The following is a 56,593-nucleotide window of genomic DNA, read 5'->3' as shown; positions in this document are numbered from 1 at the left end:
GAGCAAGCGTGCCGCTTCCTGTTTATGCCCCTGAGTATGACGGAGCGCGGTAGTCAACAGCGTGCGCTCCATCTCCGGTTGGGCCTCGGAAAGCAAGTTTTGATGGCCGGAGCGTAATGCCCGATCTGCCCACTGTGCCAATAGCGTTGCCCAACTATCCGGCTGCATATGGGACGGTGCGTCTGGCACGGAGGTTTCAAACAGCTCGGTTGGTAAGTCCTGAATCAGTACTTCCTGCCCGGCGGCCATTACGGTTAACCAGCGGCAGGTGTTCTCAAGCTGACGCACGTTACCTGGCCAGGCCAGACGGGTGAGCGCAGCCTCAGTTTCCGGGTGTAATTGTTTGGCTTCTACCCCCAGTTCGCGGGCGGCCTCCTGCAGGAAATGACGCGCCAGGCGGGGGATATCCTCCCGACGTTCACGCAGCGGTGGCAGATGTACCCGAATGACGTTCAGCCGATGGAATAAGTCCTCACGGAATTTGCCTTCTTGCACGCGTAGTTCAAGGTTTTGGTGTGTGGCGGCGATAATGCGTACATCTACCTTTACGGGCGCGTAACCGCCAACGCGGTAAAACTGTCCGTCGGCTAATACGCGCAATAAACGCGTTTGCACGTCCAGCGGCATATCGCCAATTTCATCGAGGAACAGCGTACCGCCGTCTGCCTGTTCAAAGCGCCCCTGACGAATGGTATTCGCCCCGGTAAACGCGCCTTTCTCGTGACCAAACAGCTCAGATTCGATCAAATCTTTCGGAATAGCCGCCATGTTCAGCGCGATAAACGGCGCTTTGACGCGCGGGCTATGACGGTGCAACGCATGGGCGACCAGCTCTTTACCGGTCCCTGACTCTCCGTTTATCAATACGCTGATTGACGATCGGGACAGGCGGCCAATAATGCGAAAGACATCCTGCATTGCCGGCGCTTCGCCGATGATGTCGGTTGTGGGGCCGTTAATCTGAACATTACGCGGCTGCTGCTGTTCCTGATAATGGCTGATGGCACGCTCGACCAGCGCCACGGCTTCATCAATATCAAAAGGTTTGGGCAGATAATCAAACGCCCCTTGCTGATAGGCGCTGACGGCGGCATCCAGATCGGAGTGCGCGGTCATTATGATGACCGGAAGCATCGGATGCCGCTGTTTAATCTGTTTTAACAGCGTCAGGCCGTCCATACCCGGCATGCGGATATCTGACAACAGTACGTCCGGCGTCTTGCTGGCCAGCGCGTCCAGTACCTCTTTACCACTTTCAAATGTGGTACAGCTTAGCCCTGCCCCTGCGAGCGCACGTTCAAGCACCCAACGGATGGAACTATCGTCATCAACGACCCAGACTATTCCTCGTTGCATAAACGTCACCTTATTTCCTGATAGGCAGGTAAACCGAGAACTCGGTATGACCCGGCCAACTGGTAAATTCAATTTTGCCGGAATGTTGATCAATCAAATTACGGGCGATAGATAATCCAAGGCCGGTACCACCTTCGCGACCGCTGACCATTGGGTAGAACAGCGTGTCCTGCAAATGCGAGGGAATACCCGGACCGTTATCCTCAACATCAATTCGTGCCGCCAGACGATAACGCATGCCGTGTAGCGTGAGCTGAAACGCGGTACGGGTGCGCAGAACGATCTCGCCGCCTTCCGGTCCCAGCGCCTGCAAAGCATTGCGCACGATGTTTAGCAAAACCTGCTCGATCTGGTCCGGGTCGTGCAGTAACTCAGGCAGACTTGGGTCGTAATCCCGGATTAGCGTGACGTTTTCCGGCAGCTCCATCGAGACCAGCGCCACCACGCGTTCCGCCACTTTGTGAATACTTTCCGTGATGTGCATTCCCGGCTGTTGTGGCCCCAGCAGACGGTCAACCAGATTACGCAGGCGGTCCGCCTGTTCAATAATGACTTTGGTATATTCGGTCAGCGCCGGGTCCGGAAGTGCTTTGCTGAGAAGTTGCGCCGCGCCGCGTAATCCGCCCAGCGGGTTTTTAATTTCATGTGCCAGACCACGCACCAGATCGCGGGCAGCAATCTGCTGGGCGTGCTGGAGCTGTTCCTGACTCAGACGGCGCTGGTTATCCATAGGGGCCATCTCCAGCAAGATAAGGCCATCAGGCAGCCTCTGAGCGGTCACAGAGAGGATATGTGAGTGGCTGTCTATCACCAGCGTCACTTCGTTATCCGTAAAGCCCTGGCCTGCTTCCAGGCTCTCTCGCATCAGTCCGATGTTTAAGGAGAAATAACTCAACAGATCGGGAAGCGGTGTACCAAACAGTTTGCGGGAGCTTTGGGCGAGCAACTGCTGTGCCGCCGGGTTGGCGTAATGTACAGCCAGCTCATCGTCGACAAGTAAGATGCTGTTGATTAAAGAATTGAGGATCTGCCCAGCATCGGGCAGCGTGCCGGTTGCCATTCAGCAGTCTCCTGAAAAGTGTTGCACCAATTTAGTGCATTATAGCTTTTTACATCAAAAAAGCGCGAAAAAGCAGGTTGTTAGTGGAGAAAAAAGCCCATCCTGGGATGGGCTACAGATGACTGGCAAACATAGATGCCGGATGGCGGTTTTGCCTTATCCGGCCTACAAGGTAATGTTACCCTCCAGGCCTGGTAAGATTGCGCCATCAGGCGTCCTATCATTCGCCATCGATCTCAAGCCTGCCTAAGCAGGCTAAAAGTTCCACGGCAACTCAAACGATTAAACGCTGTAGTACAGCTCAAACTCTACCGGGTGCGGAGTCATACGCACGCGGTCATCTTCTTCGCGACGCAGCGCAATGTACGCATCGATAGCTTCATTAGTAAACACGCCGCCTGCGGTCAGGAACTCGCGGTCCAGATCCAGTTCTTTCAGTGCTTCTTCCAGAGAACCAGCAACCTGTGGGATCTCTTTCGCTTCTTCCGGCGGCAGGTCGTACAGGTTTTTGTCCATTGCTTCGCCCGGGTGGATCTTGTTCTTAATACCGTCAAGACCAGCCATCAGCAGCGCTGCGAAGCACAGGTACGGGTTAGCAGCCGGGTCCGGGAAACGCACTTCGATACGACGAGCTTTCGGAGAAGCAACTACCGGGATACGGATAGACGCAGAACGGTTACGGGCAGAGTAAGCCAGCATGACCGGTGCTTCGTAACCCGGGACCAGACGCTTGTAGGAGTTGGTGGTCGGGTTAGCCAGGGCGTTGATCGCTTTAGCGTGTTTGATTACGCCACCGATGTAGTACAGCGCCTGCTCAGACAGACCCGCATATTTGTCACCGGAGAACAGGTTTACGCCGTTCTTGGACAGGGACATGTGGCAGTGCATGCCGGAACCGTTATCGCCAAACATTGGTTTTGGCATAAAGGTTGCGGTTTTACCGAAACGGTGAGCGACGTTGTGAACGACATATTTGTAGATCTGAATTTCGTCCGCTTTTTTGGTCATGGTGTTAAAGCGGGTCGCGATTTCGTTCTGACCAGCAGTCGCCACTTCGTGGTGATGCGCTTCAACAACCAGGCCCATCTCTTCCATGATCAGACACATGGTAGAACGGATATCCTGAGAAGAATCTACCGGAGGAACCGGGAAGTAACCGCCTTTCACGCCAGGACGATGACCTTTGTTACCACCTTCGTATTTGGTGGAGGAGTTCCATGCGCCTTCGATATCATCGATAGCCACGTGGGAACCGGAAATAGATGCGCCGAAACGGATGTCGTCAAACAGGAAGAACTCTGGCTCTGGCCCGAACAGAACGGTGTCTGCGATGCCGGTAGAACGCAGATATTCTTCAGCACGTTTAGCGATGGAGCGTGGGTCACGGTCGTAGCCCTGCAGCGTACCTGGTTCCAGGATATCGCAACGGATGATCAGGGTAGACTCTTCAAAGAACGGGTCGATGAGAGCAGTAGACGCATCTGGCATCAGAACCATGTCTGATTCGTTAATGCCTTTCCAGCCACCGATTGAGGAGCCGTCAAACATTTTGCCTTCTTCAAAGAATTCGGCATTTACCTGATGAGCAGGAATAGTGACGTGCTGTTCTTTACCTTTGGTATCAGTGAAGCGTAAATCAACAAACTTCACTTCGTGTTCGTTCAGCATCGTCAAAACGTGTTCAGCGGACATACTTACTCTCCCGGATTGGTCATTGTCGTCGTGGTAACGAAGTCTTCAATTCTGCAAAAATTGGCCGTGTCGCCATAAAAAATATAAAGCGAAATCTGTGCCAACTTTTAAATTGCCCCTAAAAGGCGTTATCATGCGCACCATCGTGCAAAGGGGCTGCACCATGAAGGTTGTATTGCACCATTATAGTGCTTTAATGTGAACATTAAGCACCATATTGGTGCAAAGCATGTCAGATTACCCCTTTTAACGCTCCGTGAATGTGATCACAAAGAAACTCTGCAATACTTGTTTGCGGAGGATGTTTGTGATCCTGTTTTGTACTGCGATTAATCCGTGTACAATAACGCGCTATTTCTAAAATGCCTGAGGCAAAGTTGTGATCGAAAATTTGCGTAACATCGCCATCATCGCGCACGTAGACCATGGTAAAACGACCCTGGTAGACAAGCTGCTCCAACAATCCGGTACGTTCGATGCACGTGCTGAAACCCAAGAGCGCGTGATGGACTCCAACGATTTGGAGAAAGAGCGTGGGATTACCATCCTCGCTAAAAACACCGCTATCAAATGGAATGACTACCGTATCAACATCGTTGATACCCCGGGGCACGCCGACTTCGGTGGTGAAGTTGAACGTGTAATGTCCATGGTCGACTCCGTGCTGCTGGTGGTGGATGCAATGGACGGTCCGATGCCGCAGACGCGCTTCGTGACCAAAAAAGCCTTTGCCCATGGCCTGAAGCCAATTGTTGTTATCAACAAAGTTGACCGTCCTGGCGCGCGTCCTGACTGGGTTGTTGATCAGGTATTTGACCTGTTCGTTAACCTCGACGCTACCGACGAGCAGCTGGACTTCCCGATCGTTTACGCTTCTGCGCTGAACGGTATCGCGGGTCTGGATCACGAAGACATGGCTGAAGACATGACTCCGCTGTATCAGACCATCGTTGATCGTGTACCGGCTCCGAGCGTAGACCTTGATGGCCCGCTGCAGATGCAAATCTCTCAGCTGGACTACAACAACTACGTTGGCGTAATCGGTATCGGCCGTATCAAACGCGGTAAAGTTAAACCGAACCAGCAGATCACTATCATTGATAGCGAAGGCAAAACCCGTAACGGTAAAGTCGGTAAAGTTCTGACCCATCTGGGTCTGGAACGTATCGAGAGTGATATTGCCGAAGCAGGCGATATCATCGCGATCACCGGTCTGGGCGAACTGAACATCTCCGACACCATCTGCGACCCGCAGAATGTTGAAGCGCTGCCAGCTCTGTCCGTTGATGAACCGACCGTAACCATGTTCTTCTGCGTAAACACCTCTCCATTCTGCGGTAAAGAAGGTAAATATGTTACCTCTCGTCAGATCCTTGACCGCCTGAACAAAGAGCTGGTGCACAACGTTGCGCTGCGCGTTGAAGAAACCGAAGATGCGGATGCGTTCCGTGTATCCGGTCGTGGTGAACTGCACCTGTCTGTTCTGATCGAAAACATGCGTCGTGAAGGTTTCGAAATGGCGGTTTCCCGTCCGAAAGTAATCTTCCGCGAAATCGATGGCCGTAAACAAGAGCCGTTCGAAAACGTAACGCTGGACGTTGAAGAGCAGCATCAGGGTTCTGTGATGCAGGCTCTGGGTGAGCGTAAAGGCGACCTGAAAAACATGAATCCAGATGGCAAAGGCCGCGTACGTCTTGACTACGTGATCCCAAGCCGTGGTCTGATCGGCTTCCGTTCAGAATTCATGACCATGACTTCCGGTACCGGTCTGCTGTACTCCACCTTCAGCCACTACGACGACGTTCGTGCGGGTGATGTGGGTCAGCGTCAGAACGGCGTACTGATCTCCAACGGCCAGGGTAAAGCAGTTGCGTTCGCACTGTTCAGCCTGCAGGACCGCGGTAAGCTGTTCCTGGGTCACGGTGCTGAAGTTTACGAAGGCCAGATCATCGGTATTCACAGCCGCTCTAACGACCTGACTGTAAACTGCCTGACCGGTAAGAAACTGACCAACATGCGTGCGTCCGGTACTGACGAAGCAACGGTTCTGGTTCCGCCGGTTAAGATGACTCTGGAGCAGGCTCTGGAATTCATCGATGACGACGAACTGGTAGAAGTTACCCCAACCTCTATCCGTATCCGTAAGCGTCACCTGACTGAAAACGATCGTCGCCGTGCAATGCGTGGCGCGAAAGAAGAGTAATTAACACTCTTTTTCAGGTAAGCACAAAAAAGCCGCTGATTATCAGCGGCTTTTTTTATCCCGGAAGGATTAGAAGAAATACTTAGCCCCGACACGAATTTGATTTTGTTCGCGGTGATAAGGTTCCACATTGCGATCTAACCAGCGTAGTTCCAGGTAGGGTAACCAGTGTTCATTGATACGATACTTGAAGGTATTCGTAATTTCCCAGTGGTGATCTTTTCCATTACTGCTATTGAAGTCATTCACTCGAATAAAATAGTGCGGCTCGAAAGTATAGGAAAACTTATCGGTGATGGTAAAGTTCCAGTAGTTACCTATTTCATAGGTATCGTTATTGTCCAGGTCACCGTTTAGATCGGTTGAGCTGTAGTTATTATGGTTATATCGGTTACGCACGGTAAGATTAAACCATGGGGTAAATTTATAGTTAACATCCAGATAAGCAGCACCACCGGAACCAGTACTCTTATCGTTTATCAACCCACCTGGCTGAATAGTTAATTTATCTGTCGGTTTAAATAACGGATACCAGCCCTCTATTTCATTATAGCCGTGTTTTAATTCATCCTTGCGTTGCATTGTGTAGGTGTTGGTGAGCATGATACCCGCGCCCATATCGGAGTTATAGCCAACGCGCATCATCACTTCTATCTGATCGGATGCCAGATTATATGCCTCACGGTTCTCGACATAGGCACCTGCAAAAACAGAAGTAGAAGCAACAGAGGATAAGAGAATTAGTGTTGTTAACTTTTTCATAATAAATCCATTTTTTAAGCGTAGGGAGGCCGCCATCCATTAAGATGGAATAGGCGGCTATTATTTTTATACGTTTACAGCAGAGGTATTATTTTTAGTGGTAACAGGATTCGATAGATTATTGTTTTTCTTCCGTTGGCTGATTTCCTCAATAATAAAAGCAAAGCGAGTTTCGTTGAGCTTATAAAATAAACCCATTGTGAATGCAGCGATAATGGCCAGCCCACAAGGCCAGAGGAAAATAAGCTGACGCAGACCGAGCAAAGTTGCATTACTTTGGGTTATGTTGGGGATATAACCGATTTGCGTCAGCATGATGCCCGGCAGGAAACCAGCGAGCGCAGCGGAAATTTTGCGCGAAAAGGTATAACCCGTATACACCGAACCTTCCGCGCGGATCCCTGTTTTCCATTCGCCATAATCGACCGTATCCGGAACCAGCGCCCAGTTCAGGCTGTTAACAAAAGCGGTTCCGAAGAAGGCCATACAGGAGAATGTCACGAACAAAAATGATGTGCTGCCCCAGAAAAAGTTCAGTACATCGCCGATAGCCCATAATGCCAGACCGCCGAGGTAAACCTGCTTTTTACCGAAGCGTTTCACCGCAGTGGGAACCAGCAGCACCCCAACCAGAATGCATCCCATGCTGAAGAACCCCATCCACGACAGCAGATGAATATCATTGAGCACGTACTGGGTGTAGTACACCTGGATTGCCAGCTTGATGTTGAATGCCGCTAGCGTGCATAAGTTGGCGACACACAGCACCAGCAGGGGAGGGTTACGGAAAATGGCACAGAACGATTTGAGAATGCTGGGCTTATGGTGATCCGGCACGATTTCAATGTAGCGTTCCTTCACTCCGCTGAAACACCACCACATGCTGAACAGCCCGCAGACTGAAAAGATCAGTGCGGCGATCAGATAACCCAGCGAGGATGAACTGACAAATAGAGCTTGAATCGGCATAAAGCCAACGGTGCACAGTAACAGACCAACGGTAGCGCCGCCCTGACGCCAGGCGGCGAGCTGAGCGCGTTCATGCGGGTTTTTAGTGATCGCAGGCACCATCGCGCCGTAGGAGCAGTTCATCAGGCTATAGAACAGACCGAATAGCATAAACAATACCGTCGCCAGCCCAGTTTTTACCGTTAGCGTAAAATCTGTCGCCAAAAACTGCGCGCTGGCAACAACTGCGACAGGAAATGACGCATACAAAATAAAAGGTCTGAATTTACCTTTTGCGCCAATATTACGCCTTGAGTCCAGCAATACACCGGTCAACATATCAGTGAAGGCGGTGAAGAACTTCGCCACCAGAAAGATAATCCCACCGTAATACGCCGGCATCCCTAGTTCATCGGTATAAAATTTAAGCAGATACAGTGTGCCGATACACAGCATCAAATTTGAGCCGAAGTCACCCACTCCGTAGGCGAATTTTTCACGCAGGCTCAGTTTTAGCGTTAGCGGATCATGAAAAGACATAATCGCTCCTCAATAGCGCCCCGTAGAGCGCTATTAATTATTATTATCAAACGGGTTGTTTACGCGCTTCTATCTCTTCAACGATGCGGACATACATCTTCTCGTTAAGGTTGTAGAAACAGCCCATAGCCACAATGGTGATCACCGCTAAAGCGCAGGGATAAATAAAGATCAACTGACGCAAACCTTCGACCGTACTTGCTGATTGCACCACGTTGGGAATGTAGCCGATTTGCGTCAGCATCCAGCCGGGGAAGAATCCCGCCAGTGCTTGTGAAACTTTACGAAAGAAGGTGAAACCGGTGTATACCGTGCCTTCAGAGCGTACGCCGGTTCGCCATTCGCCATATTCCACCGTATCGGAGACCAGCGCCCAGTTCAGGCTGTTAACGAATGCTGAGCCGAAGAACGCCAGGCAGGAGAAGGCGACAAAGCTGACGGAACCGCCACCAAAGAAGTAGTTAAGCAAATCCCCCGCGACCCAAATTAGCAAACCGCCAATGTAGACTTTTTTCTTGCCGAAACGTCTAACCATTCCTGGCATCAAGAAGACGCCGATGAAGATACAGCCCATGCTGAAAAAGCCCATCCAGGAAAGGAGAATTGGGTCATTCAGTACGTACTGGGTGTAATAGACCTGAATTGCCAACTTAACGTTAAATGCGCCAAGCGTACAAAGGTTGGCAACGCACAGAATAAACAGAGGGCGGTTACCGGCGATGGCGCGGAAGGATTGCAATAATCCCGGTTTTTGCGCGGCATCCACGGGTTTCACTTCCACGTAGCGTTCTTTTACCCCGGCATAGCACAGCCACATAAACAGCAGGCCAAACAGCGAGAACAACGTGGCGGCGAAGATATAACCCAGCTGTGAATTGCCTTCGATCAAGTTCATTACCGGTACAAAGCCGACTGTACATAGCAACAAACCCAGGGTTGCACCCCCTTGTCGCCAGGCTGCCAGTGAAGCGCGCTCGTCCGGATTTTTCGTAATCGCGGGAACCATTGCACCATAGGAGCAGTTCATCATGCTGAAGAACAGTCCGTACAGCATAAACAGCACCGTTGCCATCACCGTTTTACCGGTTACTTCAAACGGTGTACCGACAAAGTTGGCAATCGCCAGCAACGTAACTGGAAATGCGGCGTAAAGAACGAACGGACGGAATTTCCCTTTCGGGCCGATTTTGCGGCGGGAATCGAGCATAATCCCGGTGCCCATATCGGTAAACGCGGTAAAAAATTTGGCGATAAGGAAAATGATGCCGCCATAAGTTCCTGGTAAACCAAGGACATCGGTATAAAACTTGAGTAAATAGAGGGTACCAATGTCCAACAGGATATTGGAGCCTAAATCACCCATCCCATAGGCGAGTTTTTCTTTGAACGGCAAGCGTAGGGTTGCCGGATTAGAGGAAGTCTGACTCATTATTATTCTCCATGTGCCCGCGAGTTTCCCCGCGGGCGAGCCGTGTTAGATATTGCGTAAGGTGGCAAACAGTGACGCCCATTCACTCTTCGCGCGATAAAACACCGGGGGCTTGCCGATAGGCGCATCTACGGTAATTTCACCGCCCTGGTAAGTTTCCCCAGTCCAGACGTTTACCCAGCTATCCTCTGGCAGATACAGCGTCCAGTTTTGCTGGCCCTGTTCGTGAACCGGCGCGACCAGCAAATCTTGTCCCAGCAGATACTGATATTTCAGGGTATAGGTCCGAGCATCGTCTTCGTAATGCAGGAACAGCGGGCGCATCACCGGCAGACCGGTAGCGCTGTTTTGCGCGACAGCCTGTTTTAGATACGGTTTCAGGGTGGTAAAGACGGTGGTCATACGGGCAAAGTGGGCGATGGTTTCAGCATCACCATCAAACTGCCAGTTATCGCCAGGGCGGTTACCTTCGTGGGTGCGCATCATCGGCGTGAAGGCACTGAAGTCACACCAGCGCAACAGCAGCTCTTTGCTGCGTTTCATGTCAAACAGGGTGGTGTAGCCGCCGATATCGCTGTGGTGCAGACCGTGACCGGTCATCGCCAGCGACAGCGCCGCAGGAACGACGGAAGCCAGACCGTCGTCGAGGCTCCAGTCAACGTTCTGATCGCCTGCCCACATCATGGTGGAGTACTTCTGGCTGCCGGTGTAGCCCGCACGCATAAAGAACAGGATCTCGCCGAGTTTGCCGGTCTCCTGTAACGCTTCGTAGTTGCATTTCGCCCACAGTGCGGGCCAGGCGTTATGCATAATTTCAGCGCTGACGCCGTTGTGCAGATACGTATCGGTTGGCAGATATTCGCCAAAGTCGGCCATCCAACCGCCGCAGCCCAGCTCAATCATGTTCTTTTTGATGACTTCTTTGAACCAGTTGTAGGCTTCGGGGTTGGTCAGATCGACCACACCGCCGTAAAACTCGCCGAACTCAACCAAATAGTCAGCGCCTGAGGCATCTTTCGCCAGATAACCGCGAGCGGCAGCTTCGGCACAGAGATCTTTATCGCTGGCGACGTATGGGTTGATGTAGGAGAGAAACTGCACGCCTTCTTCTTTCCACTGCTTAATACGGTTATCCAACTGCGGATAGTTGTCGCTGTTCCACTTCCAGTTCCACATCACGCGCTTGCCAAAGGAGGTCATGCGGATCCCGGACCAATCCTGCGCCCAGATGCCGTTTACTTTCACGCCTGCGTTACGCATGGTGTCCAGTTTGTTCTGGCAAATCTCAGTACCGCCCTGAATACCGAGCGTGACGCCGTCGTAAATCCAGTCCGGCAGCTCCGGCTGGCGACCTAACAGCGCGGTCAGTTTTTCCAGCAGGGAAATATACGTGTCGGCGCACTCAAAGCGCAGGGTGGTTTTGTCTTCCCACAGCGCCAGCTCGTGATACTCCGGTGCGCTGAAGTCGAAATTCATATAGCAACTGTTATCAACGTGGCAGTAGTACTTCTGTGTGCTGACGAAGGTCGGCTGCGGGAAGAAGGTCCAGTAGTAGTCTCCGCCGGCATTTTCTTTGCAGTCAGCCTGCCAGGTGACATAGCTGTTTTTGTTACGGCCCACGCCCTGTTCGCTGGTCCACAGTGGGAAGGGTTTTCCGCGCAAATCGAAGTAAGAGAATTGTTCACCACAGCCGTAAATATGATCGTCCGGGTTGGCTGCCAGACGCAGCCAGATGCGGTTATGGCTGAGATCATCGTTGTGCAGGTCCAGCTTCAGGCGGCTCTGTTCATCGGTAGAGATGTGCAGCGTGGCGTTGATGGTATTACCGCGGCTGAAATGTACCAGCCAGCCATCAGGTGACTCGCTAACCGTGGCGTCGGTCAGAGCAATCTTCTCATTGAGCTTGTCTTTGATGCTGAAGTTGCCGCGAAACATGTCAATGTCGGCAACGCCAGCGCCGATCCATAGACAAGGGGTTTCTGTGCTGTGACGTAAAATCAGGCGCTGGTGGTACGTTAAAGCAAATCCATCAGGTAGTGATGTGAGTTCTAAGGCGGTTGACCGTTGTTGTAGCGAATTCATTATCGTCTCCGTAAAAATAGGGTAATTCGGTAATTTGTCGGAAATCTGTTATTCACTGCCGATTAAAAAATGCATTTGATGTGTTTCTCCGGGCGCGAGATGAATCAGGCTAATTCCGGAGTTAAAGGCGTCTGGCGGGCAGGTCATCGGTTCAACCGCAAGGCCACGCCGTGCTAATTTTTCGCCGGTGTACACCTGTAGCCAGGGCTGGTGGCTGCGTAAAAAAGTGGACATGTTTTGCGATGGACTGGTTATCCTGACTTCCCACTCAGCGTCAGGTGGCATGGTCCTGAACGTATGATCGATAGTGGTCTGCGCAATGCGTCGCTGCGTTGTGAAATCCCGTTCATCGCATGTTTCTTCACTCGCTGGGAGTGTTAATTCACAGTCATCGATAGGGTGCTGATTGCAGGTCAGGTAGGGGTGTGCTCCCGCGCCATAGGGTGCAATTTCGTCACCCACATTCTGTGTCCGAATAATGACGTGCAATCCGCTGTCTGCCTCCAGTCGGTAAATCACCTCTGAAACCAGCGCAAAGGGATAGCCATAAGAGGGCGGAAGAAAAATCGTCAACGACACTTCCGTGTTCGACAGTTGATTAATCTGCCAGTCCCGCCAGGCCAGCAATCCATGGATGGCGGTATGTGAAACAGGGTCGTTAACGGCAAGTTGGAAGGTCTTGCCGTTATGTTGATAGCAGCCATTTGCAACGCGGTTTGGCCAGGGAACCAGCACTTTTCCTAAATGTGCCAGCGGCATCTCTTCCGGCTTATGTGGAATCACAATGTGACGCCCACGGTGCGTCAATTCTGCTAGTCCAGCACCAACCGTGACGATTTTCGCCTGGAAGTTTCCGGCTTGAAGATGAATGGTTTTTCCACCGTTATGCATGGCTGCTCACCTTGTTACTTATTTAGCGTTGATATCCAGCAGACCGGCAGCCACTGCCGGAGCAAGGCCCGGAGCCAGCGGTAGACGCGGGATCACCAGGCAGTGCAGCAGGTGATAAATGTCCTGCTTACCGTCCCAGACTTTGGTCGTCACCTTGTTATCGGTATCCAGTTCCTGCCACCATGAACCGGTCTCGTAGTCCATCAGATATGTGATGCAGTAATCCCACCACTTCTGGTACCAGGCTTCGTACTGGCTGTCGCCGGTGAGGGTATACAAGGCATAGGCGGTACCCATGGCTTCGACTATCGGCCAACGCACTCTTTCGCGAACTATGGGTTTACCATCCCAGTCCACCGAATAGACAAAACCATCTGCACCGTCTGGTGCCCAGGCATCACGGATGGTGGCGTGGAACAAGCCTTTGGCATCTTCCAGCAGCCAGGCGGGAGGCGTTTCGAAGCGGGCTTCCAGTGCGGCATGCAGATGCAGCATCAGGCGACCCCATTCGATCCAGTGGCCCGGCGTGCCGCCGTAAGCGCGGAAACGGTGAGCTGGGTTATCCTTGTTGTAATTGCGGATTGGGTTCCACTGTGAATCGAAGTGTTCGTTAACGCGATACTCCCCGCTGCGGGCTACGTCGTGAATAATCACCGATGCAATTCGCAGTGCGCGATCGAGCCATTTACGGTCATGGGTAACGTCATACACGATCAGGAAAGCCTCGACCGCGTGCATGTTGGCGTTACCGCCGCGGTAATCTTCCGTCTGGCTAAAAGCTTCGTCCCAGGATTCCAGGCACATCTGCTCCTCTTCGCTCCAGAAGTACTTTTCAATCACGTCGATAGCGTCATCCAACAATTGCCTGGCCTGCGGATGACCGGTGGTGACCGCACTTGCCGCACCGAGCAAAACAAAGAAATGCTGATAGCCCTGTTTGGAGGCGTCCATAACGCCTTCGTCATTTACGCAGGCGTACCAACCGCCGTAGCGAGTGTCGCGTAGCGCGCCATTCAGTGCTTTAATGCCATGATCGACTAGCTGATATGCGCCAGGACGACCCATTGACGCGGCAACGGAGTAGACGTGCAGCATGCGGGCGGTGATCCACAGATGTGTCCCCATATCTGCTCTGACCTGACCACTGTTTCCCAGCCAGCCAAATCCGGTGGGTACTGCCGCATTCTTACCAAAGTTAAAGATGCGGTCGGTTTCTTGCTCCAGCCAACGGTTGTGGCTTAGGGTGTTGAACCATTTCATTCTTAGATCCTCTTAGCGCCGGGCCATCATTTCGTCGACGATATCGCCCAGGCGTTGCAATTTAGGTGCGGAAACATCACGCAGCATCAGTTCGGTATCCGGCAGGCCAACAACCGATGACCAGACCGCACGTCCGGCCAGGAAGCCAGATGCGCCTGCGGTCATTGCTACGCTGACTGCTCGCGGGAACAGTTTTTCATCTACACCAGAGGAGAGAATGACCCACGGCATGTTGATGTTTTCATTCAGGCGCAGAGAGGCGCTAAGCAATTCTTGTTGGGTACCTTTGCCGTACAGCGGCATTTCGACCTTGTAGAGATCGGCACCGCAATCACCCAGTTCTTTTGCGGCATCGATAATGGCCTGTTCGCGATCGAACTTATCGCCACGACGCGGTGGACGAACAACCGGCTCGATGATGCTCAGCAAGCCATTGGAATGGCATAGCTCATTGAATTCTTTCACCATATCAAGACGCTGTTGGGCATCTTCATCGCTACGCCACAGCACCAGCAGTTTGAGAGCCTTGGCACCATCTTGCTTCACGGCCTGCGGGTTGATTTTTTTATCAATCACCACGCTATCGACCGGGATTCCGTTACCCGGAATAAACTCATCAGCGGCCACAATCATGGCGCAGCTTTTGGCGATCGCGTTTTGCTCTACAACCTGGCGGTAGCAGAACTGCTGATCGACCAGAATGGCGGAGGCATAGGGGGACAGGATCTTCGCCGCATTGACTTTGAAATCGGTCAGTACGCTGTCATTGACCGGGGATTTTGCACCTGCTGCGGCAAACATTAAGCGCATGGCTTCGCGCTGATCGACCGCCAGCATGGCAAATCCGCCAGAAGCTCGGGTGATATCTTTCAGGGTGTACTTCGTCATTGCTCAGTCCTTACTTATCTGTGTGTTTATTTAGCCCGGCGGATGCGCGAACCTGTTCAAGAATGGCCGTCCAGTCTTCCCGGCCACGGCCAGCGGCACGCGCCTGGTTATAGACTTCGCGGGAGGCAGCACCGAGCGGCATCGGCACATGCAGTTGGTTGGCAACGTCCAGCGCGATGCCAAGATCCTTGTGAGCTAAATCGATCATGAATGCCGGGGAAAGATCGCCTTTCAGCACTTTGTTCGGCCAGGAGGTAGTGAAGTGGCCTTTCCCGGCGGGGGTACCGCTCATAACTTGCAAGGCCACATCAAAGGAGAGGCCAAGTGCCTCGCACAACACGGCTGCTTCGGCAGAAAGAGCGTTCAGTGCGATACTCATGTAGTTGTTGATGAGTTTCACGCGGATCCCCATGCCGGGACCCCCTGCATTGATCAGTTCATTACCCATCGCCATCAGAACCGGTGCGGCGCGTTCTACCTGCTGTGCTGTTCCGCCTGCCAGCAGCAACAGCGTTCCCGCGATAGCGTGATCGGAGGTACGCCCAACCGGGCAATCCATCATGTCGAAGCCTTTGGCACGCATATCGGCGATCAGCTTGTCGGTTTGCAGTGGGTGAATAGTCGACATATCAATCACTAATGCCTGCGGGGAGAGGCTTTCGCAGATACCTTGCTCGCCGAACAGTACGCTACGCACCAGATCGCCATTTGGCAGCATGGTGATGACAAATTCTGCCCCTTTTGCTGCCTGAGCCGGGTTGCTGGCAGGCTGTGCTCCTTTTTCCACCAGGCGCTGAACGGCATCCGGGTTAACGTCAAAGACGCTGAGTTGGTGACCCTGCTTCAGCAAGTTGCTCGCCATGGGTGAACCCATCTGACCTAATCCGATAAATGCTATAACTGCCATAACGTTCTCCTGAGACGTGGATGTCATTTTTTGTCATTTAAGGTCGTTTGTTTTTGTCTGTTTTTGATCGTATTTGTAATTTATGGTCAAAAAATTGACAGCCGTCACTTTTTAAACATTTTGTGAAATTAAAATGGTCCCATCTTGAAACGCCTAAGGAATAACCATGATTCGTATTGCTTGTGTAGGTATTGCCGTGATGGATCGCATCTATTACGTGGAAGGTTTACCGACTGAAGGGGGTAAGTATGTGGCGAAGCGTTATACGGAAGTGGGCGGTGGGCCTGCTGCAACGGCCGCAGTGGCTGCAGCGAAGCTGGGCGCACAGGTGGACTTTATTGGCCGTGTGGGCGATGACGACACCGGAAATAGCCTGCTGGCGGAGCTGGAATCCCTGGGGGTAAATACCCGTTACACCCGGCGCTACGCAGGGGCGAAGTCTTCGCAATCGGCAATTATGGTTGATACGCAAGGGGAGCGGATTATCGTCAACTATCCCAGCCCGGATTTATTGCCGGATGCTGATTGGCTGAATGAGATCGATTTTTCCCAGTGGGATGTGGTGTTGGCGGATGTTCGCTGGCATGAAGGGGCCAGAAAGGCGTTCACGCTGGCGCGTCAGGCGGGAGTGATGACAGTACTGGATGGTGACGTAACGCCACAAGATATCAGCGAGCTGGTGGCGTTAAGCGATCATGCTGCGTTCTCTGAACCTGGTCTGGTGCGTTTAACCGGGATAAATGATTCTGAAGTTGGACTGAAACAAGCAAAAACGCTCACAAATGGACATGTTTACGTAACGCGGGGAAGTGAAGGCTGTGACTGGATAAAAAATAATACGTTGCAGCATCAATCTGGATTTAAAGTCGACGTTGTGGATACTACGGGAGCTGGAGATGTTTTCCACGGTGCACTCGCATTCAGCCTGGCCGGCGGCGATGCTCCAGAAGAGGCCGTCAGGTTTGCCAGCGGGGTTGCTGCGTTAAAATGTACACGTCCGGGAGGAAGAGCCGGAATCCCTGACTGTGATCAAACCCGATCTTTTCTGTCACTTTTTGTATAAAATGCCAGGGCAATGGTTTTTCGAGGAAATTTCATGAGTCTTACCGAACTGACCGGTAACCCGCGACACGATCAACTGCTTATGCTGATTAGCGAGCGCGGTTATATGAATATCGACGAGCTGGCCAGCCTGCTGGACGTGTCCACGCAAACCGTGCGTCGTGATATTCGTAAACTCAGTGAGCAGGGATTAATTACGCGTCATCATGGTGGCGCGGGCAGAGCTTCCAGCGTGGTGAATACGGCGTTTGAGCAGCGTGAAGTCTCCTGGACGGAAGAGAAAAAAGCCATCGCGGAAGCGGTGGCTGATTACATTCCCGATGGGTCAACGGTGTTTATTACCATTGGCACCACCGTTGAGCAGGTAGCACGCGCGCTGTTAAACCATAATCATTTGCGCATTATTACCAATAGCCTACGCGTGGCGCACATTCTGTATAACAACCCACGTTTTGAAGTCATGGTGCCGGGGGGGACGTTACGCCCGCATAACAGCGGCATCATTGGCCCTTCTGCCTCGGCATTTGTCGCTGATTTTCGGGCCGACTACCTGGTTACCAGCGTTGGCGCGATCGAAAATGATGGTGCGCTGCTGGAGTTTGATGTCAACGAGGCCAGCGTAGTGAAGACGATGATGGCCCATTCAAGGCATATTCTGTTGGCTGCGGATCATACGAAATATACGGCTTCTGCCGCGGTAGAAATTGGCAATGTGTCTCAGGTGACCGCGCTGTTTACCGATGAGTACCCAGGCCCGGCCCTGCATAATTTACTCCAGTCACAGCAGGTAGAAATTGTGCAGGTGAGTCCTTCACAGGATGATGCTCTGGCAGTGTAATTCTCCCCAATGATGGCTCGATAAGTTCGTAGCCATCACTCTCGCATAGTCAAACTTCTCCTTTCCCGCTACAGTTATTCATCCACGGCGAATAAGGAGAAGGGCATGCTCTATATCTTTGATTTGGGTAATGTGATTGTCGATATCGACTTCAATCGCGTGTTAGGAACTTGGAGCGATCTGAGCCGTGTACCGCTGGCTTCGTTAAAGCAAAGTTTCACCATGGGAGAGGCTTTTCACCAGCACGAGCGAGGTGAAATAACGGATGAAGCCTTTGCCGAGGCGATATGTCATGACATGGCGCTACCGTTAAGCTATGAGCAGTTCTCCCATGGCTGGCAGGCTGTTTTTGTTGCCTTGCGTCCTGAAGTCATCGACGTCATGCAAAAGCTGCGTGAGCAGGGGCATCGGGTGGTCGTCTTGTCGAATACTAACCGTCTGCACACGACGTTCTGGCCGGACGAATACCCCGAAATCCGCCAGGCTGCTGACCATATTTACCTTTCCCAGGATCTGGGCATGCGTAAACCGGAAGCGCGGATTTACCAGCATGTCCTGCAGTCTGAAGGTTTTTCTGCGCATGAGGCGGTATTTTTCGACGACAACGCCGATAATATTGAAGGGGCTAATCGGTTAGGGATTACCAGCATCCAGGTTGTCGATAAAACGACCATTCCGGACTATTTCGCGAAGTTGCTATGCTAAAAAATGTTCAGCAACAAGCCAGGCACCATACGCGTCCTGTTCGGGCCTGGCTGAAGCTACTATGGCAGCGGATTGATGAGGACAACATGACGACGCTGGCAGGGAATCTTGCCTATGTCTCATTGCTCTCATTAGTGCCGCTTATTGCCGTAGTTTTTGCTCTTTTCGCCGCATTTCCGATGTTTTCTGACGTCAGTGTCCAGCTACGTCATTTCATTTTCGCAAACTTTATCCCGGCGACGGGAGATGTCATTCAGCGTTATATTGAACAGTTCGTCGCCAACTCGAACAAAATGACGGCCGTTGGGGCGTGCGGGCTGATTGTGACAGCGTTATTACTGATGTATTCCATTGATAACGCCCTGAATACTATCTGGCGCAGCAAGCGTACTCGGCCTAAAGTTTACTCTTTCGCCGTTTACTGGATGATTTTAACGCTGGGGCCGCTGTTGGCGGGGGCCAGTCTGGCAATCAGCTCTTATCTGTTGTCATTGCGCTGGGCCAGCGATCTCAACACGGTGATTGATAACGTCCTGCGTATTTTCCCGCTGGTGCTTTCCTGGCTCTCGTTCTGGCTGCTTTACAGCATCGTACCGACTACGCGTGTACCCAACCGTGATGCGGTTATTGGCGCCTTTGTGGCCGCTGTGTTGTTCGAAACCGGAAAGAAAGGATTTGCGCTCTATATCACGATGTTCCCGTCTTATCAGCTCATTTACGGTGTCCTGGCGGTGATCCCCATTTTATTCGTCTGGGTATACTGGACCTGGTGTATCGTCTTGCTAGGCGCGGAAATAACTGTCACTCTCGGGGAATACCGCAAACTTAAACAAGCCGCAGAACAAGAAGAAGCAGAGCAACCATGATTGCATTAATTCAGCGCGTAACCCGTGCCAGCGTCACCGTGGAGGGCGAGGTGACGGGTGAAATTGGCCCAGGACTTTTGGTCCTGTTAGGTGTCGAAAGGGATGATGACGAACAGAAAGCGAACCGCCTGTGCGAGCGCGTACTCGGCTATCGAATCTTTAGCGATGCCGAAGGCAAAATGAACCTTAACGTGCAGCAGTCAGGGGGCAGCGTGCTGGTGGTTTCACAGTTCACGCTGGCGGCAGATACCGAACGCGGCATGCGCCCGGGGTTTTCAAAAGGGGCTGCGCCCGATCGTGCAGAGGCGTTGTATGAGTACTTTGTTGAGCGTTGCCGCCAACAGGAAATGAATACGCAAACCGGTCGATTCGCTGCGGATATGCAGGTTTCACTGGTTAATGATGGCCCCGTGACGTTCTGGTTACAAGTATGAACCAGCTACCGGTGTGGCCGCGGACAACAAGAGAGAATACGACTATGTATCACCTTCGAGTACCGCAAACAGAAGAAGAATTGGAGCGTTACTACCAGTTTCGCTGGGAGATGTTGCGTAAACCTTTGCACCAGCCTAAAGGCTCCGAACGGGATGCCTGGGATGCGATGGCGCATCACCAGATGGTGGTGGACGAAGAGGGAAATCTGGTCGCAGTTGGCCGACTGTATATCAATGCGGATAACGAAGCCTCCATACGCTTTATGGCCGTTGACCCTTCCGTGCAGGAGAAAGGGTTGGGCACGCTGATGGCGATGACCCTGGAGTCTGTGGCGCGTCAGGAAGGAGTCAAACGCGTAACCTGTAGCGCCCGTGAAGATGCGGTCGAATTTTTCGCCAAACTGGGATTTGTGAGCCAGGGAGAAATCACCACACCGCAAACCACGCCGGTGCGTCACTTTTTGATGATTAAGCCTATTGCGACGCTGGACGACATTCTCCATCGCGGGGACTGGTGCGGACAGCTACAGCAAGCCTGGTACGAACATATTCCATTGAGTGAGAAAATGGGTGTGCGCATTCAGCAATATACCGGGCAGAAATTTATCACCACGATGCCCGAGACGGGCAATCAGAACCCGCACCATACGCTGTTTGCCGGGAGTCTGTTTTCCCTGGCGACGCTAACGGGCTGGGGACTTATCTGGCTGATGCTGCGTGAGCGTCATCTGGGCGGGACGATAATCCTTGCCGACGCACATATCCGATACAGCAGGCCGATCACCGGGAAACCTACCGCTATCGCCGATCTGGGCTCGCTGAGCGGTGACCTGGACCGTCTGGCAAGAGGTCGCAAGGCGCGCGTTCAGATGCAGGTTGGGGTGTTTGGCGATGACACGCCGGGCGTGGTGTTTGAAGGCACCTACATTGTGCTACCCGCAAAACCGTTTGGCGCATATGAAGAAGGCGGGAACGAGGAAGAGTAGGTCAGAGGATGTAATCATCTACTCAATGAAAGCGTCCGCCGGAAGGTTAAAGCGTTCAGCAAGCGCTTTAATGTGACTTACAGTCAGAGCTCTGCGACCATTTAAGATGTTGCTGACGTTCGATTTTGAACCGAGTTCGTTGGCAAGATCTGCTGCTTTGAGACCGTATTGATCCATGAGCGTTCGCAATACTGAAACGCCAGAGGGAGTTTTCTCCAGGTGTTGGTTGAGTGCTTTGAATTCCGGCGCATGTTTTTCATATTCACTGATTCGGGTACAGAGCAATTCAAATAGTGGGTTTTCAAGATCATCCTGGTCGACCAGAAACTCCACTAGCGCTAGTGCCCTGCGATACTCAGTATCATTTCGGTCTTCCCCCAACAGTGGGATGGCTTTTACTGCATCGCTGAAGGTATCAACGATCTTTTTTGCGCTGGTTGCATCCATCTGACGATGAGTTCTCATTCTTTATTACCCCGATATGAATGGTTTTCGGCTGATAACATGCACGGTGTAGTTCCATTACAAGGTTTTCAACCTGAAAACAAAATATTAATTAAGCATGTCTTCCTGCTTCAGGTTTTATGACGCGCCAGGCCACATCCCGCATAACGCTTCGTGCTGCCTGGCTCACCCCAGCCAACTGGAAAAATCCGTGGATAACGCCGAGATAGCGTTGGCAAGTGCACTCCACGCCCTGCTCCTGGAACCGTTGATACAGGGCCTCGCCTTCATCTCGCAGTGGGTCGAATTCAGCTGTAATGATGTGCGTGGGCGGTAAACCGTTGAAGTCTTCGCGCCAGAGTGGGCTGACTTCGGGATGCAATGGATCGGTTTGCGGCATATACATCTCGTAGCCCGACAGCAGCGTGTCGCGGGTGATAATGTAATCCTGTCCATTATGGTCATAGCTCGCAAACCTGACGGTTGCGTCCAGCATCGGGTAGATCAACATAAGCTGCGCAGGTTGCCACTGCCTGGTAGCTTTCAGGCGTAGTGCGGTGACCAGCGCCAGATGCCCGCCAGCGCTGTCGCCAGCCAGCGTAATGTTGCTACGGTCGACACCCAGTTTCTGGGCATACTTCCAGATAATATTGGCCCCGGTTTCAGCATCGTTATGTGCTGCCGGGAAGATGTGCTCAGGTGCGAGGCGATACTGCACCGCAATGACCCGACAGCCGCTGTACCAGGCAAGTTGCCTTAACTGGTTATCATGTGTGGCAAATCCGCCGCTGACAAAGCAGCCACCGTGGTAATAGATAACGCAGGGGAGATTTCCCGTGCTGCCCCGCGGCGAAACTACGCGAAACATCATGGCATCGAGTTCAATATCTTCAACTTGTACGCGGGTTTCAGTGTCTCCGGCCAGGACCGTGCTGGCGATATAGCCTGCTCTCCGGTCATCAATATTCTGCTCGCGCGAAGAAGGGCGCCCCGCCACGATAAATGCCTCAACCAGCTGTGCAATCCCGCTTTCCAGTGCCATTTTTACATCCCCTTATCTGTATAGATATACAGGTTTATAACCTGGATAACTAAGAATGAAAATGGGAAAAATGGGGGCAGGTATGATTCTGGAAAGCGGCTCGCAGATTAAAAACCGTCATTGGTTTCTGCTGTTTGAATTCGGTATTGTGAGGAAAATGTACTATACGCCATTGACGTATAGTTAAGAGGATTATTTACTTTCATCAAATCAGAAAATCACAAATTCGATTGTTGCTGATTTATCAGAAAGGGATCAAGGATGATCTTACTCCACAAGAAAAAGTGCTGCTGCGTATGTTGAATGAGAGGTGGTAAATGGATAAGGCACTATTTGAGCGATTAACTCAAAGTATGGTTCAGATGAATGAGATCGCTGAAGGAACGCGACAACCTTCCCGTACCTTTCATATTGACGCCATGAAAATAAAGGAAATTCGCCAGTCTTCAGGATTATCACAGACTCGTTTCGCAGATTTGATATCGGTAAGCGTGGATACGTTGCGAAATTGGGAGCAAGGGCGTCGTTCACCGACCGGTCCAGCAAAAGCGTTGTTACGTGCTATTGCCAATGATCCAAAACATGTCATTCAGGCACTAAGATAATCCCCGGCAGTTTGGTTCAATTGCCGGGGGAAGATCTTAAAACTTACTCCCCTTCACCCGGGAACAGGAACGGGTTGATGGAGCTGCGGGCAAAGCCCTCTTGCTCCATGTGCGCGTCCAGCATCAGTGAAGCGAGATCGTCAGCCACGGCTTCAACTTTAGGGTCTTTTTCCTGATAGAGAATCTTCAGGTAAGTCCCGCAGTCGCCGCAGCTTTCAGCTTTAATTGCCGCCTGTTCGTTATCCAGCGACCAGTAGTTCAAATCACGGCTTTGCTCGCAGTTGCTGCACTTCACGCGTACCACGTGCCACTCGGTTTCGCAGAGGTTGCAGTGCAGATAGCGCAGCCCCTGAGTAGTACCGATTTGCACCATGCTGGAGACCGGCATTGAACCACACACCGGGCAGTACTGACGCTGTTCGCCGTATTCCGCACGGGCTTTGCCGGGGATCAGGCTTGCCATCTGCGCCCAGTAGAGCGACAGGGCAGCCCAAATAAACGGTGCTTTATCGCTGCTGACGGAGGCGAAATCAGAGGCAAACAGCGCGCTGGCCATCAGCTCCAGTTCCTGCTCTGAGGCTTTTTCCAGATTTTCGATCACGGCAAGCGCAGGGCCGCTCATTTCTGGTTTCAGCTCAGCAATTAACGATTGCAGCAGTTTTTGCCAGTGCTTGTCGCGTGGTAGGACGTGGATATCCAGCGGCGGTTTGCCCTGATCGTTCGCTTCTTTGATGCGAGCGGTCAGATCTATCTGCAGCGGATGGTCGTACAACACCACTTCCTGCGCGTGGGCGATCAGCGCGGCAAAGCGCAGGTAGTCGCCCAGCGGGTTGTTCTCGGCCAGCTCGCGCAGGCGCTCAGCGCGGCGGTTATACAAATTTTTGAGTCTGGGGAATAATAACGGCGGAATCATATCCGCCGTGCGTTTCTCGCTCTTCTCCAGCTCATCTTGCGGGATTATGCGAATACTCATTCAGATGACTTTTCCTGTTTCTGGCGGACTTCACGGTACCAGCGCGGGTGATGTTTCTTCGCCCATGAACTGGTAACCCATCCTTCCACCATCGCGGTAATGGTGCCTTTCACCCAAAGGGCGGCGTAAATGTGCACCATGATAACCACAATTAACGCTACTGCGGCAAATGAATGCAGCATTAACGCGAATCGGATCACCGGGATTGAGAAAGCAGGCGCAAAATACGGACGCCAGATGACCACTCCGCTCACCAGCAACAGGACCAGGAAGATAATCGCCGCCCAGAATACGCATTTCTGGCCGAAGTTATAACGTCCCGTGTCACCTACTTCCTCGTTGACGACAATCTTACGAATATTCTTCGCCCAAAAGATATCATCCCGATTGATTAGATTGTGGTGCCAGTAACGGAAAAACATGATGATAAACGAGGCAAACATGATCACGCCGACAAACGGGTGCACAATTCGCGCCAGTTGCGGAGTGCCCATGATGTGCATCAGCCAGTTAAAAGACGGGAAGAGAAAGCCCATCCCGCTCACCGCTGCCAGAATGAAGCAGAAGGCGGTTATCCAGTGGTTGATGCGTTCCGGCGCTGTGTAGCGCACGATGGTGTCACGTCGTTTCATTTGCGCACCTCGTCTTTTTCTTCATGCAGGTTGTCTTCTTCCTCTTCCGCGCGGTTCGGGCCTACACCGACGTAGTGGAAGATACTGGCCGCAAATGTCGCTGCAAAGCCGACGGCTGCGAGAGGTTTCCAGATGCCTTTCCAGAATTTCACGGTGGCGCTGATCTCCGGGTTCTCCGGCAGACCGTGATACAGATTCGGTTTGTCCGCATGGTGCAATACGTACATTACGTGCGTACCGCCAACACCCGCCGGATCGTACAGACCCGCGTTTTCGTAACCACGCGTTTTCAGCTCCGCCACGCGTTCGCCTGCCAGGGTTTTCATCGACTCTTTGGTGCCGAAATGAATGGCACCGGTTGGGCAGGTTTTCACGCAGGCCGGTTCTTGCCCGACCACAACACGGTCAACGCACAACGTACATTTGTAGACGCGGTTGTCTTCCGGATTGAGGCGCGGCACGTCGAACGGGCAGCCCGCGATGCAGTAGCCACAGCCGATGCACTGCTCAGACTGGAAGTCGACGATACCGTTGGCATACTGAATGATTGCGCCTTCAGCCGGACACGCCTTCAGGCAGCCCGGATCGGCGCAGTGCATACAGCCATCCTTGCGGATAAGCCATTCCAGTTTGTCGTTTTGTTCCACTTCCGAGAAGCGCATCACCGTCCAGGATTTGGCGGTCAAATCAGCCGGGTTGTCGTACACCCCAACGTTGTTGCCCACTTCATCACGGATGTCGTTCCATTCAGAACACGCCACCTGACACGCTTTACAGCCGATACAGGTGGTGACGTCGATAAGCTTCGCCACTTCTTCCTGATGGTCCCGCGCCTGAGGCGCGGGGGTGAAACCGTTAGTGGCGGAACGACGAATGATGTCTTGCGATTGATAAGCCATAGGTCGTCTCCGTTACACCTTTTCCACGTTCACGAGGAAGGACTTAAATTCCGGCGTCTGCGTGTTCGCATCACCGACGAATGGCGTTAACGTGTTAGCGATAAAGCCTTTTTTCGCCACACCTTCGTAGCCCCAGTGAATCGGAATACCGATAGTGTCGATATCCTTACCGTTAGCCTTCAGCGTGCGAATACGTTTAGTCACCACTGCTTTGGCCTTAATGTAGCCGCGGTTAGAGGAGACTTTGACGGTATCGCCGTGGGAGATACCGAGCTTATTCGCCAGCTTCTCGCCAATTTCCACAAACTGTTCCGGCTGAGCGATGGCGTTCAGCAGCGCATGCTTGGTCCAGTAGTGGAAGTGCTCGGTCAGACGGTAGGTCGTACCGACGTACGGGAACTTATCTGCTTTACCCAGTGCTTCCGCGTCACCTTTAAAGATGCGCGCGGCAGGGTTAGAGATAACGTTCGGGTGCAGCGGGTTAGTCCCCAGCGGCGTTTCAAACGGCTCGTAGTGTTCCGGGAACGGACCTTCCGCCATCTTATCGATAGCAAACAGGCGTCCCATCCCTTCCGGCTGCATGATGAACGGCCCAACGTTGCTGCCAGGTGCGGCGGCACTGTAATCCGGAATATCCATCCCGCTCCACTTCGCCCCATCCCATTTCAGGATCTGACGTTTTGGATCCCACGGATTCCCCTGCGGGTCAGCGGAGGCGCGGTTATACAGAATGCGTCGGTTGAGCGGCCACGCCCATGCCCAGCCCAGCGTATTGCCAAGACCTGACGGGTCGGCGTTATCGCGACGTGCCATCTGGTTGCCTTCCGGCGTCCAGCTACCGGCAAAAATCCAGCAGCCGCTGGAGGTCGTGCCGTCGTCACGCAGTTGGGCGAATGAGCTTAGCTGTTGGCCTTTCTTGACGATAACCGCACCGGTTGCCGGGTCGGTAATGTCGGCCAGAGCTTTACCGTTACTCTCCATCGCCACTTCTTCCGAAGCCGGTTCGTGCGGGGTGGAGTAGTTCCAGGTCATGCTCAGCACCTGTTCCGGGTTCGCGCCACCTTGCTCGGCATACATCTTGCGCAGACGCAGGAAGATACCGGCGAGGATTTCGCCATCGGTAACGGCAATCCCCGGGGCATCCGCGCCTTTCCAGTGCCACTGCAGCCAGCGACCGGAGTTAACGATAGAACCGTTCTCTTCAGCGAAGCAGGTGGACGGCAGACGGAATACTTCGGTCTGGATTTTCGACGGATCAACATCGTTTGACTCTCCGTGGTTCTGCCAGAAGGTGGAGGTCTCGGTGTTGAGCGGGTCGATAGTGACCAGGAACTTCAGTTTGGACAGTGAAGCCACAACTTTGTTTTTGTTCGGGAATGACGCGACCGGGTTAAAGCCCTGGCAGATATAGCCATTCACTTTGCCCTGATTCATCATCTCGAAGTACTGCAGGACGTCGTACCCTTTATCCCACTTCGGCAGCCAGTCGAAGCCCCAGCTGTTTTCCGCTGTCGCTTTATCGCCAAAGAAGGCTTTCATCATCGAAACGAAGAATTTCGGGTAGTTGCCCCAGTAGTTCACCTGACCTTCCAGCAACGGTTTTGGCGTGTTGGCGGCAAGGTAGGTTTGCAGGTCAGTCTGTTTCTCGCTTGGCAGCGTCATATAGCCTGGCAGGCTTTGTGACAGCAGGCCTAAGTCGGTCAGGCCCTGAATGTTGGAGTGACCGCGCAGGGCGTTAACACCGCCGCCAGCCATCCCCATGTTGCCAAGCAGCAACTGGATCATCGCCATGGTACGGATGTTCTGCGCACCCACGGAGTGTTGCGTCCAGCCCAGGGCGTACAGGAACGACGTGGTTTTATCTTTGGCGCTGGTTTCTGCGATGTACTCACAGACCTTCAGGAAATCGGCCTTTGGCGTACCGCAGATGTTTTCTACAACGTCCGGCGTGTAGCGGGAGACGTGCTGTTTCAGCAGGTTCCACACGCAGCGCGGATGTTGCAGGGTGACATCGCGTTTGGCGAAGCCTTTTTCATCCAGCTCGTAGTTCCAGCTGGTTTTGTCATACTTGCGTTTGTCCGCGTCGTAGCCGGTGAACAGGCCATCTTCGAAACCGTAATCCTCACGCACGATCAGGCTGGCGTTGGTATAGGCCTCAGTATATTCGCGGTTGAATTTTTCGTTGTTCAGCAGGTACAGCAAAACGCCTGACAGGAAAGCAATGTCAGTACCGGAACGAATTGGCGCATAGAAATCAGCCACCGCAGCGGTTCGCGTAAAGCGTGGATCGATAACAATCAGCTTCGCACCGTTGTGAATTTTGGCTTCCATCGCCCAGCGGAATCCGACCGGGTGAGCTTCAGCGGCGTTACCGCCCATCACCACGACGAGGTTGGCGTTTTTAATGTCGACCCAGTGGTTGGTCATCGCACCGCGACCAAATGTTGGAGCAAGACTTGCTACCGTTGGTCCGTGTCAGACGCGTGCCTGGTTGTCGACCGCGAGCATACCGAGCGCGCGGGAGAATTTTTGCGTTAAATAGCCGGTTTCGTTACTGGAAGCGGAAGCACACAGCATTCCGGTGGAAAGCCAGCGGTTAACGGTTACGCCTTCAGCGTTTTGTGCAACGTAGTTAGCGTCGCGGTCTTCTTTCATCAGCTTAGCGATGCGGTCAAATGCCTCATCCCAGCTAATCTGTTGCCACTTATCTGAGCCTGGTGCGCGATATTCCGGGAATTTCAGGCGGCTTTCGGAGTGGATGAAGTCCACAAGTCCTGCCCCTTTCGGGCACAGCGCGCCACGGTTCACCGGGTGATCCGGGTCCCCTTCGATATGGAAGATGGATGCTTTGGCGTTTTTTGCGCCGTCACCGAGGCTGTACATTAACAGTCCACAGCCAACGGAACAGTAAGTGCAGGTGTTACGGGTTTCGCGGGTGCGCAGCAGTTTATATTGCCGTGTTTCCGCGAGCGCTACGCCGGGTGCAAAGCCCAGTGCCGCTGCCGTGGTGCCTGCCATACCGCCAGCGCAGATCTTAAAGAACTGCCTTCTGCTGACCTGCATGGTTCGCTCCTTGTTTCGACATTGTCACGTTCCCTTCGCTTTTCTGTAACGCGAACGCGAGGGAAGTGGTTGTTATTTTTCTTTGCGGACGGGACCGCAAAGGTCCAGAATTGGGTGAATTTCCCTCCGTCCAGGAGGGATTTGTAAAGAATACCACAATGTTGGTATGCGTGTTCCAATATGGTTAAAAGAAAGTGAATAAGATTATTCAAGAAAACATCAAGAATGTGACATCTTCGACAGGATCTCGCCAGTTGACCCTCTGGAAACGCGAGGATTTGCAACATCCTCAGTCTGATGAGGTAGCTGAAGAAGTGCCTGTTGCGCTGGTATACAACGGGATTTCGCACGTGGTGATGATGGCATCACCGAAAGATCTTGAGCACTTCGCGATGGGTTTTTCACTTTCTGAAGGCATTATTGAGTCCCCGCAGGATATCTACGGAATGGACGTAGTGCCTTCCTGCAACGGATTGGAAGTGCAGGTTGAATTGTCCAGCCGTCGCTTTATGGGGCTGAAGGAACGTCGTCGCGCGCTGGCCGGTCGCACCGGTTGCGGCGTTTGTGGCGTAGAGCAGCTCAATGACATTGGCAAGCCGGTCCAGCCGCTGCCGTTTACCCAGACATTCGATCTGGCGAATCTTGATAACGCTTTACGACATCTCAACGATTTTCAACCCGTGGGGCAACTGACAGGCTGCACGCACGCGGCTGCCTGGGTACAACCGTCAGGTCATCTGGCGGGCGGGCATGAAGATGTTGGACGTCATGTTGCGTTGGATAAACTGCTGGGACGACGTGCAATCGAAGGGGAAACCTGGCAACAGGGCGCGGTATTAGTCTCCAGCCGCGCCAGTTATGAGATGGTGCAGAAGTCGGCGATGTGCGGTGTGGAGATCCTGTTTGCTGTTTCTGCGGCGACAACGCTCGCCGTGGAAGTTGCCGAACGTTGTAACCTGACGCTGGTGGGTTTTTGCAAACCGGGCAGGGCGACGATCTATACGCATCCGCAACGTCTGGTCGCGCTGTGACGCCACCAGGCGGCCAGAATACTGCCGGAAAATGCCAGTTCCATGATTACGGCAACTGGCGAGCCAACAATCACATTGTTCAGCAGCCAACACAGGCTGCCACACAAGGTGTATCCCCGTAATTTTCCGCTGCGTTTTTGAAATGACGCAAATGTCATCAGCAGGCTTCCCATCAGCGGCAATATACTCGACAGATTTTGCCAAAGATAAATGCTACACAGCAGCGACCCCAGCATAAATCCCCACATCACCCAGCGGTGAAAGGTGACGATGGCTGTCGCGTAGCGGCATGCGGCAATGATCATTAACCCAGCCGCAGCGTGTTGATCCAAAAGATAGAAATGGATAGCTAACAGAGAAGTGGAGCTGGTGAGCAGCGTTAAAGTGATAGCCCGGCGTTGAAAATGAAAAGCGGAAATATCCAGTAAGAAGCTGATGCCAGCCAGCATCTGAGAAAGAAGAAATGCGTTCATTGTGGTCGCCATCTATTAAAGAGTGACGGGACAATAATCTACGCATCACCGTAAGGCGTTAACCTTTGTTAAGACGCTGGCGAATACGGGACAGGCTAACGGGGGTAATGCCGATATAGCTGGCAAGATCGCGCTGGGTGAGCTGTGACTCCCAGTCCGGGAAGTGTGTTTGTACGTACTGGTAGCGTTGCTCTGGGGTATTGAGCAGCAGCATTTGCTCTTTTTTCTCTTTGTAGATCAATTGCTGGACCAGTAGCTGAGTCTTAATATCCTGATTTTCCGGCGCATCAAGCAAAGCCAAGGGAAATTCAGTGGTTTCTCCTGCGGAGATCATTTGCAGGCTGTAATCGGCAGGTGTGTTAATTAGCCAGTTCAGGTACAGAAAGCAGTATTCCCCGGCAAAGTAGAACTCTTTAACCCTTTCAACGCCGTTGTCTGCGTGATAAACCGCACGAGCCACACCATGATGTAAAAGATGAATTTTACTTTGTGGTTCACCCTGACGAAGTAACCAACTACCCGCCGGTTGCGTTTTTCTACGGCTGCCAGCAAGCCATTGTGATTCCTGATTACGTAACATCTTATCTCTCAAATAATTTGAATAAGACTGGCAAATCCTTCCGCTTTCAGTTGTTCGAGTATCAGCCTATTATTTATCACATCAAGGCACGGTGCCTTACTCAAACAACTAAGTTAAAGGGTTTATATCATGAAAAGCATCAAAACTTTTGTCGCAGTTATCGCTCTGGCTACTTCTTTCGGTTCTTTCGCTGCTCAGACAGTTACCGCAACCGGTTCTACGCTGGAAAGCGCTGAAGCAAAAATCGCCGCTCAGGCTGAACGCGCAGGTGCCAGCGATTACAAAATCACTCAGGCATACACCGGTAACCGCGTGCACATGACCGCCGAACTGCTGAAATAAGATACCTTAGTACTGTCGAAAGAGCGCCCTTGAGGCGCTTTTTTAGTTTATGCCTGCCATTCGCAGCAATGCAGTCACCACTGCGGCAGCGACGATCACCACGATTAGCGGCAGCTTGCGCCAGGCGAGAAATACCGCAAAAGCCACGCCCAGCACGCGGGCCATGCCAGCGAAGTGTTCGCCTTCGTAAAAGGTGGTCGCCAGCGCAACGGAGAACAGTAATACCGTTGCGGCGTCGGAAAGCAGCGCCTGCGAGCGTTCCGAGAACGCTAAACGGCTCCCAAGCTTCGCTCCTCCTAAACGCATTAAATACGTTCCCAGAGATAACATGGCGATACCGACGATAAACAGCGTCATGTTGCCCATTATTTTTTCCTTGTCAGTAAGCCAAACAGTGAGAGCAAAACAGGTAAACCGACCGGCGCAAAGGGGATGGCGGCAAGCGACAACCCGGCACCGCTACAGGCGCGAATCAGCGTGGTGCGGTTTTTAAAGGCCGGGACCACTAAGGCTAATAAAATTGCAGGGAAGACGGCATCCAGACCGATGGTTTCCGGGGCGGGGAGCAGTTTGCCGACGCCCGCGCCGATCAGTGTGCCAACAGGCCAGAAAATCGCGACGCCCAGACCGCACAGCCAGAAGGCGGCTTTACGTTGTTCGGGCGTTTTTTGCGACAGGCCAAAGACTACGCTTTCGTCGTTCATGATATGACAGCCGAGGAAACTCGCAGCCCGGGAGCCCACCAGGTCGCGCACCGTGACGCCAAACGGCACGTGTCGGGCGTTAACCAGTAAACCGGCCGCCGCCGCCGCCAGTGGGTTACCGCCGCTGGCGACGATGCCGATAAACATAAATTCGGACGCACCCGCCAGTACCGTAATCGAAAGCACAAACGGTACCCACAGCGGGAAGCCGTAGGCCATCGCCAGCGAGCCGTATGACATGCCGACTACGCCGACGGCCAGACAGACTAAAAATATTGCTTTTATCGTGTCGCCTTTGAGACTGGAAAAATAATGTTTCATACCGTTTTAGCCATATCGAACGAATTTCCATTATAATGAACGCGACCAGTTAATATTACAAGTCGAACGATTCGTTCGATATAAAGAACATGGAGTCGTGAATGACCCAGCCCATCAGTATGATCGCGAAAAGCCTTGTGCGTGAACGCCAGCGCACCGGTTTGTCATTGGCAGAGATTGCCCGTCGCGCAGGGATTGCAAAATCGACACTCTCGCAATTGGAAGCGGGCAATGGCAATCCTAGCCTGGAAACGCTCTGGTCGCTGTGTGTGGCGTTGGATATTCCCTTTGCTCGCCTGCTGGAGCCGCAGGAACAAAAAACGCAGGTGATTCGTCGCGGAGAAGGGACAAAGGTGGTAGCCGAGCAGGCGCACTATCAGGCCATTTTACTGGCCGCCTGCCCGCCGGGGGCGCGGCGGGATATCTATCTGCTGCTGACGCAACCGGGCGCGGATCGTATTTCACAGCCGCATCCACCGGGATCGGTTGAACACATCATCGTGACGCAGGGTAAGGCGATGGTAGGATTGACTGAAGCGCCGGAGGAGTTAGGCGAGGGGGACTATATTTGTTACCCCGCCGATCGGGCGCATATTTTTAAAGCGCTGGAGCCTGACACCCAGGCGATTCTGGTCTCTGAGCAAAATTGAATTGTCGGATGGCGCTATCGCTTATCCGACCTACAAAAAATAAAACCGTAGGCCCGGTAAGCTTGTGCCACCGGGCATATAACTTACTGCAAATAAAACACTTCTTTTAGCTCTGCGCTAACCGGGCTGTTGTCCGGGTTTGCTGGCATTACGTCACGCATATGCTTCCACCAACGTTGGCAAACGTCGGTGCTGGCAACGGCATTCCAGCGTTCTTCGGACTCAATCTCAACGGTGGCGAACAGCAGATTGCGCGCCTGATCGAGATAAATCGCGTAGTGATGGGCGCCGTGCTCTTTCAGCACCGCTTCCAGCTCTGGCCAGATGGGGTTATGACGACGCTGGTACTCAACGTGCGCGTCGGCATTCACCTGCATCACAAAGGCCTTGCGGATCATAACGCCTCCAGGTACAGCTCGCGGACCTCGTCGCGGCTGGCGGTGCGCGGGTTGCACGGCGCACACGGATCGGCCAACGCTTTATCCAGCCAGCCTTCAATATCCTCTTTCGTCACGCCAAGGGAGCTAAAGCCCGCAGGAATACCGACACGCTTGCTGAGTGCACGAATCGCGTTGATGGCCTCCATACTTGCCGCTTCATCGCTCATGTTACGGATATCGACGCCCATTGCCTGCGCCACGCGGGCAAAGCGCGCCACGGCGTTCGGACGGTTAAAGTTTTCGATTACCGGCAGCAGGATGGCGTTGCAGACGCCGTGTGGCAGATTATGGGTTGCGCCCGGCTGGTGCGCCAGCGCATGCACCAGACCCAGACCAGCGCTGTTAAATGCCATCCCCGCCAGATACTGACCAAACGCCATTTGCTCACGAGCTTCGAGGTTATGACCGTCGTCGACCGCTTTTGGTAGCCACAGGTTGATCAGGCGAATCGCTTCCAGTGCGTTAGCGTCGGTAAGCGGATGAGCACCAACGGAAACATAGGCTTCCACCGCGTGGGTCAGGGCGTCCATACCGGTTGCGGCGGTGACGGAGGCCGGGATTTCCAGCATCACGCTGGCATCATCCACGGCGATATCCGGGATGATATTTGGGTCGATGATCACCTCTTTAACCTTACGGGCAGAGTCGATAATGACTGCGTTGCTGGTCATCTCTGCTGCCGTACCGGCGGTAGTGTTGATGGCGACCAGCGGGACGCCCGCATTTTTCACTTTGCCCACGCCGGAGTAAGCGGTAGAAGGGCCAGGGTTGGCTGTCAGGATTTTTACCGCTTTGGCGGTATCGATCGGGCTGCCGCCACCGAAGGCGATGATGTAGTCACATTCTGCGTTCTGATAGGCCGCAAAACCTTTCTGTACCAGCTCTTCTGTCGGGTTCGGGAATACTTCATCAAACAGGTGGTAAGACATTTGATGTTTATCCAGCGCGGCAAACAGGCTATCCAGCAGGCCCAGTTTTACCAGTTGACCATCGGTGACGATCAGCGCTTTGCCCCATTGTTTATTCGCCACGAGATTCACCATATCGGCAATCGCGCCGGCGCCATGCAGGCTAATTTTTGGCAGTGCCAACATAAAGCTCATCACTATTCTCCTTAATAATAAAATCCTGTAGGCCGGATAAGGTGAAGCCGCATCCGGCGTTGAGTTGGGAGGTATCAGTACAGCTCTATGGCGCTTGCCAGCGGCGTAACACCAAAGCGTTTGCCAAGTGCGACCAGCTCTTCACGTGAGATGGTCTGCTTCATACCGCCCATCGAAAAGATTTTGACCAGAACTTCGGCGGATTTCTCTGCGGTATCTATCAAACCGAACGCTTCGTCTAGGGTAGGTCCGCTTCCGAACACGCCGTGGAACGGCCAAAGTACCAGCGAGTGTTTCTGCATTTCCTCGGCGGTAGCCTGACCAATTTCATCTGTACCCGGCACCATCCACGGCAGAATGCCAACGCCATCCGGGAACACCACCAGGCACTCGGTGCTGCCTTCCCACAGCTTGCGGGTAATCAGCGCTGTGTTGTTTTCCAGTACGTAGGTCAGAGCGATCAGGTTGGTGGCATGGCAGTGCATGATCACGCGGTCTTTACCGTTCGTCGCTTTAATGCGTTCGCAGTGGGAGAGGAAGTGAGCCGGCAGTTCAGAGGTCGGCACGGCCTCGTGGGTCAGGCCCCAGAGGATGTGGTAGCCCGCACCGTCGCTGTCTACTTGTACCACGCCCAAATTTGCCGCGGGATCGAGCTGAACGTTACGGAAAAATTTACCGGAACCAGTGACGATAAACGGCGTGTTTGCCAGCAGCGGCATCGGCTGACTTAGCGCAATATAGCGTGGTTTTTCGTAGAAATCGGCGCTAAACGGCGCGATATCTGCTTCATCAAGACGCAGCGTCAGGTTGCCGCCGTTACGCTCGTCCCAGCCTTTCAGCCACGCATCAGAAGTGGCTTTGATCATCCCCTGGACGAACCAGGAAGTCGTAATATTTTGCATGTTCGGTGTTCCTGTTTATTGCCCGAACGTTATCGGGTCTTACGAAGGCCGGATAAGCGAAGCGGTATCCGGCAATCGTGTTTCATTCATTGCCAGATGGCGACGCGGGGCGTCTTATCCGGCCTACAAGCCTGGCGTCACGGTTAGCTACGTTTGCTCAAAATCTCTTTTTCATAAGCGCGCACGCTGTCCAGCCACTGGCTGCCCGCAGGCGTGTCGTGGCGCTGGCAATACATCTCCCAGACGGCCTGCCACGGCAGCGATTTTTGCTCTTCCAGCAGGGCCAGGCGTGCGGTGTAGTCGCCGTTGGCTTCGAGCTGACGCAGTTGTTCGGTGGGTTCTAACAGCGCGCGCAGCAGGGCTTTTTTCATATTGCGGGTGCCGATCACCCACGCGGCAATGCGGTTAATGGAGGCGTCGAAGAAGTCGAGGCCAATGTGTACGCGGTCAAACAGGTTGTGGCGGACGATCTCGCTGGCAATCGCCTGAGTTTCATCATCCAGCAGCACCACGTGGTCGCTGTCCCAGCGCACCGGACGGCTGACGTGCAGCAGCAGGCGCGGTACATACAGCATGGCGGCGGAAATTTTGTCGGAGATCACTTCAGTCGGATGGAAGTGGCCCGCATCCAGACACAGTGCGGTCTGGCGGCTGGTGGCGTAACCCATGTAGAACTCGTTAGAGCCCACGGTGTAGCTTTCCGCACCGATGCCAAACAGCTTGCTTTCGACGGCATCGATATGGTGCGCCGGGTCAAGTTTCTCGCTGATCACTTCGTCCAGTGCGTCCAGCAGACGCTGGCGCGGCGCTAAACGGTCAACGGTGATGTCTTTCATGCCATCCGGGATCCAGATGTTCATCACCGATGGTGTACCCAACTGCTCGCCAAAATACGCCGAGACGCGACGGCTGGCTTTGCAGTGATCGATCCAGAACTGGCGAATGGTGTCGTCGGCGTGCGCCAGCGTGAAACCGTCGGCGCTCAGCGGGTGTGAGAAGCAGGATGGGTTGAAATCCAGCCCTAACTGGTTCGCTTTCGCCCACTCAACCCAGTTTTTGAAGTGTTCGGGTTTGATTTGGTCGCGGGGAACCGGTGTATCCGATTCCAGATAGATCGCGTGCAAATTCAGACGTTTTGGACCAGGAATCAGGCTTAGCGCTTGCTCCAGATCGGCCCGCAGTTCGGTGGCGTTACGCGCTTTACCCGGATAGTTACCGGTAGCCTGAATACCGCCAGTGAGCGAGCCTTCCGGGTTTTCGAAACCGGCGACATCATCGCCCTGCCAGCAGTGCATGGAGACTGGCAGACGATCGAGCTGGCGTAAGGCCGCCTCGACATCAATGCCTACCGCGGCGAAACGCAGTTTTGCCAGTTCCCAGGCTTGTTCAAGTTGAGTGGTCATGCGCAAAGCTCCTTTGTCTGTCGTAGTGATTGAAACTGCGCCTGGTAGCGGGCAATTTCACTTTCAGGATTGGGAATGAAGGTGGTCAGTTCGTAGTTGGCGCGCACCACCTGACGGAAATCATCGACGTTGTTCAGCTCGTCCAGCGTCATCAACTGGATGCCAATATTGCCGAGCGTGGAGGCCTCAATCGGCCCGGACATCACGCGAATACCGCAGGCATCCGCGCACAGTTGGTTCAGTAAGGCGTTCTGGCAGCCGCCACCGACAATGTGCAGTTGGCTAAATGCTGCACCACGCAGTTGTGCCAGTTCTTGCAGGATGTGGGCGTACAGCAACGCCAGGCTGTCGAAGATACAGCGCGCCAGTTCAGCGTTTTGCAGGGGAACGGGTTGGCCCGATTCACGACATGCCGCCTGAATTTCTGCGCTCATATCGTCGGGGTTGATAAAGCGATCGTCGTTCGGGTTTATCAGGAACCGGCAGGCAGGCTGCGCTTGCGTTTGGCTGATAAGCGTTGGCAGGTCGGTAATCTGGCGCTCTTTTAATACGCGCTGGAGCAGCCACAGCCCCATAATATTTTTCAGCACGCGGTAGCGCCCTTCCGCGCCGCCTTCGTTAGTGATGTTCGCCGCCAGCGCCGCATCGTTGGTATACGGCGTTCTGCTCTCAAAGCCCATCAGCGACCAGGTCCCGGAAGAGAGATAGGCGCTGTTTTTGTCGGCCAGCGGAGAAGCAATGACCGCGCTGGCCGTGTCGTGACTGGCGACGGCGACAACCGGAATTTGATTTTTCTGCGGGCAAATCCAGTGGCCGATCACGTTCCCTGGATGCGTCGGGCGACCAAACCAGGCTTTGTCTGCCCCGGTCCACGCCAGCAGTGTGTCATCCCAGTCGTCGGTATTGATATTGACTAGCTGGGTGGTGGTGGCGTTGGTGTATTCCCAGTTCATTTTGCCGGTCAGGCGAAAGCTGAAGTAGTCGGGGATCAGCAGGGCATGGGCCACCTGCGGGAGCAGTTCTGGCTGCTGTTCAACCAGCGCACGCAGTTGATACAGGGTGTTAAAGGGCAGAAACTGAATGCCGCTACGGCGGTAAATTTCACCTTTACCCGGCTGCGCCATCGCCTGCGCCATAATGCCGGTCGTGCGGCTGTCACGGTAAGAGACCGGCAGACCGACACGTTGACCGACGTTATCGATCAGAACGTAATCCACGCCCCAGGTATCAATGCCGATGCTGTCTATCCGAATGCCTTCATCGCAGACTTTTTTCAGGCCAAGACGAATATCGTGTTCCAGGCTGTCGATGTCCCAGGTGTCAAAACCGTCTGTTTTTTGCAGGCAGTTCACGAAGCGGTGGATTTCACGCAGCGTCAGGGTGCGGTGTTCACTGTCGTAACGCGCCAGCATTACGCGCCCACTGGATGCGCCGAGATCGACTGCGACACAATGGCGAAAAGTCATAGCGAGGTCCTTCTGAGTTTTATTGCACTCAGTCTAAGAACCCCAGATAACGCGTACCTTCTTGACAGTGACAGCCACAATTAGCGGCTGGCAACATGGCAAAGGTGAACGTGACGCTGTTCACAATTTCTATTAATAGGACCGGTTTTAGCGGATGTGACGTCTTCCGCAATTCCCGATCTTTCCCGCCATTTCTTGAAGAATTGACCGTGTTTACGCACTTTGGCGTCAAAAATTTAAGGTGAGGGTGATAACCCTTAATTACTATTCAGCCATGTTCATTTGATCGGGAAGGATGGCATCATGACGGTATTGCATTGCGTGGATTTTTTTCCGACAGGTAAAGCGCCAGTGGCTATTGAACCGCGGCTTCCTCAACCTGCGTTTCCAGAACATCATCATGATTTTCATGAAATTGTGGTGGTCGAACACGGCACGGGGATCCATGTGTTCAACGGACAGCCTTACACTATCAGCGGCGGTACGGTGTGTTTCGTTCGCGATCATGACCGGCATTTATATGAACATACTGACAATCTGTGCCTGACCAATGTGTTGTATCGTTCCCCGGATGCGTTTCAATTTCTGGCTGGGCTGAATCAGCTTTTACCTCAGGAACAGAATGGGCAGTATCCTTCCCACTGGCGGGTGAATCAGGGTGTGTTGCAGCAGGTTCGACAACTGGTGGGGCAGATGGAAGCGCTCGGTGAGGGGATGGATACACCAACGGCGGCAAATCGCGAGATCCTGTTTATGCAGCTGCTGGTGCTGCTGCGTAAAAGCAGCCTGATGGAAGCCGCGACCGATAACGACGCGCGGCTTAACCTCCTGATGGCGTGGCTGGAAGATAACTTTGCCGACGAGGTGTGTTGGGAGGCGCTGGCCGAGAAGTTTTCCCTCTCTTTGCGCACTCTGCATCGCCAGCTCAAACAGCAAACCGGATTGACGCCGCAGCGCTACCTTAATCGCTTGCGGCTGATCAAGGCCCGGCATCTGCTTCGCCACAGTGATGACAGCGTGACGGACATCGCTTATCTCTGCGGATTCGGCGACAGTAACCACTTTTCCACGCTTTTTCGCCGTGAGTTCAAGTGGTCGCCACGCGATATTCGCCAGGGGCGCGATCTCGTTGTGGCAAGCAGCCTCCAGTAACGCGAAAGCTATCAACGTTTTTTACCGCCGAATCTCAGATAATCATGTCCCTTTACGCCTTATCCGGCCTACGTGGATGCCCTGTAGGCCGGATAAGCGCAGCGCATCCGGCAAGCATTCAGGTTGAGGTCATGTGATGGCGAATCAGCTAATCCTTCTGAAATCAGACTTCTTTGCGCATGAGCAGCAGGCTGTCGCCGTGGCCGATCGTTATCCGCAGGATGTCTTTGCTGAGCATACCCACGAGTTTTGCGAGCTGGTCATGGTCTGGCGCGGTAATGGTCTGCATGTCCTTAACGATCGCCCGTACCGGATAACCCGTGGCGATCTGTTTTACATTCGCGCTGAAGATAAACACTCCTACACTTCCGTTAACGACCTTGTGCTGCAAAATATCATCTACTGCCCGGAGCGGTTGACGCTGAATGTTGACTGGCAAGGGGCGATCCCTGGGTTTGACGGTACGCCGAGGCAGCCGCACTGGCGACTCGGTAGCGTTGGCATGACCCAGGCCCGACAGGTGATAAGCCAGCTTGAGCATGAAAGTAATCAACGTGATGCACAGGCTTTTACCATGGCTGAGCTGCTGTTCGGGCAACTGGTGACACACCTTAAGCGGCATCGTTATGCCACGGATACGCTCCCGGCGACCTCCAGTGAAACGCTGCTGGATAAACTGATCACCGCGTTAGCCGGTAGCCATGAGCATGCGTTTGAACTGGATACGTTTTGCGAGCGCGAACAATGCAGCGAGCGCGTTTTGCGCCAGCAGTTTCGCAGCCAGACCGGGATGACCATCAACCAGTATCTCCGCCAGGTGCGGGTTTGCCATGCGCAGTATCTGCTCAAGCATAGTCGGTTGATGATCAGTGAGATTTCCATGCGCTGCGGCTTTGAGGACAGTAACTACTTTTCGGTGGTGTTCACGCGGGAAACCGGGATGACGCCGAGCCAGTGGCGTCATCTCAGTACTCAGCATGCTTAGCTGGCCATTCCCAGACCGACAATGTTTGCCGCGACAATGATCACCACGCAGCCGAGGCTTAGCACGCTGACCGGACGACGACCCGCGTTTTTCCACTCTTTCAATACCAGACCGACAATCCCGCCGCACAGAACATAGAAGCTCATGTGCAGCATCCAGCTTACATAGTCATACTGCGCCGGAATACGTGCGTGGCCCCAGGCGTAGAAGAAGAATTGCAGATACCACATCAAGCCACCAAGCGCAGAGAGCAGCACGTTGGTGATAATCAGCGGCTTGGCTAACGAGAAGTCGGCTTTTATCGACAAGTTCTTCACTTTTGCCAGACGAATGAAGCAGAAGCCCAGGTTAACAAGCGCGCCACCGCCCATAATGACCACATAGCTAGGCAGGGCGACATACAGCGGATCGACGCCCAACGCGGCGGCGGCATCGTGCATCGGTTTCGCCGCGTTCATCGCAAAGGACATCCCGGCAGAGAAAATACCGCACATGACGGCCAGAACCAGACCTTTTTTCAGGTTGAAATCTTCCGCTTTGATGCCCATTTTGCGTTCTTTTAACTGACCGGCACGGGTAACAATGCCTACGCCAATCAGCGCGACCAGTACGCCAAGTAGCGTCATGCGGCCACCAGAGGTATTGATCAGTACATCAAAATTGCCGTTGATAATCGGGGTCATCAGCGTGCCGACAATCAGCGTAATACCTATCGCAATCCCGATACCCATCGACATACCGAGATAGCGCATGGTCAGGCCATAGTTGATATTGCCAATCCCCCACATCGCACCAAACAGAAATACCGGCGCCAGCGTGGAGAGGCTGAAGGAGCTGAAGTAGGCCCAGAAATCGGGAAGTAACATGGCGCTGATGGTCCACGGCAGGATTATCCAGGAGACGATCCCGCCAACCGACCACATCGTTTCCCATGACCAATGTTTGACTTGCTTGAACGGGGCATAGAAACAGGCGGCACTGGCTGCCCCTATCAAATGCCAAAAGATACCCATCGTAATCGCGTTACTCATGACTTAATCCTCGTTATTTTTTATCGTCGGTAATGACCCCTCCGACCTAACGAGTTTAAAAATTACGCAGGTGGTTAACCTTTTAACGATTGCCGTCCTTTTGCGCATGTTGGCAATCATCACGTTAAGTGGGTGATTCGGCTCACATCTTTAACAATGGATTTGATTCATTAAGACCATGTAAAAAGTACGGCATTGATAATCATTTTCAATATCATTTAATTAACTATAATGACCCAACTGCTTACGCGGCGTTAACACTGGCCGCCCGACAATACTGGAGATGATTATGAGTTATACACTGCCATCCCTGCCGTACGCTTATGATGCCCTTGAACCGCACTTCGATAAGCAGACGATGGAAATCCACCACACCAAACACCACCAGGCTTACGTAAACAACGCCAACGCTGCGCTGGAAAGCCTGCCTGAATTCGCCAGCCTGTCCGTTGAAGAGCTGATCACCAAACTGGATCAACTGCCAGCAGACAAGAAAACCGTACTGCGTAACAACGCGGGCGGTCACGCTAACCATAGCCTGTTCTGGAAAGGCCTGAAAACCGGTACTACGCTGCAGGGCGACCTGAAAGCGGCTATCGAACGTGACTTCGGCTCCGTTGACAACTTCAAAGCTGAATTTGAAAAAGCAGCGGCAACCCGCTTTGGCTCCGGCTGGGCGTGGCTGGTTCTGAAAGGTGACAAACTGGCTGTTGTTTCCACCGCCAACCAGGATTCCCCGCTGATGGGTGAAGCTATCTCTGGCGCTTCCGGCTTCCCAATTGTGGGCCTGGACGTCTGGGAACACGCTTACTACCTGAAATTCCAGAACCGTCGCCCGGACTACATCAAAGAGTTCTGGAACGTTGTGAACTGGGACGAAGCTGCCGCGCGTTTCGCAGCAAAAAAATAAGTTCTACGCTTTAACAAAGCCCTGCAAGCGATGCTTGTGGGGTTTTTTTGTGATCAAACTCAATATAAAAACAATGATCCACTTAAATTGAAACAAGGTTTTATTATGCGAGTGGGATCACTTTTATAGTCTCTATGAATGTCTATCTTCTTTTCATCAAGACGGGCGCATCTCAAAGCAAGATGCAATCGCCCATAAAAATTGCCCCATTTTTATGTCTACAGGTGATGGAAATGCAGATCAAACGTACGATAGAGAAAATCCCAGGCGGTATGATGCTGGTGCCGCTTTTCCTGGGCGCGTTGTGTCACACCTTTTCCCCCGGCGCCGGGAAATATTTCGGCTCCTTTACCAACGGTATGATCACCGGTACGGTACCTATCCTGGCAGTCTGGTTCTTTTGCATGGGGGCGTCGATCAAGCTAAGCGCCACCGGCACCGTGCTGCGTAAATCAGGTACGTTAGTCATAACCAAGATTCTGGTGGCGTGGGTGGTTGCAGCGATTGCTTCACGCATTCTGCCGGAACATGGTGTAGAGGTCGGATTCTTCGCTGGGTTGTCTACGCTGGCGCTGGTGGCCGCGATGGATATGACCAACGGCGGGCTGTATGCCTCGATTATGCAGCAGTACGGCACCAAAGAAGAGGCTGGGGCGTTTGTTCTGATGTCGCTGGAGTCTGGCCCGCTGATGACCATGGTGATTCTGGGAACCGCCGGGATCGCGTCGTTTGAACCGCACGTATTTGTTGGTGCAGTATTGCCGTTCCTGATTGGCTTTGCGCTGGGGAATCTGGACCCTGAACTGCGGGAGTTCTTTAGCAAAGCGGTGCAGACGCTGATCCCGTTCTTTGCCTTCGCATTAGGTAACACCATTGATTTGAGCGTGATTGCGCAGACCGGCGTGCTGGGTATTCTGCTGGGCGTGGCGGTGATTATCATCACTGGTATTCCATTGATTATCGCCGATAAACTGATTGGTGGTGGCGATGGTACGGCGGGGATTGCCGCTTCCAGTTCCGCGGGGGCGGCGGTTGCTACGCCGGTGCTGATTGCTGAAATGGTTCCGGCATTTAAACCGATGGCACCGGCAGCAACTTCCCTGGTCGCCACGTCGGTGATTGTGACCTCCATTCTGGTGCCGATTATCACGTCTATCTGGTCGAAAAAGGTCAAAGCAAGGGCGGCAGAAATTGATATTCGTGGTACCGTGAAGTAAGTCTCTTAAGCCGGATGGTCTGCTCCATCCGGCTTAATTATTTACCCTTTGACGACAAACACCTCATCGATTGTTCGGCACTCACTCTCGTTCAACTCTCCACCGGCATTACGTGACACGCCGGTACAATAGCCAAATTTACGCGATACCACGGTTTTGATGGTGGTGACAAAATCTTCGCCGATGGCATAGATGGACATGTAGGTGCCAATCTGGTCCTGAATATCGCGAAGCGCTGCCAGGTCGCCCTGTTTAAACGCTTCCCGCGCGCTGACAAACAGTTCCGGCATGACGTTGTTCAACCCTGAAATAATCCCCGCGCCACCTGCCAACAGGTTGGGAATGTAGTATTCGTCATAGCCGGACAGCACGGCAAAATCCTCCCGCACGGCGCGGGTGGTCTGAATCATACTGCGGGTATGGGACTGGCAGTCGACGGTGTCTTTAATGCCAGCAAAATTCGGGAACTCGGCGGCGAGGGTGGCTACCAGTTCGGGGGTTAAATCACAGCCGGTGCGTGCCGGGAAGTTATAAGCAAACCATTTGCCGCTGAGTTTCTGCCCCAACTGACGGAAGTAGCTCAGCAGCTGTTTCGCTGTTTGTCCGTAGTAGTAGGGTGGCAGGATCATCACGGCATCGTAACCTGAGCGATACGCTTCCTGCGCCATCAACAAAACATCATTCTGGCAGGTGGATGAGACGTTGGCGACCATCTTTAGCGAGCTCATGGCACGGGCTTCGCGGATCAGCAGCAGCCTTTCTTCGAGCGTAAAGGAGGCAAATTCCCCGATGCTGCCCATCAGCAAAATCACGTCGATTTTGGCCTCGGTAAGGCGTTTGAGATGTTGGCTTAGACCGTTGAGATCGATCTTTCCATCATTGTCCATTGGCGTAATGGAAGGACACCAGACGCCAGCAAATTGCGATTGACCAGTCACGTTGTCGACTCCTTATTTGAAATGATGTTTCAAAACCAGATTACATTGATAGCATGTGTCCCTAAGTTTCATGTGAACCGTGCTCTCATTTTGAGCGACTGGGGTAAAATAAATGTGGTGTAATGGGGGAAATTTATCGGGAGAGGGAACAGATGCAATATCCGGTCGATGTTTTTACGGGCAAAGTTCGGGACTACACGGGAAGCCGTCCCAGCGCGATTGCTAAAGTCCAGATTGACGGTGAGTTGATGCTGACCGAACTGGGGCTGACGGGGGATGAACAAGCGGAAACGAAAATTCACGGCGGGCCGGATCGCGCGCTGTGTCACTATCCGCGTGAACACTATCAGCACTGGAGACAAGCGTTTCCGGAGCAGGCGGAGCTATTTGTCGCCCCCGCGTTTGGTGAGAACCTCTCTACTGAGGGGCTGACTGAAGAGAATGTGTATATTGGCGACATTTTCCAGTGGGGAGAGGCGCTGATTCAGGTCACGCAGCCGCGCTCGCCGTGCTTTAAGCTGAATTTCCATTTTGGCATCAGCGATATGGCCAGCCAGATGCAGGATGTGGGTAAGACAGGCTGGCTGTGCAGTGTCATCGCGCCTGGTCAGGTGTCAGCAGACGCGCCATTGATCCTGGCGTCACGCGTGAGCGACGTCAGCGTACAGGAGGCAATTGCTATCGCCTGGCATATGCCGTTTGATGATTCGCAATATCACCGTTTACTGTCGGCTGCCGGGTTATCAAAAAGCTGGACCAGAACGATGCAAAAGCGCCGTCTAAGCGGCAAGATCGAAGACAATTCCCGCCGTTTGTGGGGAAAATAAACCTACCTTCATCTGGCAATTAAATCAGGTGGCGACACCTGATTTACCTCTCCCCCGTGGTTCATCTCCTGCGTACCAAACCGGGCAAAAACCTGACGGTCACGGTTTGCTTCAAAGCCATTCTTGATACCTGGTCCACAAAAAGAAACTCTGCGTTGAAAAAAAACTTGAGTATTTCCTGCACTCAAATATCTTAGCTTCAAATTGGTTTAAACCAGATGAGCGAAATGAAAAAGAAAAACAATGTTGATGTGCTCAGAGAGCGCTTTGAAAGCTGGTTAAACGAGAATAATTTACCAGCGGGCTCCAAATTGCCCTCGGAGAGAGAGTTATGTGAGCTGCTGGATGCAAAGCGTATGACCTTACGTCAGGTTCTGATTGAGCTTGAGATCGATGCGCGTATTTTCCGCAAGAACCGCAGTGGTTGGTTTATTTCATCGAAGCGATTTATTTATAACCCTAAATCACTTTCCAGCTTCAATGCTGAAGCTTGTGCTCAGGGACGTAAGCCTTTTTGGGATTATTTAACCAAAGAAACCATTGATACAGTTCCGCATCATGTTGATGATGTTTTTCTCTCCTCCGGCGATCGCTATTTAGTTACCGGCTGGTGCGGTCTTGATTCACATAAAGTGTTTTACCATGAATCCTATATTGATGCCGATGTTGCGCCAGGATTCATTAATAAATTGGGCAATCAGTCTTTTGCCAGCGTCTGGGAAGATGCGTTTGGCCATGTTTTAAATATCAAAGAAATGATTTTTAAACCGGTCAATATGCCAGAAGTGGCCTGCAAAGAGCTGGGTGTTGCGCCTAATACGTATGGAATTTTAGTAGAAAAACATCGGGCTACCCGAGATAAAAAAGTGGTTCAGGTTGATTTCGAATACTGGCGACTTGAATCAGTGGAACTTGTTATTCGCGATGAATGAGAAAAATAATGGGAAAATGTAACCAAGAACTTCTTGCGGAACGCGCGAGAAATATACCGCTGTACCTACATGCTTATGCTTTTCATCTGAATATGCGCTACGAGAGAGTCCTGCCGGGGGATCTTCTGGATATTGCGCATCAGCAAAAATTGAAGGGTGTAAAAATACATGTTGAGGATGGTGAGTCCCAATCACTGCAGAAACTGAACGATCAGCAGCTACACGATTTTAAAGAAAAGGCCAAAAAATATAATCTGGATGTGCATATCGAAACGAGCGCATCGGATAAGGCAACATTGACGGATGCAATCCGTATTGCTGTTGCTACTGGTGCAACTTCAGTGCGTTTCTACCCGCGTTATGAAGGGTATCTGAACGATGTTATGGCGAAGATTGCCAATGATATTGCGTGGCTGTCTCAGTATGACGATTGCGGACTAAGCTTTACTATCGAACAGCATGAAGATCTGCAAGGCCATGAGCTGGTGACGCTGGTTAATAATAGCGGGATGAAAAATCTCTCTATTCTGTTTGATTTTGGCAACATGATTAATGCCAATGAGCAGCCGCTTTCTGCGTTAGAGGTTATGTCTCCTCTGATCACTCAGGTGCATATCAAAGACGCAAAAATTATTAAAGAAGGTAAAGGCTGGGGGCATGAGGCTTGTCGTTCAGGACACGGCGATTTACCCATGGAAGAGATGCTTAAGGCATTATTACTTTTAGGTGAAGATAAACCGCAAGTACATGCTTTTGGCCTGGAAGAAGAAGTTGAATATTATGCCCCTGCATTTCGCTTCGACGATGAGGGTGATAATCCATGGATCCCATGGCGCGATGCAAGTTATACGCCGCTGCCTGACAGCAACATGATTGATGCGCGACTGGCGCAGGAAAAAGAACATGCTCTTGCCCAAATAAAATATATCCGTGATATATGTGACAAGTTTATAGGCAATTAATTAGTTTTCTTAAAATATTATTAAATGCGGAAAGGATTATGAAAATAATCCCCTGGCGTTATTAATTATACAATTTAATTTAGATATTTCTCTCAACAAGCAATGAGGGTTTAATCATGTTCATGAATAAATGGGCAAGGCTCTGTTTTTTGATTTTAGGCGGCGGTACGATATTCAAACTTTCAAGTATGAAAGATGTTTTCTATGTGCCAATGCAGAATGACTGGGGTTTAACTAATACGCAAATTGGGTTGAGCTTTACGGTTTATACGATTGTTCAGACAACCGGACTTTTTCTTTCTCTCTACATCGCAGACCGTTACTCCAAGAAAATATTATTACCGTTCGGTCTGATTGGCGTTGGGTTATGTGGCTTATATCTGGCAACGCTACCGTCATTTACCGGTTATCTCATTTGCTTTGCCGCGATGGCTTTCTTTGCCGATGTGGTTTATTGGCCGGTATTGCTGAAAGCCGTTCGTTTGCTGGGAACGAAAGAAGAACAAGGACGCATGTTCGGCTTTTTAGAAGCCGGACGTGGCGTGGTGGATGTTATCGTTGCATCTGGCGCTCTGTTTGTCTTCGTCCAGTTTGGTGAAGGTAAAGCGGGGATGCAGGCGGGCCTGTTGTTCTATACGGTAATTACGCTTGTGGCAGGTATTGTGACGTACTTTATTGTCGATGATGACAAAGTGAAAGGCGGCGAGAAAACCAGTGCCAACATGGAAGTGTTAAAGGGTATCAAACATGTTTTGTCCTGCCCTAATGTTTGGCTGGCTTCTTTAGGTATTTTCTTCGTTTATGCCGCGTACTGTGGACTGACTTACTTTATTCCATTCTTAAAAGATATCTATATGCTGCCGGTAGCGCTCGTCGGTGCGTACGGCATCATCAACCAGTATGCGTTAAAAATGGTAGGTGGGCCGATTGGTGGAATGTTGGCAGATAAAGTTGCTAAATCACCGACAGTGTATCTGAAGTGGACGTTCCTGATCTCTGCTGTTGCGATGCTTGTGTTCATGCAGTTACCGCATCAAACAATGAACGTGTATATCGGTATGGCGGCGACATTAGGGTTTGGAGCGATTATCTTCTCACAGCGCGCCATTTTCTTCGCGCCAATGGATGAGATCGGTACCCCACGTGAGTACGCGGGTTCAGCAATGGCATTTGGCTGCATCATCGGATATATGCCAGCGATGTTTGCGTACACGTTATACGGCTATTTACTGGATACCAATAGCGGCATCACGGGCTACAACTATGTCTTTAGCGTGATGATTGCATTCAGCTTAATGGGCTTTATCTGTTCGACCATTCTGGTGAAGCGGATTAAAAAGCAAAAGCTAGCGGCGGCAGAAGTGACAGCATAAAGTGAGAGCTTCCCCGGCACGAGGCTACCGGGGAAGCCTGTTAAGCGCGTTTGTACAGCGGCAACCAAATCACCAGCCGTAAACCACCCAGCGGGCTGTCTTCGGCCTTCACCCAGCCACGATGCTGCTGGATTGCGGTTTCAACAATCGCCAGACCCAGACCTGTTCCGCCAGACTCGCGATCGCGCGCTTCATCGGTACGATAGAACGGACGGAAAATCTGTTCTCTGTCTTCAGGGCTTACGCCCGGACCATCGTCGTCTACGGTAATGGTAATCCCGTCGATATCCACCGCGAAGCCAACTTCAATCTTCGTATGTGAATAGCGCAGGGCATTGCGCACAATGTTTTCCAGCGCACTTTCCAACGCATTTGGGTTACCGTACAGCGGCCACGGACCCGGCGGGAAATTCACCGTGAGTGATTTACCCATCTGCTCAGCTTCAAAGGCGGCGTTATCCAGCACTTCGCCCCACAGCTGATTAGCTTTCACTGTTTCACTGACCAGCGCGTTTTTCTGCTGATTACGTGACATCACCAGCAGGTCGTTGATCATGCTGTCCAGTCGGTGTGCTTCTGTTTCAATGCGCTCCAGCTCTTTGCTCTCACCGCTACGACGGCGCAGCAGAGCGGTGCCCAGTTGCAGACGCGTTAGCGGTGTTCTCAGCTCGTGAGAGATGTCCGACAGCAGGCGTTGCTGTGTGGTCATCATCCGTTCCAGCGCTGTCACCATCTGGTTAAAGCTGGCGCCTGCCGCCAGAAACTCCTGCGGACCGGCTTCCAGTTCCGGATGCTGACGCAGGTTGCCCTGGGCCACTTCATCCGCCGCGTTTTTCAACTTACGCGCCGGTTTCGCCAGACTCCAGGCAAGCCAAAGCAATAGCGGTGAGCTGACTAACATGGTGACGATCAGCAACAGCAGCGGTCGGTCGAACAGCAGGTTGATAAAGTCAGATTGTGAGCTGCTGGCAGGTCGTATGAGATACAGCTGGTAGTTATCTTCACCGTCTCTGACGGAGAAAGGCCCGACCATCTCAACGCGACCGTATTTTTTCTTTTGCGGATGGTCGGCGTTATCGGCCTGACCAATAAAGTTACGAATGATCTGCATTTCGTTGCGTTCTGCGCCGATCACGCGTCCTTCCGTCGTAACAAGTAATAACCGCTGTCCTGGCGGCGCCCACTTGTCTATCGCCCGAAACAAGCGACGCCACCACATCAAATCGTTGGGTGGATCGTTCGCCAGTTCAGCTTCAACGTGTTGCTCAATCATTAACCCCTGGCGCTGCTCGCTGTCCAGTAGCTCGGTCATCTGGCGTGAGTCGAGCTTGGGTAACATCAGTACCAACATCAACACCAGTGCCAGCGTCAACCAGAAGATGGCAAAGATGCGTGCGGTTAAGCTCCCTATCATGAAGCGGAGACCATCAGGTAGCCGCGACCACGCAGGGTTTTAAACCACGGGTGTCCGTCTTTACGCTCTGGCAGCTTACGACGCAGGTTCGAGATATGCATATCGATCGCGCGATCGAAAGGCGTCAGGCGTTTGCCCAGCACTTCCTGGCTCAGGTGCTCACGCGAAACCACCTGACCGAGATGCTGAGCCAGCAAATAGAGCAGGGTGAATTCGGTGCCGGTTAACTCCAAAATTTGCCCGTCAAAGCTGGCTTCCTGGCGACCCGGATTAAGGCTTAACGCATCTACTTCCAGCGTCGGCGAGCCGTTATCGCTGTTCTGCTGCTGTTCGCTCCAGTGTGAGCGACGCAGAATAGCGCGGATGCGCGCGACCAGTTCACGGTCGTTAAACGGCTTAGGTAAATAGTCGTCCGCGCCCAGCTCAAGGCCAAGTACGCGATCCAATTCGCTGCCGCGAGCGGTCAGCATGATTACAGGTGTCTGGTGTGTCTGACGAAGTGCTTTCAGCGTATCAATGCCGTTTTTCTTCGGCATCATGACGTCGAGCAAAAGTAAATCGATGCTGTCATCCAGAAGCTCAAGCGCCTGTTCCCCATCATAGGCAACCAGCACATCGAAACCTTCCATTTCGAGCAACTCCTTTAACAGGGAAGTCAGCTCTCGGTCATCATCAACTAACAGGATTTTATTCATTGTTTACGTACCTCCGAGGCAGAAATTACGTCATCAGGCGTCGCTAATCTATGACTTTACGTTGTTTTACACCCCCTGACGCATGTTTGCAGCCCGAATCGTAAACTGTCTCTCGTTGAATCGCGACAGAAAAGATTTTGGGAGCAAGTGATGGGCAAAGTTACCGCTGCCGTCATGGCCTCAACGCTGGCACTCAGTACATTTAGCCATGCAGCTGAAGTCGTCACAGGCGATCACTGGCACCTGGGTGAAGGCTCATCGCAACGCAGCGTTCAGAGCCACATGTTTGACGGTATCAGTTTAACCGAACATCAACGTCAACAGATGCGAGATTTAATGCAGCAGGCAAGACACGAACAGCCTCCTGTTAATGTTAGCGAAATGGAGACAATGCATCGCCTTGTCACCGCAGAGAAATTTGATGAAAGCGCAGTGCGCGCTCAGGCAGAAAGAATGGCGCAAGAACAGGTTGCCCGCCAGGTTGAAATAGCCAGGATCCGCAACCAGATGTATCGCCTGTTAACGCCCGAGCAGCAAGCGGTTTTAAATGAGAAACATGAACAACGAATGGAGCAACTGCGCGACGTAGCGCACTGGAAAAAAAGCTCATCGTTGAATTTATTGAGTAGTAGCAACTCACGTTCCCAGTAGTAACCCTGTTTTCCTTGCCATAGACACCATCCCTGTCTTCCCCCACATGATGTGGGGGTTTTTTTTGCCCAAAATTTGTCCCTCGGTTATTGCCTGACTGTTTTACTTCATCCGTTATACTAGCGGCATATCCTGGCAGGAGTGTTTATGAATCAAACCTATGGGCGGCTGGTGAGCCGGGCGGCAATCGCGGCGACCGTGATGGCATCGCTGTTACTTTTGATCAAAATTTTCGCGTGGTGGTACACCGGATCGGTCAGTATTCTGGCAGCACTGGTGGATTCGCTGGTGGACATCGCGGCGTCATTAACCAACCTGTTGGTGGTGCGCTATTCGCTGCAGCCCGCCGATGATGAACATACGTTCGGCCACGGAAAAGCGGAATCGCTGGCGGCGCTGGCGCAAAGCATGTTTATTTCCGGTTCGGCGCTGTTTTTATTCCTGACCGGGATTCAGCATCTCATTCAACCCACACCGATGAAAGATCCCGGCGTTGGGGTGGTTGTCACCATTATTGCGTTAGTGTGTACAATCATTCTGGTCTCGTTTCAGCGCTGGGTAGTGAAGCGTACGCAAAGTCAGGCCGTTCGGGCAGATATGCTTCATTATCAGTCTGATGTTATGATGAACGGTGCGATTCTCATTGCGCTCGGGCTGGCATGGTACGGCTGGCATCGTGCGGATGCCTTGTTTGCGCTCGGGATTGGCATCTATATTTTATATAGCGCATTACGCATGGGGTATGAGGCAGTGCAATCTTTGCTGGATCGCGCTTTACCCGATGAGGAACGTCAGGAAATTATTGATATCGTGACGTCATGGCCTGGAGTCAGCGGCGCTCACGATCTTCGCACGCGGCAGTCAGGGCCGACCCGCTTTATTCAGATTCATTTGGAAATGGAAGATAATCTGCCGCTCGTTCAGGCGCATTTAGTGGCTGAACAGGTTGAGCAGGCAATTTTACGACGTTTCCCGGGATCGGATGTCATCATTCATCAGGATCCCTGTTCAGTCGTACCCAAGGAAGGCAAGATGTTTGAGCTTTCATAATTCGTTGTAAAAAAAGTGAACCGGGCCAGCATTTTGTGTATAAATTACCACCATTTGGCCTGACCTGAATCAATTCAGCAGGAAGTGATTGTTATACTATCTGCATATTCGTTGGATCGTTTCGATATGCGGAATCGACTTCCGGCAGCAGATTTCATTTTGCATTCCAAAGTTCAGAGGTAGTCATGATTAAGAAAATCGGTGTGTTGACAAGCGGCGGTGATGCGCCGGGCATGAACGCAGCAATCCGTGGTGTTGTACGTGCAGCGTTGACGGAAGGGCTGGAAGTCATGGGGATCCATGATGGCTACCTGGGTTTGTATGAAGACCGTATGGTCCAGCTTGACCGCTACAGCGTGTCCGACATGATCAACCGTGGCGGTACTTTCCTCGGTTCTGCTCGCTTCCCGGAATTCCGTGATGAAAACGTGCGTGCGGTAGCTATCGAAAACCTGAAGAAGCGTGGCATCGACGCCCTGGTTGTTATCGGGGGTGACGGTTCTTACATGGGGGCAAAACGCCTGACTGAAATGGGCTTCCCGTGCATCGGTCTGCCGGGCACTATCGACAACGATATCAAGGGCACTGACTACACCATCGGCTACTTCACCGCGCTGGGTACTGTCGTTGAAGCGATTGACCGCCTGCGTGATACCTCTTCTTCTCACCAGCGTATTTCTATCGTTGAAGTGATGGGCCGCTACTGTGGTGACCTGACCCTGGCAGCAGCGATTGCCGGTGGCTGTGAGTTCGTGGTGGTTCCGGAAGTGGAATTCAGCCGTGACGATTTGGTTACTGAAATCAAAGCAGGTATCGCGAAAGGTAAAAAACACGCAATCGTAGCGATCACTGAACACATGTGTGACGTTGACGAACTGGCGCATTACATCGAGAAGGAAACGGGCCGCGAAACGCGTTCAACCGTGCTGGGTCACATTCAGCGTGGTGGTTCCCCGGTTCCTTACGACCGTATCCTGGCATCCCGTATGGGTGCCTATGCCATTGAACTTCTGCTGGAAGGTCACGGCGGTCGCTGTGTCGGTATTCAGAACGAGCAGCTGGTTCACCATGACATCATCGACGCTATCGAAAACATGAAGCGTCCGTTCAAAGGTGACTGGCTGGACTGCGCGAAGAAACTGTATTAATTGCAATTGCCGGATGGCGGCTTGCGCCTTATCCGGCCTACATGATGCAAATCGTAGGCCTGATAAGCGTAGCGCCATCCGGCAAAAACCCCACTCCATATATTCCCCCAAGTTATAGCAAATCTTTTTTTATTCTTTAATGTTTGGATGCCTTTCTGGCACGCTTTGCTCATCACAACACTACCTAAGAGAGCTGGGCGATGAACAAATGGGGCGTAGGGTTAACATTATTGCTGGCATCGACCAGCGTTCTGGCAAAGGATATTCAGTTACTTAACGTATCGTACGATCCAACGCGTGAACTGTACGAGCAGTACAATAAGGCCTTCAGCGCGCACTGGAAGCAGGAAACGGGCGACAACGTCGTGATTCGCCAGTCGCATGGTGGTTCGGGTAAACAGGCGACCTCCGTCATCAACGGCATTGAAGCCGATGTCGTGACGCTGGCACTGGCTTACGACGTGGATGCCATTGCTGAACGTGGCCGTATCGATAAAAACTGGATTAAACGCCTGCCGGATAACTCTGCGCCTTACACCTCCACCATCGTATTCCTGGTCCGCAAAGGCAATCCCAAACAAATTCATGACTGGAACGATTTAATCAAACCGGGCGTGTCGGTCATTACGCCAAACCCGAAAAGCTCCGGCGGAGCTCGCTGGAACTATCTGGCGGCATGGGGCTATGCCCTGCACCACAACAACAACGATCAGGCCAAGGCACAAGACTTTGTGAAGGCCCTGTATAAAAACGTTGAGGTACTCGATTCTGGTGCACGTGGTTCAACCAATACCTTCGTTGAACGTGGTATCGGTGATGTGCTGATTGCCTGGGAAAACGAAGCGCTGTTGGCAACGAACGAGCTGGGCAAAGATAAATTCGAGATAGTGACCCCGAGTGAATCTATCCTCGCGGAGCCGACCGTGTCCGTGGTTGATAAAGTGGTGGAAAAGAAAGACACCAAAGCGGTGGCTGAAGCTTACCTGAAGTATCTCTACTCTCCGGAAGGCCAGGAAATTGCGGCGAAAAACTACTATCGTCCACGTGATGCAGACGTTGCGAAGAAATACGAAAACGCATTTCCGAAGCTGAAGCTGTTCACTATCGACGAAGAGTTTGGCGGCTGGACGAAAGCGCAGAAAGAGCACTTCTCTAACGGCGGTACGTTCGACCAAATCAGTAAACGATAAATAAGTCTCTGATTTACCGACCCGGTGGCCTAACGCGACCGGGTTTTTTATTTGTCATGGTTTTGCGTTACTCTTGCCCTTCAATGGGATACAGGAAACGCGTAATGAAAAAAGCAGGCTATCTTTTACTGGCGGTGATTGTGGTCGCCGCCGCTGCAGGTATCGGGTACTGGAAATTCACCGGCAACCCGGACGCATTACGCCAGATCGTTCTTCAGCAATGCCTGCCGCACCAGTTGCAGCAGCAGGATCCCGCACCATGCGCTGAAGTAAAGCCGGATGCTGGATATGTGGTGTTCAAAGACCGTAACGGCCCACTGCAATATCTGTTGATGCCGACCTGGCGCATCAACGGTACGGAAAGTCCGCTGTTGTTGAAATCAGGCACACCGAACTTTTTCTGGCTGGCCTGGCAGGCGCGTAGCTTTATGAGCCAAAAATACGGCCAGGAAATCCCTGACAAAGCAGTCTCTCTGACCATTAACTCACGTAGCGGGCGTACGCAAAATCACCTGCATATTCATATCTCCTGCCTGCGAACCGATGTCAGAAAGCAGCTGGATGACAACCTGGCGAAAATCAGCACCCGCTGGCTACCATTACCGGGTGGGCTGCGCGGTCATGAATATCTGGCACGTCGCGTCACGGAAAATGAACTGGCACAACGCAGCCCGTTTATGATGCTGGCGGAAGAGGTGCCGGATGCGCGTGAGCATATGGGCAGCTATGCGTTGGCGATGGTGCGCCAGAGTGATGAATCCTTTGTCCTGCTGGCTACTCAGCGCAATTTGCTGGCACTGAATCTCGCCTCCGCTGAGGAAATTCAGGATCATCAATGTGATATTCTGCGTTAACCCCACCTAATCTGGCGTTTACTCCGCATGCCTGTCCCCGTATTCTTGTTGAAAAAAATAACAGGAGACAGGCATGTCGCTCTGGCTTACACACCCTCTGTTTATCCCCTCTCTGGTGGTTGGTATCACCATTCTGCTCTGGGCTACGTCGCTGCTGCCGGAGTTTATAACGGCGCTGCTGTTCTTTGCCGTGGCGATGGTCGCCAAAATCGCGCCACCGGATGTGATTTTTGGCGGCTTTGCGTCCTCCGCATTCTGGCTGGTGTTTAGCGGCTTTGTACTAGGTATTGCGATTCGTAAAACGGGGCTGGCGGACAGGGCGGCGAGGGCGCTGTCATCGAGGTTGACTGATTCCTGGCCGTTAATGGTGGCGAGCGTAGTGCTGCTGAGTTACGCGCTGGCATTTGTAATGCCATCCAACATGGGCCGCATTGCGCTGCTGATGCCGATTGTCGCGGCGATGGCGAAACGAGCCGGAATTAACGACGGCACGCGCGCCTGGTATGGTCTGGCACTGGCCGTCGGGTTTGGGACGTTCCAGCTTTCTGCGACGATTTTACCCGCTAACGTACCGAATCTGGTGATGAGCGGCGCGGCGGAAGGCTCTTACGGCATCCACCTCAATTATCTTCCCTATTTGCTGCTGCATACGCCGGTTCTGGGTTGGCTTAAAGGCGCGGTGCTCATTATGCTTATCTGCTGGTTGTTCCCTGGCAAGCCGCATGCGCCGCGCGATCTCACGCCGCCGGAGCCGATGAGCCGGGATGAAAAACGTCTGGCCTGGATGTTAGCGGTGGTGCTGTTCTTGTGGGTAAGCGAAAGCTGGCACGGTATTGGCCCCGCGTGGACCGGGCTGGCGGCGGCAGTTATCACATTGCTACCACGGGTTGGCTTTATCAATGGCGACGAGTTTTCCGCTGGGGTCAACATTCGTACCTGTATTTATGTGGCGGGTATTCTGGGGCTGGCGATCACCGTCACGCAGACCGGTATTGGTAGCGCCGTTGGCGAAGCGCTGTTACAGGTGATGCCGCTGGATGCGGAAAAGCCGTTTACCAGTTTCCTCGCGCTGACCGGTATTACCACTGCGCTTAATTTTATTATGACGGCGAACGGTGTTCCGGCGCTGTATACCACGTTGGCGCAAAGCTTTGCCGATGCGACGGGATTCCCACTGCTGTCGGTGATTATGATCCAGGTGCTGGGTTATTCCACACCACTGTTGCCGTATCAGGCTTCACCGATCGTGGTGGCGATGGCGCTCGGGAAAGTACCTGCAAGG

55 protein-coding genes and 1 pseudogene (2 of these 56 only partly in view) are annotated in these 56,593 nt (G+C 52.6%); 26 read left to right on the top strand and 30 right to left on the bottom strand.

Annotated elements, in window-relative coordinates:
* The 3 genes from glnG to glnA all read right to left on the bottom strand — a co-directional run.
* A protein-coding gene (gene glnG / locus OGY37_RS21840; RefSeq protein ID WP_003825317.1) for a nitrogen regulation protein NR(I) crosses the window boundary here: on the bottom strand, window positions 1-1,356 show its 5' portion. Its footprint begins 54 nt before the window's first position; only the first 1,356 of its 1,410 coding nucleotides appear in the window; the start codon lies at window positions 1,354-1,356; its stop codon lies off the left edge, out of view.
* Window positions 1,357-1,366: 10 nt separating this feature from the next.
* Window positions 1,367-2,416: a nitrogen regulation protein NR(II) gene (glnL, locus tag OGY37_RS21835; RefSeq protein WP_275398263.1), complete on the bottom strand. Its 1,050-nt coding sequence runs from the start codon at window positions 2,414-2,416 to the stop codon at window positions 1,367-1,369.
* A gap of 282 nt (window positions 2,417-2,698) precedes the next feature.
* Window positions 2,699-4,108, bottom strand: a complete 1,410-nt coding sequence (glnA, locus tag OGY37_RS21830) for a glutamate--ammonia ligase (RefSeq protein ID WP_003825314.1) — start codon at window positions 4,106-4,108, stop codon at window positions 2,699-2,701.
* Window positions 4,109-4,487: 379 nt separating this feature from the next.
* Between glnA and typA the strand changes: the two genes are divergently transcribed.
* Window positions 4,488-6,311 (top strand): ribosome-dependent GTPase TypA, encoded by a 1,824-nt coding sequence (typA, locus tag OGY37_RS21825; RefSeq protein ID WP_008786988.1) that lies wholly within the window; start codon window positions 4,488-4,490, stop codon window positions 6,309-6,311.
* Window positions 6,312-6,380: 69 nt separating this feature from the next.
* Here the strand turns inward: typA and ompL are convergent, their stop codons facing one another.
* The 8 genes from ompL to yihU form a co-directional block, all read right to left on the bottom strand.
* Window positions 6,381-7,073: a porin OmpL gene (gene ompL, locus OGY37_RS21820; protein ID WP_191234392.1), complete on the bottom strand. Its 693-nt coding sequence runs from the start codon at window positions 7,071-7,073 to the stop codon at window positions 6,381-6,383.
* A 66-nt stretch (window positions 7,074-7,139) separates the two neighbouring features.
* Window positions 7,140-8,561 (bottom strand): MFS transporter, encoded by a 1,422-nt coding sequence (locus OGY37_RS21815; protein WP_286621870.1) that lies wholly within the window; start codon window positions 8,559-8,561, stop codon window positions 7,140-7,142.
* 46 nt (window positions 8,562-8,607) lie between these two features.
* Entirely contained in the window at window positions 8,608-9,990 is a 1,383-nt protein-coding gene (locus OGY37_RS21810) for an MFS transporter (protein WP_267391485.1), read from the bottom strand.
* Between the two features lie 45 nt (window positions 9,991-10,035).
* The gene (locus OGY37_RS21805; protein WP_286551328.1) at window positions 10,036-12,072 is read right to left on the bottom strand and encodes an alpha-glucosidase; all 2,037 of its coding nucleotides are present in this window, start codon (window positions 12,070-12,072) and stop codon (window positions 10,036-10,038) included.
* Between the two features lie 48 nt (window positions 12,073-12,120).
* On the bottom strand, window positions 12,121-12,963 hold the full coding sequence (locus OGY37_RS21800; RefSeq protein WP_126957461.1) for an aldose-1-epimerase: 843 nt from the start codon (window positions 12,961-12,963) through the stop codon (window positions 12,121-12,123).
* Between the two features lie 18 nt (window positions 12,964-12,981).
* A complete protein-coding gene (yihS, locus tag OGY37_RS21795) occupies window positions 12,982-14,223 on the bottom strand; it encodes a sulfoquinovose isomerase (protein WP_286621869.1) in 1,242 nt (413 codons plus the stop codon).
* 12 nt (window positions 14,224-14,235) lie between these two features.
* Complete coding sequence (gene yihT / locus OGY37_RS21790) at window positions 14,236-15,111, bottom strand: sulfofructosephosphate aldolase (protein WP_286621867.1); 876 nt, start codon at window positions 15,109-15,111, stop codon at window positions 14,236-14,238.
* A 10-nt stretch (window positions 15,112-15,121) separates the two neighbouring features.
* Window positions 15,122-16,018, bottom strand: a complete 897-nt coding sequence (yihU, locus tag OGY37_RS21785; protein WP_048227546.1) for a sulfolactaldehyde 3-reductase — start codon at window positions 16,016-16,018, stop codon at window positions 15,122-15,124.
* 166 nt (window positions 16,019-16,184) lie between these two features.
* Between yihU and OGY37_RS21780 the strand changes: the two genes are divergently transcribed.
* From OGY37_RS21780 to fabY, 6 genes are all read left to right on the top strand, one after another.
* Window positions 16,185-17,081 carry a sugar kinase gene (locus OGY37_RS21780; RefSeq protein ID WP_003825297.1) on the top strand — a complete coding sequence of 299 codons (897 nt, stop codon included), beginning with the start codon at window positions 16,185-16,187 and terminating at the stop codon, window positions 17,079-17,081.
* Between the two features lie 33 nt (window positions 17,082-17,114).
* Complete coding sequence (locus OGY37_RS21775; protein ID WP_003825295.1) at window positions 17,115-17,918, top strand: DeoR/GlpR family DNA-binding transcription regulator; 804 nt, start codon at window positions 17,115-17,117, stop codon at window positions 17,916-17,918.
* Window positions 17,919-18,023: 105 nt separating this feature from the next.
* On the top strand, window positions 18,024-18,623 hold the full coding sequence (gene yihX / locus OGY37_RS21770; RefSeq protein ID WP_003825293.1) for a glucose-1-phosphatase: 600 nt from the start codon (window positions 18,024-18,026) through the stop codon (window positions 18,621-18,623).
* Complete coding sequence (locus OGY37_RS21765; RefSeq protein ID WP_008786998.1) at window positions 18,617-19,489, top strand: virulence factor BrkB family protein; 873 nt, start codon at window positions 18,617-18,619, stop codon at window positions 19,487-19,489. Before yihX ends, OGY37_RS21765 begins: the two co-directional genes overlap by 7 nt.
* Window positions 19,486-19,923: a D-aminoacyl-tRNA deacylase gene (gene dtd, locus OGY37_RS21760; protein WP_003825289.1), complete on the top strand. Its 438-nt coding sequence runs from the start codon at window positions 19,486-19,488 to the stop codon at window positions 19,921-19,923. Before OGY37_RS21765 ends, dtd begins: the two co-directional genes overlap by 4 nt.
* 44 nt (window positions 19,924-19,967) lie before the next feature.
* The gene (fabY, locus tag OGY37_RS21755; protein WP_003825286.1) at window positions 19,968-20,909 is read left to right on the top strand and encodes a fatty acid biosynthesis protein FabY; all 942 of its coding nucleotides are present in this window, start codon (window positions 19,968-19,970) and stop codon (window positions 20,907-20,909) included.
* A gap of 18 nt (window positions 20,910-20,927) precedes the next feature.
* On the opposite strand, the gene OGY37_RS21750 is transcribed toward fabY, so the two are convergent.
* A complete protein-coding gene (locus OGY37_RS21750; RefSeq protein WP_126319638.1) occupies window positions 20,928-21,374 on the bottom strand; it encodes a helix-turn-helix domain-containing protein in 447 nt (148 codons plus the stop codon).
* Between the two features lie 91 nt (window positions 21,375-21,465).
* On the bottom strand, window positions 21,466-22,395 hold the full coding sequence (locus OGY37_RS21745) for an alpha/beta hydrolase (RefSeq protein WP_149281828.1): 930 nt from the start codon (window positions 22,393-22,395) through the stop codon (window positions 21,466-21,468).
* 188 nt (window positions 22,396-22,583) lie between these two features.
* Between OGY37_RS21745 and OGY37_RS21740 the strand changes: the two are divergent.
* Window positions 22,584-22,712, top strand: a pseudogene (locus OGY37_RS21740) (type II toxin-antitoxin system RelE/ParE family toxin); the annotation flags it as partial.
* Window positions 22,713-23,000, top strand: a complete 288-nt coding sequence (gene nadS / locus OGY37_RS21735; protein WP_038635893.1) for a NadS family protein — start codon at window positions 22,713-22,715, stop codon at window positions 22,998-23,000.
* A 43-nt stretch (window positions 23,001-23,043) separates the two neighbouring features.
* Here nadS and fdhE read toward each other — a convergent pair whose 3' ends face one another.
* The 4 genes from fdhE to fdnG are packed head-to-tail and all read right to left on the bottom strand — an operon-like array spanning window position 23,044 to window position 28,567.
* On the bottom strand, window positions 23,044-23,973 hold the full coding sequence (gene fdhE / locus OGY37_RS21730) for a formate dehydrogenase accessory protein FdhE (protein WP_043018887.1): 930 nt from the start codon (window positions 23,971-23,973) through the stop codon (window positions 23,044-23,046).
* Window positions 23,970-24,605: a formate dehydrogenase cytochrome b556 subunit gene (fdoI, locus tag OGY37_RS21725; protein ID WP_003028686.1), complete on the bottom strand. Its 636-nt coding sequence runs from the start codon at window positions 24,603-24,605 to the stop codon at window positions 23,970-23,972. Before fdoI ends, fdhE begins: the two co-directional genes overlap by 4 nt.
* Entirely contained in the window at window positions 24,602-25,504 is a 903-nt protein-coding gene (gene fdoH / locus OGY37_RS21720) for a formate dehydrogenase O subunit beta (RefSeq protein ID WP_003028691.1), read from the bottom strand. Before fdoH ends, fdoI begins: the two co-directional genes overlap by 4 nt.
* A gap of 12 nt (window positions 25,505-25,516) precedes the next feature.
* Entirely contained in the window at window positions 25,517-28,567 is a 3,051-nt protein-coding gene (gene fdnG, locus OGY37_RS21715) for a formate dehydrogenase-N subunit alpha (RefSeq protein ID WP_286621862.1), read from the bottom strand.
* Window positions 28,568-28,761: 194 nt separating this feature from the next.
* Here fdnG and fdhD point away from each other — a divergent pair, with 194 nt between their 5' ends.
* Window positions 28,762-29,598 (top strand): formate dehydrogenase accessory sulfurtransferase FdhD, encoded by an 837-nt coding sequence (gene fdhD / locus OGY37_RS21710; RefSeq protein WP_126319634.1) that lies wholly within the window; start codon window positions 28,762-28,764, stop codon window positions 29,596-29,598.
* On the opposite strand, the gene OGY37_RS21705 is transcribed toward fdhD, so the two are convergent.
* Both OGY37_RS21705 and OGY37_RS21700 read right to left on the bottom strand, forming a co-directional pair.
* A complete protein-coding gene (locus OGY37_RS21705) occupies window positions 29,565-30,071 on the bottom strand; it encodes a YgjV family protein (protein ID WP_032945569.1) in 507 nt (168 codons plus the stop codon). The genes fdhD and OGY37_RS21705 overlap by 34 nt on opposite strands.
* 58 nt (window positions 30,072-30,129) lie before the next feature.
* On the bottom strand, window positions 30,130-30,651 hold the full coding sequence (locus OGY37_RS21700) for a Crp/Fnr family transcriptional regulator (RefSeq protein ID WP_003825264.1): 522 nt from the start codon (window positions 30,649-30,651) through the stop codon (window positions 30,130-30,132).
* A gap of 129 nt (window positions 30,652-30,780) precedes the next feature.
* Here OGY37_RS21700 and OGY37_RS21695 point away from each other — a divergent pair, with 129 nt between their 5' ends.
* Complete coding sequence (locus OGY37_RS21695; RefSeq protein ID WP_003825262.1) at window positions 30,781-30,993, top strand: YdgH/BhsA/McbA family protein; 213 nt, start codon at window positions 30,781-30,783, stop codon at window positions 30,991-30,993.
* Between the two features lie 42 nt (window positions 30,994-31,035).
* Here OGY37_RS21695 and OGY37_RS21690 read toward each other — a convergent pair whose 3' ends face one another.
* Both OGY37_RS21690 and OGY37_RS21685 read right to left on the bottom strand, forming a co-directional pair.
* Complete coding sequence (locus tag OGY37_RS21690; RefSeq protein ID WP_079939305.1) at window positions 31,036-31,359, bottom strand: AzlD domain-containing protein; 324 nt, start codon at window positions 31,357-31,359, stop codon at window positions 31,036-31,038.
* Window positions 31,359-32,018, bottom strand: coding sequence for an AzlC family ABC transporter permease (locus tag OGY37_RS21685; protein ID WP_003825259.1), 660 nt, complete (start codon window positions 32,016-32,018; stop codon window positions 31,359-31,361). The genes OGY37_RS21690 and OGY37_RS21685 overlap by 1 nt, the downstream gene beginning before the upstream one ends.
* A gap of 101 nt (window positions 32,019-32,119) precedes the next feature.
* Here OGY37_RS21685 and OGY37_RS21680 point away from each other — a divergent pair, with 101 nt between their 5' ends.
* The gene (locus OGY37_RS21680) at window positions 32,120-32,668 is read left to right on the top strand and encodes a helix-turn-helix domain-containing protein (protein WP_003825255.1); all 549 of its coding nucleotides are present in this window, start codon (window positions 32,120-32,122) and stop codon (window positions 32,666-32,668) included.
* Window positions 32,669-32,751: 83 nt separating this feature from the next.
* Here OGY37_RS21680 and rhaM read toward each other — a convergent pair whose 3' ends face one another.
* From rhaM to rhaB, 5 genes are all read right to left on the bottom strand, one after another.
* The gene (gene rhaM, locus OGY37_RS21675; protein WP_003825253.1) at window positions 32,752-33,066 is read right to left on the bottom strand and encodes an L-rhamnose mutarotase; all 315 of its coding nucleotides are present in this window, start codon (window positions 33,064-33,066) and stop codon (window positions 32,752-32,754) included.
* The gene (gene fucO, locus OGY37_RS21670; protein ID WP_126319630.1) at window positions 33,063-34,211 is read right to left on the bottom strand and encodes a lactaldehyde reductase; all 1,149 of its coding nucleotides are present in this window, start codon (window positions 34,209-34,211) and stop codon (window positions 33,063-33,065) included. Before fucO ends, rhaM begins: the two co-directional genes overlap by 4 nt.
* A 74-nt stretch (window positions 34,212-34,285) precedes the next feature.
* Window positions 34,286-35,113 (bottom strand): rhamnulose-1-phosphate aldolase, encoded by an 828-nt coding sequence (gene rhaD, locus OGY37_RS21665; protein WP_003825250.1) that lies wholly within the window; start codon window positions 35,111-35,113, stop codon window positions 34,286-34,288.
* Window positions 35,114-35,256: 143 nt separating this feature from the next.
* Window positions 35,257-36,516, bottom strand: coding sequence for an L-rhamnose isomerase (rhaA, locus tag OGY37_RS21660; RefSeq protein WP_149281832.1), 1,260 nt, complete (start codon window positions 36,514-36,516; stop codon window positions 35,257-35,259).
* Window positions 36,513-37,982, bottom strand: a complete 1,470-nt coding sequence (gene rhaB / locus OGY37_RS21655) for a rhamnulokinase (protein WP_286621859.1) — start codon at window positions 37,980-37,982, stop codon at window positions 36,513-36,515. Before rhaB ends, rhaA begins: the two co-directional genes overlap by 4 nt.
* Before the next feature lie 303 nt (window positions 37,983-38,285).
* Between rhaB and rhaS the strand changes: the two genes are divergently transcribed.
* On the top strand, window positions 38,286-39,134 hold the full coding sequence (gene rhaS, locus OGY37_RS21650; RefSeq protein WP_003825246.1) for an HTH-type transcriptional activator RhaS: 849 nt from the start codon (window positions 38,286-38,288) through the stop codon (window positions 39,132-39,134).
* Between the two features lie 136 nt (window positions 39,135-39,270).
* On the top strand, window positions 39,271-40,119 hold the full coding sequence (gene rhaR / locus OGY37_RS21645) for an HTH-type transcriptional activator RhaR (protein WP_003825244.1): 849 nt from the start codon (window positions 39,271-39,273) through the stop codon (window positions 40,117-40,119).
* Here rhaR and rhaT read toward each other — a convergent pair.
* Window positions 40,116-41,150: an L-rhamnose/proton symporter RhaT gene (gene rhaT, locus OGY37_RS21640; protein WP_003825242.1), complete on the bottom strand. Its 1,035-nt coding sequence runs from the start codon at window positions 41,148-41,150 to the stop codon at window positions 40,116-40,118. The two genes, rhaR and rhaT, sit on opposite strands and share 4 nt — an antisense overlap.
* A gap of 289 nt (window positions 41,151-41,439) precedes the next feature.
* On the opposite strand from rhaT, the gene sodA reads away from it, so the two are divergent.
* Together sodA and kdgT are read left to right on the top strand one after the other, a co-directional pair.
* The gene (gene sodA, locus OGY37_RS21635; RefSeq protein WP_003825239.1) at window positions 41,440-42,060 is read left to right on the top strand and encodes a superoxide dismutase [Mn]; all 621 of its coding nucleotides are present in this window, start codon (window positions 41,440-41,442) and stop codon (window positions 42,058-42,060) included.
* A 233-nt stretch (window positions 42,061-42,293) separates the two neighbouring features.
* Window positions 42,294-43,277, top strand: a complete 984-nt coding sequence (kdgT, locus tag OGY37_RS21630) for a 2-keto-3-deoxygluconate transporter (RefSeq protein WP_003825237.1) — start codon at window positions 42,294-42,296, stop codon at window positions 43,275-43,277.
* Between the two features lie 41 nt (window positions 43,278-43,318).
* On the opposite strand, the gene OGY37_RS21625 is transcribed toward kdgT, so the two are convergent.
* A complete protein-coding gene (locus OGY37_RS21625) occupies window positions 43,319-44,215 on the bottom strand; it encodes a dihydrodipicolinate synthase family protein (protein ID WP_003825235.1) in 897 nt (298 codons plus the stop codon).
* 152 nt (window positions 44,216-44,367) lie between these two features.
* Between OGY37_RS21625 and yiiM the strand changes: the two genes are divergently transcribed.
* The 4 genes from yiiM (at window position 44,368) to OGY37_RS21605 (ending at window position 48,309) form a co-directional block, all read left to right on the top strand.
* Window positions 44,368-45,042 (top strand): 6-hydroxyaminopurine reductase, encoded by a 675-nt coding sequence (gene yiiM, locus OGY37_RS21620; protein WP_286621857.1) that lies wholly within the window; start codon window positions 44,368-44,370, stop codon window positions 45,040-45,042.
* Window positions 45,043-45,269: 227 nt separating this feature from the next.
* Window positions 45,270-45,974 (top strand): GntR family transcriptional regulator, encoded by a 705-nt coding sequence (locus OGY37_RS21615; RefSeq protein WP_003825231.1) that lies wholly within the window; start codon window positions 45,270-45,272, stop codon window positions 45,972-45,974.
* An 8-nt stretch (window positions 45,975-45,982) separates the two neighbouring features.
* Window positions 45,983-46,936 (top strand): sugar phosphate isomerase/epimerase family protein, encoded by a 954-nt coding sequence (locus OGY37_RS21610; protein WP_149335646.1) that lies wholly within the window; start codon window positions 45,983-45,985, stop codon window positions 46,934-46,936.
* Window positions 46,937-47,058: 122 nt separating this feature from the next.
* The gene (locus OGY37_RS21605; RefSeq protein WP_122973888.1) at window positions 47,059-48,309 is read left to right on the top strand and encodes an MFS transporter; all 1,251 of its coding nucleotides are present in this window, start codon (window positions 47,059-47,061) and stop codon (window positions 48,307-48,309) included.
* A gap of 40 nt (window positions 48,310-48,349) precedes the next feature.
* On the opposite strand, the gene cpxA is transcribed toward OGY37_RS21605, so the two are convergent.
* Together cpxA and cpxR are read right to left on the bottom strand one after the other, a co-directional pair.
* Complete coding sequence (gene cpxA / locus OGY37_RS21600) at window positions 48,350-49,723, bottom strand: envelope stress sensor histidine kinase CpxA (RefSeq protein ID WP_003028758.1); 1,374 nt, start codon at window positions 49,721-49,723, stop codon at window positions 48,350-48,352.
* On the bottom strand, window positions 49,720-50,418 hold the full coding sequence (cpxR, locus tag OGY37_RS21595; RefSeq protein WP_003028763.1) for an envelope stress response regulator transcription factor CpxR: 699 nt from the start codon (window positions 50,416-50,418) through the stop codon (window positions 49,720-49,722). Before cpxR ends, cpxA begins: the two co-directional genes overlap by 4 nt.
* Window positions 50,419-50,568: 150 nt before the next feature.
* On the opposite strand from cpxR, the gene cpxP reads away from it, so the two are divergent.
* From cpxP to OGY37_RS21565, 6 genes are all read left to right on the top strand, one after another.
* Window positions 50,569-51,069 (top strand): cell-envelope stress modulator CpxP, encoded by a 501-nt coding sequence (cpxP, locus tag OGY37_RS21590; protein ID WP_008787022.1) that lies wholly within the window; start codon window positions 50,569-50,571, stop codon window positions 51,067-51,069.
* Window positions 51,070-51,216: 147 nt separating this feature from the next.
* Window positions 51,217-52,119: a CDF family cation-efflux transporter FieF gene (gene fieF / locus OGY37_RS21585; protein ID WP_003825216.1), complete on the top strand. Its 903-nt coding sequence runs from the start codon at window positions 51,217-51,219 to the stop codon at window positions 52,117-52,119.
* Window positions 52,120-52,304: 185 nt separating this feature from the next.
* A complete protein-coding gene (gene pfkA, locus OGY37_RS21580) occupies window positions 52,305-53,267 on the top strand; it encodes a 6-phosphofructokinase (RefSeq protein WP_286621854.1) in 963 nt (320 codons plus the stop codon).
* 200 nt (window positions 53,268-53,467) lie between these two features.
* Entirely contained in the window at window positions 53,468-54,457 is a 990-nt protein-coding gene (gene sbp / locus OGY37_RS21575; RefSeq protein ID WP_063941738.1) for a sulfate/thiosulfate ABC transporter substrate-binding protein Sbp, read from the top strand.
* Between the two features lie 104 nt (window positions 54,458-54,561).
* Window positions 54,562-55,311: a CDP-diacylglycerol diphosphatase gene (locus tag OGY37_RS21570; protein ID WP_020996109.1), complete on the top strand. Its 750-nt coding sequence runs from the start codon at window positions 54,562-54,564 to the stop codon at window positions 55,309-55,311.
* A 73-nt stretch (window positions 55,312-55,384) separates the two neighbouring features.
* On the top strand, window positions 55,385-56,593 hold the 5' portion of the coding sequence (locus OGY37_RS21565) for an SLC13 family permease (protein WP_148362600.1). Its footprint extends 96 nt past the window's final position; only the first 1,209 of its 1,305 coding nucleotides appear in the window; its start codon is at window positions 55,385-55,387; the stop codon falls past the right edge of the window.

This window comes from Citrobacter sp. Cpo030, from assembly GCF_030333005.1.
GTDB lineage: Bacteria > Pseudomonadota > Gammaproteobacteria > Enterobacterales > Enterobacteriaceae > Citrobacter > Citrobacter portucalensis.
Note: the sequence above shows the minus strand (reverse complement) of the source record. Positions and strands in the feature narration are given on the sequence as shown.

What these genes read in the sequence shown, in the direction of transcription:
- OGY37_RS21800 (WP_126957461.1), bottom strand. Translation starts at nt 12,963, where the DNA reads ATGCATAACGGTGGAAAAACCATTCATCTTCAAGCCGGAAACTTCCAG.
- OGY37_RS21680 (WP_003825255.1), top strand. Translation starts at nt 32,120, where the DNA reads ATGACCCAGCCCATCAGTATGATCGCGAAAAGCCTTGTGCGTGAACGC.
- yihX (WP_003825293.1), top strand. Translation starts at nt 18,024, where the DNA reads ATGCTCTATATCTTTGATTTGGGTAATGTGATTGTCGATATCGACTTC.
- OGY37_RS21610 (WP_149335646.1), top strand. Translation starts at nt 45,983, where the DNA reads ATGGGAAAATGTAACCAAGAACTTCTTGCGGAACGCGCGAGAAATATA.
- pfkA (WP_286621854.1), top strand. Translation starts at nt 52,305, where the DNA reads ATGATTAAGAAAATCGGTGTGTTGACAAGCGGCGGTGATGCGCCGGGC.
- rhaS (WP_003825246.1), top strand. Translation starts at nt 38,286, where the DNA reads ATGACGGTATTGCATTGCGTGGATTTTTTTCCGACAGGTAAAGCGCCA.
- yihT (WP_286621867.1), bottom strand. Translation starts at nt 15,111, where the DNA reads ATGACGAAGTACACCCTGAAAGATATCACCCGAGCTTCTGGCGGATTT.
- rhaR (WP_003825244.1), top strand. Translation starts at nt 39,271, where the DNA reads ATGGCGAATCAGCTAATCCTTCTGAAATCAGACTTCTTTGCGCATGAG.
- glnA (WP_003825314.1), bottom strand. Translation starts at nt 4,108, where the DNA reads ATGTCCGCTGAACACGTTTTGACGATGCTGAACGAACACGAAGTGAAG.
- kdgT (WP_003825237.1), top strand. Translation starts at nt 42,294, where the DNA reads ATGCAGATCAAACGTACGATAGAGAAAATCCCAGGCGGTATGATGCTG.
- OGY37_RS21810 (WP_267391485.1), bottom strand. Translation starts at nt 9,990, where the DNA reads ATGAGTCAGACTTCCTCTAATCCGGCAACCCTACGCTTGCCGTTCAAA.
- OGY37_RS21815 (WP_286621870.1), bottom strand. Translation starts at nt 8,561, where the DNA reads ATGTCTTTTCATGATCCGCTAACGCTAAAACTGAGCCTGCGTGAAAAA.
- OGY37_RS21615 (WP_003825231.1), top strand. Translation starts at nt 45,270, where the DNA reads ATGAAAAAGAAAAACAATGTTGATGTGCTCAGAGAGCGCTTTGAAAGC.
- nadS (WP_038635893.1), top strand. Translation starts at nt 22,713, where the DNA reads ATGGATAAGGCACTATTTGAGCGATTAACTCAAAGTATGGTTCAGATG.
- OGY37_RS21700 (WP_003825264.1), bottom strand. Translation starts at nt 30,651, where the DNA reads ATGTTACGTAATCAGGAATCACAATGGCTTGCTGGCAGCCGTAGAAAA.
- cpxP (WP_008787022.1), top strand. Translation starts at nt 50,569, where the DNA reads ATGGGCAAAGTTACCGCTGCCGTCATGGCCTCAACGCTGGCACTCAGT.
- sodA (WP_003825239.1), top strand. Translation starts at nt 41,440, where the DNA reads ATGAGTTATACACTGCCATCCCTGCCGTACGCTTATGATGCCCTTGAA.
- ompL (WP_191234392.1), bottom strand. Translation starts at nt 7,073, where the DNA reads ATGAAAAAGTTAACAACACTAATTCTCTTATCCTCTGTTGCTTCTACT.
- OGY37_RS21705 (WP_032945569.1), bottom strand. Translation starts at nt 30,071, where the DNA reads ATGAACGCATTTCTTCTTTCTCAGATGCTGGCTGGCATCAGCTTCTTA.
- OGY37_RS21605 (WP_122973888.1), top strand. Translation starts at nt 47,059, where the DNA reads ATGAATAAATGGGCAAGGCTCTGTTTTTTGATTTTAGGCGGCGGTACG.
- OGY37_RS21805 (WP_286551328.1), bottom strand. Translation starts at nt 12,072, where the DNA reads ATGAATTCGCTACAACAACGGTCAACCGCCTTAGAACTCACATCACTA.
- OGY37_RS21690 (WP_079939305.1), bottom strand. Translation starts at nt 31,359, where the DNA reads ATGGGCAACATGACGCTGTTTATCGTCGGTATCGCCATGTTATCTCTG.
- fieF (WP_003825216.1), top strand. Translation starts at nt 51,217, where the DNA reads ATGAATCAAACCTATGGGCGGCTGGTGAGCCGGGCGGCAATCGCGGCG.
- fucO (WP_126319630.1), bottom strand. Translation starts at nt 34,211, where the DNA reads ATGAGCTTTATGTTGGCACTGCCAAAAATTAGCCTGCATGGCGCCGGC.
- OGY37_RS21570 (WP_020996109.1), top strand. Translation starts at nt 54,562, where the DNA reads ATGAAAAAAGCAGGCTATCTTTTACTGGCGGTGATTGTGGTCGCCGCC.
- yiiM (WP_286621857.1), top strand. Translation starts at nt 44,368, where the DNA reads ATGCAATATCCGGTCGATGTTTTTACGGGCAAAGTTCGGGACTACACG.
- yihS (WP_286621869.1), bottom strand. Translation starts at nt 14,223, where the DNA reads ATGAAATGGTTCAACACCCTAAGCCACAACCGTTGGCTGGAGCAAGAA.
- fdhE (WP_043018887.1), bottom strand. Translation starts at nt 23,973, where the DNA reads ATGAGTATTCGCATAATCCCGCAAGATGAGCTGGAGAAGAGCGAGAAA.
- cpxA (WP_003028758.1), bottom strand. Translation starts at nt 49,723, where the DNA reads ATGATAGGGAGCTTAACCGCACGCATCTTTGCCATCTTCTGGTTGACG.
- sbp (WP_063941738.1), top strand. Translation starts at nt 53,468, where the DNA reads ATGAACAAATGGGGCGTAGGGTTAACATTATTGCTGGCATCGACCAGC.
- rhaM (WP_003825253.1), bottom strand. Translation starts at nt 33,066, where the DNA reads ATGATCCGCAAGGCCTTTGTGATGCAGGTGAATGCCGACGCGCACGTT.
- fdoH (WP_003028691.1), bottom strand. Translation starts at nt 25,504, where the DNA reads ATGGCTTATCAATCGCAAGACATCATTCGTCGTTCCGCCACTAACGGT.
- OGY37_RS21685 (WP_003825259.1), bottom strand. Translation starts at nt 32,018, where the DNA reads ATGAAACATTATTTTTCCAGTCTCAAAGGCGACACGATAAAAGCAATA.
- rhaD (WP_003825250.1), bottom strand. Translation starts at nt 35,113, where the DNA reads ATGCAAAATATTACGACTTCCTGGTTCGTCCAGGGGATGATCAAAGCC.
- rhaB (WP_286621859.1), bottom strand. Translation starts at nt 37,982, where the DNA reads ATGACTTTTCGCCATTGTGTCGCAGTCGATCTCGGCGCATCCAGTGGG.
- OGY37_RS21780 (WP_003825297.1), top strand. Translation starts at nt 16,185, where the DNA reads ATGATTCGTATTGCTTGTGTAGGTATTGCCGTGATGGATCGCATCTAT.
- glnL (WP_275398263.1), bottom strand. Translation starts at nt 2,416, where the DNA reads ATGGCAACCGGCACGCTGCCCGATGCTGGGCAGATCCTCAATTCTTTA.
- OGY37_RS21765 (WP_008786998.1), top strand. Translation starts at nt 18,617, where the DNA reads ATGCTAAAAAATGTTCAGCAACAAGCCAGGCACCATACGCGTCCTGTT.
- cpxR (WP_003028763.1), bottom strand. Translation starts at nt 50,418, where the DNA reads ATGAATAAAATCCTGTTAGTTGATGATGACCGAGAGCTGACTTCCCTG.
- yihU (WP_048227546.1), bottom strand. Translation starts at nt 16,018, where the DNA reads ATGGCAGTTATAGCATTTATCGGATTAGGTCAGATGGGTTCACCCATG.
- fdoI (WP_003028686.1), bottom strand. Translation starts at nt 24,605, where the DNA reads ATGAAACGACGTGACACCATCGTGCGCTACACAGCGCCGGAACGCATC.
- OGY37_RS21745 (WP_149281828.1), bottom strand. Translation starts at nt 22,395, where the DNA reads ATGGCACTGGAAAGCGGGATTGCACAGCTGGTTGAGGCATTTATCGTG.
- rhaA (WP_149281832.1), bottom strand. Translation starts at nt 36,516, where the DNA reads ATGACCACTCAACTTGAACAAGCCTGGGAACTGGCAAAACTGCGTTTC.
- OGY37_RS21775 (WP_003825295.1), top strand. Translation starts at nt 17,115, where the DNA reads ATGAGTCTTACCGAACTGACCGGTAACCCGCGACACGATCAACTGCTT.
- fabY (WP_003825286.1), top strand. Translation starts at nt 19,968, where the DNA reads ATGTATCACCTTCGAGTACCGCAAACAGAAGAAGAATTGGAGCGTTAC.
- dtd (WP_003825289.1), top strand. Translation starts at nt 19,486, where the DNA reads ATGATTGCATTAATTCAGCGCGTAACCCGTGCCAGCGTCACCGTGGAG.
- OGY37_RS21695 (WP_003825262.1), top strand. Translation starts at nt 30,781, where the DNA reads ATGAAAAGCATCAAAACTTTTGTCGCAGTTATCGCTCTGGCTACTTCT.
- rhaT (WP_003825242.1), bottom strand. Translation starts at nt 41,150, where the DNA reads ATGAGTAACGCGATTACGATGGGTATCTTTTGGCATTTGATAGGGGCA.
- OGY37_RS21750 (WP_126319638.1), bottom strand. Translation starts at nt 21,374, where the DNA reads ATGAGAACTCATCGTCAGATGGATGCAACCAGCGCAAAAAAGATCGTT.